The sequence below is a fragment of the Marinomonas posidonica IVIA-Po-181 genome (assembly GCF_000214215.1).
In the GTDB taxonomy this organism is placed as follows: Bacteria; Pseudomonadota; Gammaproteobacteria; order Pseudomonadales; family Marinomonadaceae; genus Marinomonas; species Marinomonas posidonica.
Window position 1 is genome coordinate 2,706,580 of record NC_015559.1, and the last position, 57,671, is coordinate 2,764,250.

Genomic DNA, 57,671 nt, shown 5'->3' on the forward strand with positions numbered 1-57,671 from the left:
TGGCCGCCACGATCGCAATGTGCCAAGGACGTTTCACCTCACTCCATGAAAACAGACTTCCTACTTGCTCTTTGATTGACTTCAGCAATGAAACGCTCCCTTATTGGTCTAACTAAATGAACAGATTAACGGAAAATTCGTTCGGCCCACACACTTAAGCCCGATGCCACACTACCAAAATGATCGCCATCCACTACTGGAATACGGCCAATTTCATCTTCAATGGCCGCTCGAATAACAGGGGATTGAGCTGAACCGCCAGTAATGTAAATGAGGTCAGGTTGTTCCCCGGCTTGCTCAATGGCTTCAGTCATTAGAGAGAGCATTTTCTCCAGCGGCGGCGCGATGGATTTTGCCATGGCGTCACGAGGCAAACTTAACCCCAGTTCAGCTTCAATGTAATCCAGTGAGACTTGATGAGATAACGAATTTGAAAGGGCTATTTTAACCTCTTCGGCATTACGAACAATGTGAAAATTTTGCTTATCTTTTCGCAGTCGCGCAAAACGAGATAGTAACTCAGGGTGCGCAGCATCTCGTAATAGCTCTTCTATCTGCTGCTGAGTTTGCTGACTATTGAACGTGGCAATCGCCGACACATCGTTGGTAGTCACGGCATTCCAATACAATTGTGTTGGCATGGGCAGGCCAGTTTTAAGTCGCGAATCCATGCCAAATAATGGCATGAAATGCTTGCCAGCAATGCGTATGTCTAAATCATTCCCCCCCACACGTTCACCAGTATGGGCAAGAAAATCGTCTTTACGATCTAATTTTTCCGCATAACTTGGCCCCATTCTCACCATGGCACAATCCGTTGTACCACCGCCAATGTCGACCACCAATACGGTTTTGTCTTGCTCTAGTCTGGTTTCAAAATCTAACCCAGCGGCAATGGGTTCATATAAGAACTCCACGCATTCAAAACCGGCTCGCTTACTGGCCGTTGTCAAGATTTCAAGGGCTTGACGATTACTCGCTTCGGCATTGATCCCTTGAAAGTTAACCGGTCGGCCAATGACGGTTCGCGTCAAACTTTGCCCTAATGTGGCCTCGGCTTTTCGCTTGACATTTTGCATCATGCAAGCCACCACATCCTCAAAGAAATGAATGTGTTCACGGCGTAAACCAGAGCCCCCTAAAAAAGACTTTGGGGATTTAACAAAGTAACCCTCTTCCGGAAAATCATAATATTCAGCAAAGGCTTTTCGACCAAAGAACAACACTTGATCGTCCTGTCTCACATCCTCTTCTCGGCGCACTCGCTGTGCTCGCAACAAGGCTGCTTGCCTATCATGAAGAAAGGCTTGGCGTTGTGCTTCATCAAGCATATTATAGCCAACAGATTCCGTGATTAGGTCTCGATCGAGTGCGTATAACGTGGACGGCAGAAAAGCATTGTCATCTTCCAAAGGAAGTAGACGTGCCCCCTCCTCCGACATAACACCTATTGCGCAATTAGATGTACCATAATCGAAACCACAAATCATTTGATAAACCTGACCTTATATTCATTAACATTATGAAAAGCAGCGGACAATAACATAGAGAGAATAGACTGTCAGCTAAGCGGATCTAACAACAAAATGCGTCCATGACATCATAAAAACATAACCACCAAACGCAGCGAAAAAATAAAAAATACTGAAAGGAACAATCCTGAATCCACCATAAATTTAGCCTTTATGGATTACTTACACGAACTATTAGGAGCAGATGATGCACCTTTCGCTACAAAGCAAAATCATGTTACAAGCCATTTTCGTCGCCATTATTATTGCCATAGGTGTGGGTGGCGTATCCTTCTACGACTTCATCACGAGCAGTGAAGCCGGAATCAAATCGGAAGCCAAGTCACAAGCCGAATCCATTTCTACCTACATTAATGCTTGGTCCGATGATCGTTCAAACACGATGAAAGCCGTGAAACAAAAAATTGAACACGCGTTAACGACTAACCCACAAGCAGATGAACAACAAATTCTCGACATATTGCAGCAAGCCCAAACCAGTTTGAGTTTTGGTATGACGTTTTTGGGGCTTGAGAACGGCGACATGTATCGACATGATCCCTCTCTGAACAGTGCAGATTATGACCCGCGAGTCCGCAGTTGGTACAAAGATGCCAAAATGAAAAAATCAGCATATGTCACCACACCTTATATCTCTTCTTCAACGAAAAAACTCTCTATGACGTTTGTTGAACCCATTATGGTAAATGGGCAATTCAAAGGCGCCATTGGTGGCTTGGTTTTTTTAGACGATTTACTGGATAAAATCACCGCAATGAAAGTACTTGGCGGTGGCTACAGTACCTTGCTTGACGGCAATGGAAAAATCATTGCGCACCCAGAGAAAGGCCTTATTCTAAAAGAGGCCGCTGAATTATCCCCCATTCTAACACCAAGCTTTTTGAATGAAGCACGACGCACGGCTAAGTTCACCAGCTTAACAATCCAAAATCATGATGTCTTAATGTACGCCAGTAAAATTAAGAACAGCCCTTGGGTATTGGGCTTGATGATGGACCAAAAAAACTTAGATGCCCCACTTTATAAACTGGGTATTAATATCCTCATTGCCGTTGCGATTTTGCTTGTACTGACTTCCCTTGTCGTCATGCAGATCTCACGCATTTTATTAAAAGACTTACGACGCGTATCTGACAGCATGGCACAAATTGCGCAGGGAAATGGCGATCTTACCCAGCGTTTAACCACCCATTCAAAAGACGAAATAGCGGAACTGGTCAATAACTTCAACCACTTCGTTGCCCTACTGCAAACCACCATTTCGCACTTAAAAAAGATTGGTCTAGACTTATCCGATCAAGCCAATGCCTCTTATCGTTCATCACAACAAAGCGCTAAAAAACTGGAAGAGCAACAAGGCAATATTTCCATGGTGGCCACGGCGATTCATCAGATGGCACTAGCAACACAGGAAATCGCCGGCAATGCGACCAGCACCGCCAATAATGCAGATGAAACGGTCAATGCCAGTAGCCTAGGACAACAGCAGGTACTGAAAAGCCAAAACAGCATTCGCGACCTCGCTTCCGACATAGAAGGCGTTGCTGAAGTCATTAATAACTTGAGCCAAAACGCCGATGGCATCAATACCATCTTGACGACCATTTCTGAAATTGCTGAGCAAACTAATTTACTCGCCTTGAATGCCGCGATCGAAGCCGCGCGAGCAGGTGAACAAGGTCGCGGATTTGCCGTCGTCGCGGACGAAGTTCGCGTCTTGTCACAGCGTACCTACAGCTCCATTGAAGAGATTCAATCCATGATTGAGGCACTTCAAAGCATTACCAAAGACGCAGTGGGTAGAATCAAATTGAGCCACAAAAAAGCCGAAAGTAGTGTATTGGATGTCAATGAAGCGAAAAACAGTCTGGACCAAATCCAACACTCAGTTGCCATGATCAATGATCGAGCGGCACAAATCGCCACCGCCACTGAACAACAAACCAGTGTCACAGCCGAAGTAAATCAGAACACGAACGACATTCAAAAGAGTGCAACAGAGCTGGTCACACTGGCCTCAGACAGTGCCGCCCGTGCTGAAGAGCTCAAAACCCTTTCAGAGGATATGTTGACTGACATCAATCACTTTCGAACCTAACCGTTAATTCAGTTCTCTCGAAAATAAAAATGCCTGACAGTATTTGCTGTCAGGCATTTTTTTGACCACTCATCATTTATGTCTAGTAACAACTTATACCAAAGGTGATACACCAATCACGGCTTTGTGCAAGAAGAACACAATGGCAAACCAAGAGACCATCGCGAAGACAAAAGCCATCAGGTTATACTGCACGCCACCTTCTTCACGTACCACACCGTTACGACGATCACGACGGCGATAAACCGCAAAACTGACCACTGACCAAACCAATAAACTGCCGAATAAAATCACGTCAGCCAGTGTGCCATTACTCATCAAGTGTGCGAAAGCCCATAACTTCACTGCAATCAACAAAGGATAGCCCGTCTTAGATTTCAACGTCGTCTTTGGCACTATGGCTGAACCTAATGCAAATAAAGCCACCAACATGACTAAGGCTGAAATATGCTGAACGACGATCGGTGGATACCACAACCACACAGGCTGCAATCGCATCTGCATATAACCCATAATAACGAAGGCCAACGACAACAAGGTTAACAGTGCAAAGCGTGTATTCCATTGCATCATGCCATTTTTTTCACGATGCGTTTCACGCCAGTTAGGCACCACGATGCGAACCGAATGCACGCAGATAAAAACCGCCAACCCCAAAATCAACAATAACATTCTAACATGCCCCTTATAAATACAACCCCACGAGTTTGAAGAGATAAACGCTCATAAAAAAACGCCCACTCCAAACCAAAAACGCTTGAGATTATAAAGCAGATCTCGTAACAAGGATAACTTCTTACGTTGCACATAAATCACACATTTGTCGACAGGTCAGGAAATACGGCCAAACAGCCTCGAAAAGCCAATGAAAAGACGCTTTTACGACTAGAAAATCCTCACTTGTTTGCTAGAATACCGACTTTTTTACAATTGGGCTGGTGCCATGATCAAAACTCCCTATTACCTCATAGACAAAGCGGCTTTATTAAAGAACTTAGAAAAGATTGCCTATGTGCGTGAAACCTCTGGCGCCAAATCTTTGCTGGCTCTTAAATGCTTTGCAACTTGGTCAGTGTTTGACCTAATGCAAGAGTACATGGATGGCACCACATCCTCTTCGTTGTACGAAGTAAAACTGGGGAAAACGCGTTTCGAAGGTGAAACCCACGCCTACAGTGTGGCGTATTCCGATGACGAGATTGAAGAAGTCTTGGCGCATTCCGATAAAATCATTTTCAACTCGATTGGCCAGTTCAATCGTTTTAAAGACATGAGCCAGAACAAGACTCGCGGTTTGCGCGTCAACCCACAAGTCAGCACCTCTGAATTCATCATTGCCGACCCAGCCAGACCCTTCAGCCGTCTAGGTGAATGGGATCCTGAGCAAATCAGCACCGTCATCAATGACATTTCTGGTTTCATGTTTCATAACAACTGTGAAAACGACAGCTTTGAGCGCTTTGATGAGATGCTCAGCTTGATTGAAGAACGCTTTGGTCACCTGATCACACAAGTAAAATGGGTCAGCTTAGGTGGCGGTATCCACTTTACCGGTGAACACTACCCGCTTGACCGTTTTTGCCAACGCTTAAAAGCCTTTGCTGAAAAATATGACATTCAAGTCTACCTTGAGCCGGGAGAAGCCAGTATTACTAAGAGCACAAGCCTTGAAGTCACCGTGCTGGATACCTTATTCAATGGCAAAAATTTGGCCATCGTCGACAGCTCCATTGAAGCCCATATGCTGGACTTATTAATCTATCGTGAAAACGCAAAAATGCTGCCTAACGACGGCGAACATCAATACATGGTGTGTGGAAAATCCTGTCTTGCAGGTGATATTTTTGGCGAATTCAACTTTACTAAACCACTTAAGGTCGGAGATCGCTTGTCATTTCAAGATGCGGCGGGCTACACCATGGTAAAGAAAAACTGGTTTAATGGTGTCAAAATGCCGTCCATTGCCGTACGCCAATTAGATGGTCAGATCGAACTCGTCAGAGAATTCGACTATCAAGACTTTGAACAGAATCTGTCCTAACTCTACAGACTCAATTTTTGGAGAGAGTGTTACTATGAAAAAAAATGTCCTCATTATTGGTGGCGGAGGCGTGGCGCGCGTCGTCGCTCACAAATGCGCTCAACACAACGACACACTGGGCAATATCGCCATTGCTTCACGTAGCGTTGCGAAATGCGACAATATTGTCGCCAGTGTCCTAGACAAAGGCAGTATGAAAGTCGAAGGCCGCATTCAAGCATTTGCTCTAGATGCTTTAGATGTGCCAGCCACCGTAAAACTGATTCAAGACACGGAATCCCAAATTGTCATTAACGTGGGATCGGCCTTCATTAATATGTCTGTTTTAGAAGCCTGCATCGAAACCGGTGCTGCTTACTTGGACACAGCCATCCACGAAGAACCAGAAAAAATCTGTGAACAGCCACCTTGGTACGCCAACTATGAGTGGCAACGCCGTGATCGTTGTAAAGACAACAGCATCACCGCCATTCTCGGTGTGGGTTTTGATCCGGGTGTGGTCAACGCTTATGCGGCCTTAGCCTACAATGATTACTTCGACAGTGTCAGTGATATCGACATCATCGACATCAACGCAGGCAGCCACGGTAAATACTTTGCGACTAACTTTGACCCAGAGATCAACTTCCGTGAATTTACCGGACGTGTTTACTCTTGGCAAAACCGTCAGTGGCAAGAAAACAAAATGTTTGAAATCAGCCGTACCGACGACCTGCCCGTAGTTGGCGAACAAACAGCCTATATGACGGGCCATGATGAGGTTCACTCTTTATCACAAAACCTAGACGTGCCTAATGTTCGTTTCTGGATGGGGTTTGGCGAACACTACATTAACGTCTTCACCATTTTGAAAAACCTAGGCCTGCTGTCTGAGCAGCCTGTTAAAACCGCAGAAGGCTTAGAAGTGGTACCACTGAAAGTCGTAAAAGCAGTATTGCCTGACCCTTCTTCTTTGGCACCGGAATACACAGGTAAAACCTGCATCGGTGACGTTGTCAAAGGGATAAAAGATGGCGAAGAAAAAGAAGTCTTCATCTACAACGTGGCGGATCACAAAGACGCTTATAACGAAGTAGGTAGCCAAGGTATTTCTTACACCGCTGGTGTACCACCGGTTGCCGCGGCCATTTTGGTGGCGAACGGCACTTGGGATGCCAAAGAAATGCGCAACGTTGAGCAACTAGACCCTAAACCTTTCTTAGGTTTGTTGAACGACATGGGGCTTCCAACACGCATTAAAGACGAAAACGGCGATCGCCCTTTCACGCTTTAAGCCAGCTTATTCTTTAAAAAGAAAACGTTAGCAAATAAAAATCCCCTGTGAGCCTTCTCACTGGGGATTTTTTTATGATCGATTGCAGTGAACAACCTCATTTATTTATGCGATTCAATGAGGTTTTCATCCTTTCTACGGCTTGCCTTGGTGTTATTTCCCACACCTTCACAAAGGCTTTGTAAACCCCCCACAAAAAGAGCAAAGGCATGACCAAGGTTTTGAGTAAAAACAGCGCCATCAAATTTAAGAACCTATCCATGGAAGCATTCAAGGAATCCACATACCCCAAAATTTTGCTTTTTGCTGCCATGGTGACACGACTGAAACCACTGGTAAGGCTTTCAAAGGTACTCATTTCGCCATTCATGCGCTCAGTTAAGGACGCCATTTCATCGGCACTCTCTCGTTCTTGATCTGATAGATCAGCCAAGCTAATACGTTGAATTCGAATCTCATCGTTCAGCTGATCCAATTCAGTTTGAATGGCTTTCAATGCATCTGAGCGATTAAATAGACTATTAAAAGCACCCTCTTCTCCTGTCAACTTTGCTTTCTGCTCGCTTAACATGGCCTTTTCCTCATTAAGCTCTGCTAACGCGTCGCGCAACAATGACAGTTGCACTAACAGAGCATCATGCTTTTGTTTTTCCTGTTGCAAGTCTAGTGCAGCTTGGGCTTGTAACTCTGCAGTCAAATCCAATGACTGATCCAGTTGATCTGGGGAAACCGGAAACGCCTCCAGCGCCAAATTGTTTTGCGCAATGCGTGACTCAACAAAGGCGCTGTCTACCCAACTGCTTGCTAACGCCACTAAGGCGATGGAGAACTTACACAAACAGGCAAACAAAAACACCCGATAGATAACCACCAAGCCACTTAGAGAAAGGTAATAGCAAAGTAAATACAATCCACCAGACACACTGATAAAAACGTTGAAATACAAGGTTTGGAAGATTTCTACGAGAAATTTTTGAATCAATAACGAAGAAATGGCGTACTTCATAATGGTCGAAAAGTCTTCCACCAAATCATTCAATGGATCCAACATTTCACCAATCTGAATCGAGCCAACAATGGGGACATTAAGAGTAACGGTCGACAATACTGAGACTGTGGCATTGAATAATCTGGCCAAACCAAAAGACACGGATGAAGTCACTAATGAGGCATTTATGTAGTCTTCGGCGTAACTGTCTATCACTCCGACCCAAGCCAAGGCAACCACCACTGATACCAATAAAAAAGTCCGCCACCTTGTAAGCCACTGCTGCATACCATTCCCTTCTTATCGTATTTTTACTGCATCAAACATGGACACTAGCCTAATTTTCAATCGATCGCGAAGCATTCGACTACTTTTTGTTCAGCTTGTTTGATCTGCATTACACTTTGGATCTGACCTTACTCACCAAGAACTGCTAACATAGAGACAAAAAAATCGACCACAATAAGGAAAACATATGAGTCTGATTTGTGAATTGAATGATTTACGACGCTTGTATCACAAAGGTAAGACAAAGATGTTGTCAGGAACAATCAAAAAATAGATCTACTGTACAAAAAATGCCCAGATATCATCCAACTTGCTATAAGGAGACTGCAATGATGATACGCGATACAAACCTCAGGAAAACAAAACTATGGCTGACTTCTGCACTGCTTTTTGTCTGTTGCATTTGCTATGCTGCAGATGGTCAAAATAATCAGTTTACCTTGGTGATCAATGGGCAAAAGACGGAAGCACTGCCTATTGGATACAAATACATTGAGCATAATGAAATATTACTGGATAGCACGACTGGAAAACCGGTCGGTAAAGCCAGCGAACTCCTTAACCCCATGCCTATGGTAGAGAAAAGAAAGAATGGAGCTCTTTATTTAGTTGATGCAATAGATGACAAGGGTTATCACCTGCAAAACTATACACAGACTAAAGCAAGACATAATTGGGTACATAGATGGGACAAGCTTGGCATAGGATACCTATCAATTGATGACGTCACTTTATGGAGTTTAGGTGAAAATGAAGGTTCTGAGATTGAACTACTTGTTTACAACAATCAGAAAAACAAAATAAAAGGCCGGCTGCGAGATTTTGCAACCCTTTCACATACCGGTACTAAATATTCCATCGATTTTTTAATATATGAGATTGATGGTGACTGGCTTAAGGTCGGTGATGATGCTTGGTTTAAATATGATAAGCGTTTCACTAGCATCAGCTATTGGCAGGACAGTTTAGTCGGAACACCTGAAGATGAAGGTTGGCCTGGTTACTCCATTCTTAATCAACCACTACTGACCAAGGATGCATCCGGTCAATATAGCCAATCCAAAACGCGAGTAACCACCGAAGGTAAATTCATCTACTTACTGGAAAATGACGGCAACTATGGTTATGTAATGGCAACAGACAAACCTATCCCAACATGTGGTGATAAAAAAATCCCCCTGAAAGTGGACAAAGGCTGGATCCGAACTTTCGATGACAATAAGACACCGATATTACATATTGAAGGGATGATCTGCTAAACAAAGAATGCCTTGCTAGGCCATTCACTTTAATCTCAGTATCAAGCTAAAGTGGATGTTCAGATATCATGATATTCGACGGCTTTTTCTTCACCTTGTTTGAACTGCATTACACTCTGGATCTGACCTTACTCACCAAGAGCGACTAACATAAAGACAAAAAAATCGACCAAAATAAGGAAAACATATGAGTCTGATTTGCGAATTGAATGATTTACGACACTTGTACCATAAACGCGTTCCTAAGATGTTTCAGGGGTATTGCGAATCTGGCTCTTGGACACAACACACCTTAGGGTTAAACCAATCGGATTTTAATCAAATCTTATTTCGACAACGTGTCGCACGAGATTTAGAGCCTCGCACATTACAGAGCAAATTAGTGGGCCACGATGCAAGCATGCCGTTGGCCTTAGCACCGGTTGGCTTATTGGGTATGCAACATGCGGACGGTGAGATCTTAGCCGCACAAGCGGCAGAAGAGTTTGGCGTCCCCTTTACCTTATCCACCATGAGCATCTGCTCCATTGAAGCCGTGGCCGCCAAAACCCAATCGCCTTTCTGGTTCCAACTTTATGTGCAAAAAGATCGTGAATTTACGAAAAAACTCATTGATCGAGCCAAAGCTGCTGGCTGTTCTGCATTGGTGGTGACTTTAGATTTGCAAATGATTGGACGTCGCCATGCGGATCATAGAAACGGTATGACAGCGCCGCCGAAATTAACCATACCAAACCTATTCGACATCGCCCGCCGCCCTCGTTGGGCAATGAAGATGCTAACAACCAGCAATCGAGAATTTGGTAACATTCAAGGCTGTGCCACCGGTGTGGACGACATGAACGACCTAATGAAATGGACCGCAGGCTCATTTGATACCAAGCTTAGTTGGGAAGACATCCGCTACTTCCGCGACCTATGGCAAGGTCCACTCATCATCAAAGGCATCATGGAAGTGGAAGATGCCAAAGAATGCGTCAAATTGGGCGCCGATGCCATCGTCGTTTCCAACCACGGTGGTCGACAGCTGGACAGCGCTCGCTCTTCTATAAGCACTCTGCCTGAAATTGTTGCGGCGGTTGGCGATCAACTTGAAGTTTGGCTCGACAGCGGCATTCGCAGCGGTCAAGACATCATACGAGCGAAAGCACTCGGCGCGAAAGGCGTCATGGTGGGCCGACCTATGGTGTACGGTTTAGGGGCTATGGGCAAAGCCGGTGTTACTCGTATGTTGGAAATCTTCCACGAAGAAGCCGAACTCACCATGGCCTTCATCGGCCACCGAGACATCAAGGACATCAGCCGAAGCGATGTGGTGTTTCAACATGAAAAATTTAGAGATGTTTGAGACCAGATAATACATCTGAAATTCGTCAAGCCTTTTTACAGCACTTCACCAAAGAATCGCTTTAAAAAGGCTTCTGGTGGTTCTTCTGTGGAAAAGAGTTCGAAGTGAATCTGATAGCGAGGATCAACAATCGGTGTATCCGCTTCAATTTTAGTGGGTATATGGAACTGGCCTATTTTATGAAAAAAGTCACCCAGATAAAAAACCTTATTTATAATTGAAAGTTTTCATCATTTCATTTACCGCATAAAAAATAGGTCTATGATAATCACGTTATCGAAGATAGAAGCCAATCATTTAATATGAATGGCTTTGATAGACTGGAGACTAAATAAATTTATTTACCTGTAGGTTCGCAAGTTAATCTATTTTTAGGTAAATATATTTCACACCTTTGTTCTGCCCAAGGTGCAGCAACTGTGTAATAAAACCTACTAGAGCTTAGGTTAAAGTTGGTTGCATAAATTGTAGGAAAATTTTTATAGAGATTTAAATTCTCATTACCCGTTTCACAAAATCTTTTATTTATATTTTTTTTAATATTATTAACATGGATACAAGGGTCTCCTTTTTTCAAATAAACTACATATGAATATTTTTCATCAACAGCTCCCATTTTATCCACTTGATAATAATAATAGTCATCAATCGATTCAGCTTTAATATTGAAGACCTGTAATAATAGTAATATTAAAAGTAATTTTTTCACTTTAAGTTTATTCCTCGTGCATCAAATCTATTTTCATCAACGTTAAATTTAGTTAACCACATTACCTTATTAGTCATTATTTCATAGAGATTAGACGAATCACCACTAAGACTTTCTTTCAAATCCTTATAAATCGCTGGCACAATCTTCTTCCTCGTATTCCCTCGCTTATCGCCTGAACCGGTATAATGTCCTACATAACGAAGATCGGTAATCACTTCCCTAACTTTCTCACTCAACTCATCCCAATTAAGCTCTGCCCCATCTATGTAGGCATTTCTGACATCAAGTTTAGTGGTTAATCGTTTCGCATCATTTTCATAAAACGCATATGATTCAAGGAACAGGTAATGCTGCATTTTACGCGTAATTTCTTGCTCTTCTTTAGGCACTTTAGCGTCTAGGGTTAACCAATAATCATAAGCCGCCTGTTTTGTTTTACCTGCTCCTTTTTTAAGCCAATCTAATAATTTAGGACTGATTGGCTTGCAACTTACGGCGGCGGCATTAAAGTACTGCTCAACCTCAGAGGCTGGTTTATTACCTATGTCAAAACCTCGACCAATCGTAATACCCGAATCCTCAATTACATTACCTGAATTATTCGGCACATGAGGCTTTCGTGTAAACATAAAGCTGGACTCAACATCCGTACCTTCTGAATCAAAAGTAAGTTGCCCCTTAGGCACCGTGAGCCACTTCTCATCCATTTCATCATCAAATGAGTGTATCGGCCACCAATTCCATACTTCTTTTGGCAGACCCAAACTGCTGGCGTCCTGCATCCAAACTAACTCATCCACCCGCTCTTTTTCATGCTCGATCAATTCAGCAATGTAAAGCGCGGCTGGTATATTCTCACCACAAAAAAGCCAGTTACGCTTGAAGTAACTGGCTCTGTAATAAAGATTTATGTTCTCTGATCTATTTAATATTCATCAAACGCATGATCTTGTAGGCATTGCTCACGACGTACCACCTGCCCCCCTTCGCTAATACTAAATTCACCGTGGAAGCGGAGGCTTTCTGAGTCTGAAGTCGTTCTATGATTTTCAAAAGCAAAGGTTTTATCATCACCATTAAATTTAATGCCATTCACAACATACTTTTTCCCATCTTTTTTATAAGGTCGATCTCCATCTTTAAACTCGCTACTCGCTACACTAAAACGATATTGATCATTACCTTGTTTATCCAATCTAAAATCTGCTGACTTCAATTTTCTGAAAGTAAACATAGAAAAAAAACGACGAGGCGATGCACAAATTGTGGCAATTTCTCCGCTTTCAAAAGTACATTTGGCAAGCAGTAACTTTCCACTCTCACAAGGAGGTCGTATTTGATCGCAAGCATAATCTTCAACATTTTTTAGCGTAAATATATGCTGTTTCGATATGGTGTAATAATCATCCGTTTTTTCACTCGTAAACACACTTTCAAACTTCTTCAACGGATTAAGATTAGAATCAAATATATACAAATAATTATAATCGGATATATCAATCCTACTACCCTGCTCATCTCTTCCCGAAGTATTCAGCATTACCACTGGATAAGAATCATTACCACAGGTTAATACTTTATTATATTGAGTGGTAGTAGGCATGCTATCATGAATAAAAAAATGAGTTTTTTTACTCTCAAATCTAATATAAACACTCTGAAAGTTATCTGGCATAGCTCCACCAGGGAAAGACTTATCCAACTCTGAAAACTCATCTTTCTTTACTTTTTCAACCCGAATATCCCAATCGTTTGCCCATACAATATTTATTGAAAAAAGACTAATTAACAACCATTTAAAATGCTTCATTAAATATCCCATCATTATAATAAGAAGAAAAATTATCTCTCCTTTCCTTTTTAGATTTTTCACTAGTTCCTGAGTTTATAATTTTTGTAACATTATCTACTATGGTGCCACTACTACCTTTATCAGCCTTTTCCCATATCGCATTATCCAACCAAAATATACCAGCACTTCGTACAGCATATTTGATTTGAAGAAGCAGATCTGGATTGGCTTCAAAGTCGATATTCTCTTCAGGCCATAGAATATTATATACTCGACTTGCATTACGATAATTTTTCTTACCAGTTAACTGAAAAATACCACGCCCACGATATCTCCATCCGTCACCAGAGGCTATGTTGCCATTACCATTTCTATTTGCATAAGCACGATTCGCTATTTGTTCTGGGTTTGATGAATGTCCACCTTCTCCATCAACTCTTCCATATAAATCAGCCTCTCTTGGGTTATCCCTAAAATATTTGAATGGGCCCCTTCCCTTATCCTTATCCTTCTGCTTTAACTTCTTTGCGCTATAGTGTAAGTTTTCTTCTAAGCTAAAGCCCTTACCCGCTTCCTTTTTAGCCTGAGCCAAAAAGTGATTTAACCTTAAAAGAGTATCTAATTTTAACGTGGCGGATATTTCATTAATCTCATCTGCCACCGCTTCCAAGTCCTCAATATCGACAAGAAATACAAAGTCATCGTCTTTTTCGTTCCACACTAACCTCAACATCTCTTTAGTAATATAACAACCCGGTTTAAATGCCATACCAGTACCTATCGGCCACCAATTCCAAACTACTTTTGGCAAACCCAAACTACTGGCTTCCTGCATCCAGATCAGTTTATCCACTCGCTCTTTTTCATGATCAATCAGTTTTTCAAAATTAGAACTGTCAACTATTCCTAATATGGTTTGCCAAACAGTCTTGTCTGCTGCTTTGTCATACCATTCGCTAGCGTGTTTATGGTACATATATTGTGCACTGTCCCACTTGGATAAATTTTTAGCTATCTCTGTGCCAGGGACATCACTTTCATCCAAAGTCACAATTTGGTGGAAGTTTTTAAAAAAGCCATTTGGTTTATTCCGGTCTAAATAGCCGTCCGAGTCATCATCACCTTCCACTTTTTTAACTTTATCTAGGTTGGCTTCACCAAAGAATCGCTTTAAAAAGGCTTCTGGTGGTTCTTCAGTGGAAAAGAGTTCGAAGTGAATCTGATAGCGAGGGTCAACCACCGGCGTATCCGCTTCAATTTGAGTAGGTATGTGGAACTGACCAAGGTAGCCAATGGCGTCACCGCCCTTTATATCAATTTGTTCAGCGCCGCTCAACTCGATAAGAGCACCTTGTTTTACCGTCGTTGCATCGATGGTTTTGACTAAGTCCTCGTCCACACACAACCAGGTTTCAGCAATACTACTGCCTCCAGAGTTTAATGGAGGCTCCAAAGTACAACGAGCAAAGTGCCGAACCTTCATACCAAACGCTTTGGGTTTAAGCTGTCTTGGATCATATTTGAACTTCTGTCCTTTACTAACAGCGTAATTAGCTTTCTCCATGCTGTCGGTACGGCAAGATAGCCCGTCCTCATCAGTAACTTCAGCGGTTATTTCAGTATAAAGCCAATTCGGCAATTTAAAACCGTTAACCTGTTCAAAAATCTGCTCTTCTGCTAAAGGAGCCAGATGCATGTATAGGGAAAAAAAGGTAAAAGTTTTTGTTTGATCATCTTCTGTATAGGAAAATTTATGTTGTAATAAACAAAAGTCTCTAGAATACGGCAATTCAATACCGCGATATACCGATGTTGAATACACATTATTAACACGGTAAGCCACCACCTTTCCATCCGCAATTGCCATAATCGGATGGTCTTTCTGACAATGAGGCGCGTTTTTTAACGAGAGATGCATTCCTCCGTGCCAAGAAGAATTACCTGGATTAAAGCCATATTGACCGGCCACTTCTTTCTGAAGCTGGGTCTGCAATTCATTACCATCTTCATAAACATGGCCATTAGGCTTAGGCACAGGGTAAACAAACTTCATCGTCATTATTGCTTTTCCTTTTTGTACTAACCTGAGAAACTAAAATCACTGCTTGTGATCATATCTTCAAGTTCATCCGCTTCATAAGTTTCCGATCCAATATTCACCTCAGGCCCCACTAAATACACGCCATCGGCATTAATGGTAATGAAGCTTCCCCCGACTTTCACGGTTAATTCAGCTCCAGCTTCCACGACGGTAAGATCCCCACTTTGTAGCTGTATATCTTCCCCTGCTTCGGTCACGGCGATCTCACCGACTTGCTGCTGCAAGCTGCCTTCGACTATGTGGGTTTGGTCTAAGGTGACCTTGCTACGACGTTCCCCTTTGACCGTGATGTGCTGGTTGTTTTTCACTTCACTGAAGCTGTCGTTAACCACACTCAGGTGTTGGTCGTTACCGATGCTTGTGGTCTGGTCATGTAACACGTCGGTTTGCAGGTCTTTTTGGGCGTGCAGGTAGACTTGTTCTTGACCTACTTGATCTTCGAAGCTGATTTCGTTAAATCCGGCCCCTTGGTGGGTTTGGCTGCGCCACACGGTTTTGGTTTTGTTCGCCGGTAAGGCGTAAGGCGGTAAGTTGTCAGCGTTGTAGGTTCGACCGGTAATAATGGGTTGGTCTGGGTCGCCGTTGAGGAAGCTGACGATGACGTCGGTGCCAATACGTGGCAGCGCGATGGTGCCGTATTGGCTGCCCGCCCAGCTTTGGGAGACTTGGACCCAGCAGGAGCTGAAGTCGTCTTTTTGTCCGTAACGGTCCCAAGCAAATTGGATTTTCACTCGACCGTGTTCGTCACAGTAGATTTCTTCTGGGGTGTCACCATCGTTGGCCGCAGGCCCCACCACGGTGGCCATCATGGGGCCATCAACACTGGGTTGCGGTTGTGGCGTTGCCTGCCAGTTCACTTGGCCCGGGATCAGGGTAAAGTGGTTTTGGTAGCTGGTCTGGCCTTCGCCCCCTTCTTCTTCGAGGACTTGTGGTTGGGTGCCATGGTGTTCGACTTGAACAGGGATCCAGCTGTTGTCTTGGATGCTGGCGTCGAAGTGACCGGCAATGCGTATTTTGCGGCCAACGAGGATCGCTGAGGCGTCGCTGTCACCGGTCAGTAGGTGAGCTCGACGGCGCAAGTATTCTAAACGGATGCGGGCAAAACGTTGGCCAGTGGCGTTGTCTTTAAAACGGCCTGGGGCATCAAAGTGTTCGTAGAGGCTCAGTTGATGTTCTAGGTTGGTCCCTGTGTGCTGATTCAAGGCCGCGTAGCCGGGTTGCTTGAAGCTGTAGTCTTTTAGGGTCGACTGACTGGGTAGGGATTGTTTGTGTTCACTGAGCGCGTTGATGTAAGGGGTTTCGGAGACGCCCGCGGTGAGTAAGTTGTAGGCAATGGCGTCGTTTTGTACGGCTAAAGCTTGGCTCTTGTCGATGAAGTGTAAGGTGTGTTTGCCTGCTTCGTGGCTAAAGTAGTAGACCCAGCCTTCTTCGGCGGCCAATCGATGTAGGAAGTCGGCGTCAGTTTCACGGTATTGAACGCAGAACTCCCGTTCTTTTGGTTCTTCGTTTTCCAAGGTGAACACAGGGGCCGGCATGTCCATGTCGGTGATCAATTGGGTGAGGATGTCTTTGGCGCTTTGTTTTTGGAAGATGCGGCTGTTATGGCGTAACGACAGTCGCTCTAACGCGGGCACTAGGGTCAAGCCGTAAAAGGTGTAGTTGTGGCCGGTGTCGCCTTTTTCAAAGTGGCGGACGATACCATGCACTCGGTGAACCAGTTCACCATCACGCCAGACGGTTAATTCTGCTTGCTTGTCGACGATGGTGTCCGCAGACAAGTCCATACGACGACTGGCTAAGCTCAGCTGATAACGGAACCCATAGCAAGTGGTCCCATCGTCTAATGTGGAATCCGAGAGAGAGTCTTGGCCTCGGTACTCTCGTACCAGCAAGGTGTTCTCATCGAGGCCGTCAACGGCCAGCTTAAACATTAACGTCGCCATATTAGGCTCCTTACTCCATCCCGTTTAAGTAACACCTTTACTTGTTCTTCCATAAATTTCATTGCCGTTAACTCAGTCAATATACTTCAATAAAACACGCATGCGGTTTAGTCAGACGCAATGGTACTGTCGGTAAAACCAGACCCTACCGCCGCCTCACCACCTTCATTAAAGGTCACGTTAGCACTCATTAACTGAATGCCGTTTTGATCTATGGTGATGTAATTCCCGCCAGCTTTAATAGTAATGGCTTGCTTGGCTTCTAGAATGGCCTTTGCGCCACTTTTTAAATGAATTTCTTGTGCGGCTTCTAGGCGATTAACTTGAGTTACCTTGCGATAAAAGTTTGCCTCTGAAATCGAAGTATCCTGTTTCAGTACTTTTAACTGACATTCGCCATTCACTGTGATGTGCTGGTTGTTTTTCACTTCACTGAAGCTGTCGTTAACCACACTCAGGTGTTGGTCGTTACCGATGCTTGTGGTCTGGTCATTTAACACGTCGGTTTGCAGGTCTTTTTGGGCGTGCAGGTAGACTTGTTCTTGACCTACTTGATCTTCGAAGCTGATTTCGTTAAATCCGGCCCCTTGGTGGGTTTGGCTGCGCCACACGGTTTTGGTTTTGTTCGCCGGTAAGGCGTAAGGCGGTAAGTTGTCAGCGTTGTAGGTTCGACCGGTAATAATGGGTTGGTCTGGGTCGCCGTTGAGGAAGCTGACGATGACGTCGGTGCCAATACGTGGCAGCGCGATGGTGCCGTATTGGCTGCCCGCCCAGCTTTGGGAGACTTGGACCCAGCAGGAGCTGAAGTCGTCTTTCTGGCCGTAACGGTCCCAAGCAAATTGGATTTTCACTCGACCGTGTTCGTCACAGTAGATTTCTTCTGGGGTGTCACCATCGTTGGCCGCAGGCCCCACCACGGTGGCCATCATGGGACCATCGACACTGGGTTGCGGTTGTGGGGTTGCCTGCCAGTTCACTTGGCCCGGTATCAGGGTAAAGTGGTTTTGGTAGCTGGTCTGGCCTTCGCCCCCTTCTTCTTCGAGGACTTGTGGTTGGGTACCATGGTGTTCGACTTGGACAGGGATCCAGCTGTTGTCTTGGATGCTGGCGTCGAAGTGACCGGCAATGCGTATTTTGCGACCAACGAGGATCGCTGAGGCGTCGCTATCACCGGTCAACAGGTGAGCACGACGGCGCAAGTATTCTAAACGGATGCGGGCAAAACGTTGGCCAGTGGCGTTGTCTTTAAAACGGCCTGGGGCATCAAAGTGTTCGTAGAGGCTCAGTTGATGTTCTAGGTTGGTCCCTGTGTGCTGATTCAAGGCCGCGTAGCCGGGTTGCTTGAAGCTGTAGTCTTTTAGGGTCGACTGACTGGGTAGGGATTGTTTGTGTTCACTGAGCGCGTTGATGTAAGGGGTTTCGGAGACGCCCGCGGTGAGTAAGTTGTAGGCAATGGCGTCGTTTTGTACGGCTAAAGCTTGGCTCTTGTCGATGAAGTGTAAGGTGTGTTTGCCTGCTTCGTGGCTAAAGTAGTAGACCCAGCCTTCTTCGGCGGCCAATCGATGTAGGAAGTCGGCGTCAGTTTCACGGTATTGAACGCAGAACTCCCGTTCTTTTGGTTCTTCGTTTTCCAAGGTGAACACAGGGGCCGGCATGTCCATGTCGGTGATCAATTGGGTGAGGATGTCTTTGGCGCTTTGTTTTTGGAAGATGCGGCTGTTATGGCGTAACGACAGTCGCTCTAACGCGGGCACTAGGGTCAAGCCGTAAAAGGTGTAGTTGTGGCCGGTGTCGCCTTTTTCAAAGTGGCGGACGATACCATGCACTCGGTGAACCAGTTCACCATCACGCCAGACGGTTAATTCTGCTTGCTTGTCGACGATGGTGTCCGCAGACAAGTCCATACGACGACTGGCTAAGCTCAGCTGATAACGGAACCCATAGCAAGTGGTCCCATCGTCTAATGTGGAATCCGAGAGAGAGTCTTGGCCTCGGTACTCTCGTACCAGCAAGGTGTTCTCATCGAGGCCGTCAACGGCCAGCTTAAACATTAACGTCGCCATATTACGTTCCTTGTGTTACTGCTATTCCATAGAAAAGTCGCCAAGCTCAGTTGGCGACTTCATTTCGTTCATATTAACGATGTGTCATCGAAAATAATACGAAGCGTTAGGCTTCGATTGGTTGAGTCCAATCATCCGCACCAGATGTTCCAGAAGAAACATGATCCCAAGTGATTTTACGATACGCAAGGGATACTGTTAAGTTCTGTGTGAAAGACTCATTAGATGGGTCTAGGCAGTGTGGCATTTCGCATTCGATGTCCACAATCACAGCACCTTCTAATGAGGTTGTGAAGAAGTTTTCTTGCTTGCCTTCAGAAGACGTGCGGTACCATTTCAATTCCACATTTGACAGTTTTTCACCGGCAGACAAGGCGTTGTAAAGTAATGGTACGGCTTTGTTTAGAGCCACGGTGAATTTAAACGGTTTGTGAACACGTTTACCAGATGGGCTACCTGATTGTGGGTTCGTTGGTACGGTGACATTATGCAAGAACTGTTGTACTAGCATTTCATCTTCGTGACCTTCCAAACCGATTTCACCAGTAGAATCCACTGTCATGGCACCAGCAGTAATCAGTCCCTGTGTTTCCCCTTGAATCGAAATATAACACGGCGTTGGCATAATCTAATTCCTTATAAGTAATAAAAGATTGAAAAGTGTCATAAACACTTATCTTTCTATAGCAAATCCAATGCCAGAAAAAATATCCATATAAATCAGTATGTTAAAAATCAGCAAGTCGATTAAGCAATTTATCGCCTTGATCTTAGGCGGTTTTTTGCTTGCTGGGCAAAGGATTGCTTAACTGTCCCGCCATCATAAGATGCCGGACAGTTAAGACGCTTCCCACACGAATCATCTCGTTAGAAAGATCCTTTGTCAGAGCAGATTCTCTCCATTCCGCTCGATTCAGAAGACTTATTCGCTCCTTCCCTAGTACAAAGTGTCCGATAAACTGAAAGATTTGAATAAATCGCGTGTAAACGGGTTTACTTCTTTCTCTGTGTTCACTCGTATTTCCATTAAACCCTCATCAATACTAAACTGATAGGTCACATTTGAAACACTCGAACTCACCACATTTGCCATACCCAGTAAGCGGAAAAAAGCCCAAGGTCCTGAGGAGTCGATACTCCTTGGAGAAAAGTTAAGCTGTGTTGGTACCAGCGTCATCTTAGAAAGAGCAGTATCTCCTAAGGTATTTGGCCATACCATTTCGACGTTATTCCTAGGTCCATGACTGTATGAAAGATTTTGGCCATCAACATTTAACAAACCTCTTCGTTTATTGGCCGTCAAGTTAACAGGCTCAATTCCGAAGGATACGTCTAAAACGCCTTTCCTATTAAAGAATGCATCTTGAATCAATTTAGCTTGATCCAGCTGAGCCAATACATCATCACGAATAAGAGACTTGCCTTGCAATTCGCCGCTTAGCTCTAAGTTTTCTTCAATAAACATTTTAAGCTGATTGCTGTAGAACTGATCTAACGTACCATTTGGCGCAAAGAATTTTTCAAAGTCTTGCAGTGACACATCGCTATTAGCATCGGCACGGAAAGGGTATTTACTCGCGAATTTTTGTTCATAGACTTTATAAATATCATTATGCCACCTTACTTCCAGATAACGGATGGCTTCCTGTTTAATGACATACCAACTTTGATTTGCCAATTTAGTTAACATGGAGTCAAGCGGTTTCGGCAAGCCTGCTGAAATCCTGTTCAATGTATAAATCGGATCAACACTGTTCAAAGACGTTCTAGCTTTTGTTGTCTCAAGTGCCGCTCTACCAACATCAGGTGCATCCTGAATGGCTTTCAGATAGGCTTTTAACTGATCAATCGCGACGACCACTTCATCTATGTTAGCAGGCTTATCGTCACTGGCTTTGATCATGCCGTTCAAATCAGAAAAAGGAGCATTGATTTTAAGGGCGATATTGTACTTAGTGCTTTTCTGTAGCTCTTCTAACGCTACTCTATCCTCTGGCAATTCAGGGAAAATATTCGTGTTATCGTCTAAAGCAGATAAAAACCGTATGATTGGCTGCGAGTTACCGGTTAGGTTCTCTAACACGTTTACGGCTTCATTAATGTCTTTAAAATCTTTAATTTCAAAACCATTAACCGCTGAACGCCATGAATTAGTGTAATCCGCAACATAAGACGCTCGGATTTTCTCCTTCAATGCTTGCTTATCAGCCTCACTAAACCGAGCTGTCTCGGTTTGGCCAAGTACCCAACTATCAATCAAAGCCAGATCAGAAACAGATTCCGAGCTCGGTAAGAAGTAATTCTCAAAGCCCTTTTTAGATAACATGGCAGGAATTCGTAACTTACTTGAGTTGCCCCTTTGATCAAACACCAATGGAAAAACTGGCCCAATTAAGTTACTCATATCTTGGTCTGTACCAAGTTTGGTTTGCGCGGTTAATTTAAGGTTTCTGTAGACACGCTCATCAATAGAAAGGGCACCTAATTCAGCCTGAGTAGAGGCAATCAGCTTTTCATAAGGCTTAAGAACCGCTATGGCATTATTGTCTCCTCTCCCCCTTAGCGTCTCAAGGTCAGTATGTTGTAAGGCGTATTCAAGATGTTGCAATAATTTATCTTGAACCTCTTTCATTCCAGAAAACCGAACCTGCCACTTTCGCGAAAAGTAATTGAGAACAAAGTCGTCATATCGACCACTTTTATCAACAAGCATTCGATATACCCTAAGGACAGCAAGCTTATCTTCATCACTTTTGGCTTTCTTTAGATCAACGACAAGATCAGCCATGAGAGAAGGAAGGTATTTAAACTCCAATAAATTCAAGTAAGTAATTTCAACCTGGGGACCGATCAGATGACCTTGATATAGTCCTAAATCGGAGATATAACGTGGCTTATCGCGGAAAAAACCGAATTCTAACGTCGCATCTCGAATGGTATTAAGTGGTGGAAGTATCTCTTCTTGAGAAGTAAGAGATGCCCCTACAGGGAAATCTTTTAAATAGTTATTTACTTTACTAATAACAGCATCAGACTGATGAATATTCTTTTCATAAAATCTATGCCATGAAGCCGCTAGTAATACGGTAACCATACTGCAAACTAAGATACTGGTTAACATGATGCGGCGTTTTTGCTTTGCCACACGAAAGTTATCCGATGCAAGACCAGCTTCAGGGTAAATAATTTTATTAAATAGGCTCTTTGTAAAATAGGTCGTTGAATTTTTAGCGTTCTGGGCTTTATTAATGGCATGGGTGAGTCCATACCTTCTTGAAGCCGCATCATCAAAAGCATTGGTTGGAACACCCTGTTGATAAACAGACGCAAAATAGACCCCCCTCACCAAGGGTGAAGTTGAAAAACGATCACTGCTTAACGCATCTTCAAAAAAGTTGGATAATACTTCTTTAAGACCACTAATTTGGCGAGTAAAGCTGTATATCGCATTTCGGTCTTCATCCTCAATACTTTCAGAAGCCAACTGTGGGAAAATAGCATTCACATAATCAATGAAAGCGTTATATTCTTTATCAAATTCACTTAACCAGGAATCATGGCTTTCAACTGAATCAAGGCTGAAAGTAAAGCCAAGTACATCATCTCTTTGGTCTTTTTTATAGTTACTAAAAAAGGCTTCAAAACCATATAACAAATCAAGCTTGGTGAGAGCGACATAGACAGGAAGACGGGTAGATAATGTTTCCATTAGCTCCCTGATTCGAGATCTTAAAATGGTTGCGTAAGCTTTTCTTTCATAAACTGTCGAGGTGGCTAGCTTAGAAATATCAATCGCTAATACGATACCATTCAAAGGGCGTTGACTGCGTGTTTTCTCAAGCCATGTGAGAAAGTGTAGCCATAAGCCCTTCTCAACTTCCCCATCAGAGTCACTTCCCGTTAAATTTAGTCCTTGCGTTAAAATCTCACCGTCCGGATCGATTAACACCGACTTATCACCCACCCACCAATCAAAAGAGTAAGTATTCTTGCTTTTTATGCCTGAAGATTTAAGAACAGTCGAAAAAGTATAATTCTGACCTGAGCGGTTTATAAGGCTTGTTTTACCTGCATTCTCAAGCCCCATAACAAGATACCAAGGTAGGCTATACAGATAGTTACGCTTATTAAGACTGTCCTTTAAACTAAAAATTACTTTATTTAAATCGTCTTCTTGATTCTCTACAGCAGCTTGAACAGGGTCCTCTTTTAATACCTCTTGATGTTCAACTTCGGCTTTGAATTTTGAAAATTTTCGCCACTGATAAACGCCCCATAATGCACAGCATGAGAGGGAGAACAGACCCATACAAACTAAACGATTAGAAACACTAACGAATGGAAATTCATTATTAATCTCTAACCAAGGTCCCATCCACCAAATAGCAATATTGACTAGAACAATGATTAAAAATACGAGAAAAGGTAAGGCCACCTTAAAACTTGAACCTAACTTACCAAATAAAGCCTTAATAAACTTAAACATACTACGTCCCTACACTAATCAAAAGAAATACTATTCTTTAGACGCTTTAAAAAAATTGGATCCCATTCAGAAACACGCATTTCTGAAACTTGCTTAAACATAAATTCGAACTGTTGCGAAGCAATATCTTCTGCACCACTTTCCTTAAGCATCTCCGAAGAAATGAGCCTAAGTTGATAAATGTCTTTTTGACAACTTGCTTCAGAAATTTTCACATCAAGATATTTCAGCGCCTCCTGAAGCCCCCTTTCTAAAAACACCTCATTAGCTTCCACTTTTATAGAATCCAACTCTTCAGAATTTGATATTAAAGAGGAACTTACGTCATTACTTTTAGCAGTTAACCAATCAGCACAATCCTCAGAAACAAAAGGCGTCCCATCTTTAAAAGTCAGATCATATATCTGAGGGAATTTTCCGATGAATCTCTTTGTTTCAGAAAATACCGTTTCAGAAATTTCATGCAGACCTAGGGAATCTGAAATCAAGAAACTTAGATACTGCCCATCAATCCAAAATGGCGCCATAACAATAGTGGACTCAACACGTTCCCATAATTCATACGTTGGATTTTCAAGCAAAGAAAAGTATTCTGCTATACGCTCTTTTGGGAGAGCCTGAATAAGTGTTTTATTCTTATTAGAATCAGGCAAGGACTTAATAGAAGACCACAAGTTAAAGCGTTTCAAACGTAATGCTAGTGACGCATATTCATCGCCATGTTTAACGATATCAATCACTTCTGAAATTTTTTTACGACTTTCTTTTTCTGAGGAAGCTGAATTATTATATTTAATGACATCATCTTTTTTCTCTTGTGAAACTTCCTTAACATCACTTTTTGCGTCTAACTCAGCTCTGCTTTTTTCATCACTAAACTTGGATTTAATTCTTTTATACAGAAGGTCAGCTTGTTCGGAGAAAATTTCATTTAGAGACAGTGAATCTTTTAGTTCATCATTAACTTTAAAAATTTCATCAAAAAAAGACAATTCACAATCAAGATCCATTTTTGAATCGATGAACAAATCTATTTTTTTAAATATTTTATCCAGAACTCGAATCTTATACCTTTTTCCAGCAGCCCCTTCTTTCTTGGGGTAACAAAGCGACCAATAAAAAGAAACAAAATCTGAAATTACGGATAAAGCCAAATAAAATGAAACGATATTATTCCTTCTTTTACAGCACTCTATAAAATAATCAATTAAGATAATATCTTTTGTCTTTTCATTTAAAAGTATGATCAGGTTCTCTTCAACTTTATCCCATTTAACAGAGCCATGGGAAAGCGAACCAACTTTCATCATCTCTTCTTCTATGAACTCATAGAGAGAGTCAGACGAAAAATCATCTCCTTCCAATATATCATCAGATATAGGCCGCTTTATTTTTGACCTTATCTCTTCGGCATCAAAAATCATAAATTACCAACCACACCTATTATAATCAGGCCCCATACTTCCCTTTAGATTTGATGCTAAAAAAACAAGATTATTAACTCCAACATCACTCGAATTTAAAATAACCTCTTCATTAGAAAGAATATATTTAATGTAATTAGAGGCAACCTTACCTCTTGATGAAGAAAGGACAAATCCCGTATCGTCACTCCTCCACATGGTATTTTGATAGCCATGGAGTGACACCTTAACCCGCCCCTCTTTAATGGCCTTCTTCGTTATTAAATCGAGTCTACTGATACTATCAACACAGCTAATCATGAGGATTGGATAATCATCTTTAACATCATAATTAATAGAGGGTAAAGTAATGTATAAATCCAAAGAATTATCTTTAAATTCAATTATTGGCAAATGGTCATCGTTTCTTTTCTTCTCTATTTTTTTAGCCATTAACCACGACTTTGGTTTTTTATAAAATTCATTTAGATTTTCCTCTTGTGGGGGGAAAACCTCGTCATAACACTTAAGCCGATTGAGATTGCTCACAATATTCTTACAGGACTTTATTTTCAAACTGTCATCAGCGGCATAGAGTTCAGAATTAAAATTAATCAGAAAAATAAAACACACAATAAAATAGCTATTTTTCATTACAAAGAGATCTCCAACTTAAGGCATTTATCAGCTAATGTTCTTTTCGGAATCCCTAAACTCTTGGCGGCCATGGACCGGTTTCCGTTATATTTTTTAAGTGTTCGATATAATATTTTACTCTCAAACTCCTTAACGGCTTCTTTCAAATCAGTCACATCAAGGTCGGAAGCCTCAATATTAAATGAGTTGATCTCTTCCCCGACTTCCTCTTCATTCATAAAGCTCATTTCGTCTAGCCTAGAAACGATCATTTCTTTATTAATGTAACCTCGATTATCCGCTTGCTCACAACCATATTGAATCAGGTGCTTCAGTTCTCTTACGTTCCCAGGAAAATCGTAATTAGAAAGAGCATCACAGGCCTCAACTTCAATGCCTTTGACGTCTTTATCATGGTGGGAGTTAAATTGCCTTACAAAGTATTCTGATAGATATTTGATATCACCAGTCCTTTCTCGAAGAGGTGGTATTTTTATGGGGTATTGATATAACCTATAAAAGAGGTCTTTTCTAAAGTCATTAGAATTCACCTTATCTCTAAGGTTGACATGGGTCGCAACCACCAACCTGAAGTCGGATTCATATTCTTTTTTCGATCCTACCGGTCTATATTTCTTAGTCTCAATTACCCTTAAGACTTTTGCCTGTAAGTTATGGGGCATATCCCCAATTTCATCTAGAAAAAGCGTTCCCTGATGAGCATTTTCAATCAAGCCTTTTTTATCCTGATTCGCGCCAGAAAATGCCCCTTTTACATAACCAAAGAGCTCACTCTCTAATAATGAATCAGGTATTGCGGCACAGTTAATCGCAACGAATGGATTGTTTTTCCTTTCAGAAAGATCATGTACAGCCCTTGAAACAAGCTCCTTTCCTACACCTGTCTCACCTAGCACCATCACTGTTAAATTTGAGAAAGCCGCTCTTGAAATTTGCTCTCTTAATTTTTTCATAACTGATGAATGACCAGCAATGACGTTCGAAAGGTCATCTAGACCTTTCTTTAACGTTAATTTCTTTTTGTCTTCATTGGCTTTATCACTCAAACTAATTCTTAATAAATCTTTCCTCTCACTTTCAACAATGGCCGTTAAGTAAGCGTTACAGACCTTCATAAACTCCTGAAAGTCATCTTTATCAATCATTTCAAAGCAAGCTATATCACCATGTAAAACATAGAAATACTCAGTTTTATTGCCGGACATTTTAAGCGGGTAAAATATGATTCTTTCTTTATCACAAGGTTTAAGAAGTTCAAATAAACTACCGTCTGAAACCCAAAAATTTAAGTCTTCACCTTCAATTGATAAGGTATCATTTTTCTGAATTGCATGAGCCAAAACACAGTCAAAGTCAGAAACATCCCAAACTGTTTCTTGATTTCCATTTTTATATTTGAAAAAACGGCCGTCGCTTGATATTTCTAATAAATACACACCACGCAAACTGTTTTTTTTCAAAATCAGCTGACTAAGACTGTGAAAAAACTCTCTCGAATTCTTATACGTTAATAAAGTTGAAGCATCTTCTAACCAGCCAGCCATGATTATCGAACCTCTCCAACGAAATCCCCATCGGTGACTGTCATATAAATGCTTAAGATGTCTTTTTCTTCAGCTAAATAGCTCAGTATTGGAAGAGAGATATTCGGTAACAGCTCTCCTTCGATAATGGCTTCAAGCAACCTAGCCCCATTCTCGGATCGATTAGCTCTTTTTAATATTTCAGAATAAACAGTGTCATCAATAATAACTTCAGCTGAATAACGCTTTGTTAACAATTCTTTTATATACGAAATTTTCGATTTCACTATTTCTTCAAGAGCAGAATTATCTAGTGGTAGATAAGGCACAACTTCCATTCTTGCTAAAAGTGCTGGCTTGAAATATTCAGCAAGCTCTGGGTAAAGCTTATCTTTTAGTAATTCAGGCTCATTGTGAGAATCCACTATTGTTTGATAGCCTAGATTCGATGTTAAGAAGAATAAGACATTCTGACAGTCAATACTTCTACCCTCACCATCAGATAACTCACCTTTATCAAAGGTTTGATAAAACAGGTTCAGCACTTCTGGATGAGCTTTCTCTACTTCATCCAGTAACACAACGGAATAGGGTTTCTTTCTAATTGCCTCGGTCAGAATCCCCCCTTCTCCATACCCAACATAGCCAGGAGGTGAACCAATCAATCTAGATACCGTGTGCTTCTCTTGATATTCAGACATATTGATCGTGGTTAAAAACTGTTTCCCACCGTACAGCTCTTCCGTTAGTTTGATCACAGTTTCAGTCTTACCCACACCACTAGGGCCAACTAATAAGAAGGAACCTTTAGGTCTACCGGCTCTTCTTAGATCCGCACGGGACGTTAACAAATGTCGGTGAATACTCTTGATGGCAATATCCTGACCTCTGATTTTCTCACCAAGAATGGAGGGTAAATGCGTGATCTTATAGAGTTCATCTGAGTTCATCTGGGATATCGGAATCCCGGTCCAATCAGAAATCACTTCAGCAATCTGCTGTTTGTTTACTTCAGGGTAGACAAGATGCTGATCAAGCGGGATTGAGTCGAACATCTGGTAACTGTCGGTAAGATCTTCTTTTAATTTGGTTAACTCACTGGTTTCCGTCGTAGTGCTTAGGGCTTTATCACGAAGAGCGACTATCTCATCAACAATTCCTTTCTGCGTCTGCCAATCTGTCAATAATGCCGTGGTGTCCGCTTCCGAAACTTTTTCTTCTTCGTTTAATAACGCAAGGTACTCTTCATCAATACTTTTGCCCACCAGAGTTTGACGCTCTAATAAATCAATTTCTCGTTGTCGAGCAATTTTTTGACTCTCTAACACCGTCAGTTTTTTAGGTGGTATGCTTCTATTAATGCTTAATCGTGCACACGCCGTATCCAACACATCAATTGCTTTATCTGGAAGCTGCCTACCTGAAAGATAACGGGCCGATAATTCTGATGCGGCTTTTAAAGCGCAATCACTAATAAATACACCATGTGCTTCTTCATACACCTGATGTAAGCCTCGAAGAATATCAACGGATTGCTCAATGGAAGGCTCTTCAATTTTGACTAACTGAAAACGTCTCGTTAGGGCAGGGTCTTTTTCAAAATACTTTTTATATTCTTTCCAAGTTGTGGCTGCGATAGTAGACAGCTCACCACGAGCAAGCGCAGGCTTTAATAGATTGGCCGCATCACTTCCCCCCTCTTGGTTACCGGAACCAATCAGAGTGTGTGCTTCATCGATGAAAAGAATAATTTGTTTAGAAGAAGATTTTACTTCATCAATAACCCCCTTCAAGCGCTTTTCAAACTCGCCTTTAACGGAAGCGCCAGCTTGAAGCAATCCAAGGTCGAGTGAACACAGGCTAACTTCTTTTAATTTATCTGGTACCTGACCTGAAATAATTCGAAGTGCCAAACCTTCAATAACGGCACTTTTACCAACCCCAGCTTCACCTACCACTATTGGATTATTCTTTCTTCGACTACATAGAATATCAACGATAAGGTTTAATTCTTCATCCCGGCACAAGACCGGATCAAGCTGACCATCCTGTGCTTGCTGTGTTATGTTTGTACAGTATTTTTCAAGATAGAGTTGTGTCGGTTCAATCTTAGACACATTTCCATTGCCTTCAGACTGGCTCACACTCTCAGAACTTTCTTTCAGAATATCATCAAAGTGCTTACGCAACCTTTCAGTATTGATCTGATCTAAAAGGCTCACCAGCTCAAACGAAAAGTACCTTTCCTTTCTAAGAAGAGTAGAAAGTAGAATGGCACCCGATCTCAGCTCATTCTGCTGAAGCTCAGTTGAAGACAGTAACCAAGCTTCTTGGAGAGCTTCGACTAATAATGGAGAAAAAGGTGGGTAGGTATCTAAGTCAGCCGATACAGGGTAACTTTTGGCAATGGCATTCGTTACACTCTCTGTAGAAATATTTTCAATGTCTAAAATACATCTCACATCTGAAAGTGGATTCTCTAACATAGCGCTAATAAAATGAGCCAAACTTACTTCACTATGTTTATTATCAATACATAATGAAGCCGCATTTTCCAAAGCTATTTTACATTGAGAATTTAATTTTGAAATTAGTACAGGTAATTCAATTCTAATCACGATATATCCCTTTTCCTTGTGATTTTAAAACTACAATCTTAAAATTTGACTTAGTTGATCAAGTACATCTTGCGATTTGGTGTTCAATAAAAAATAGTAAAATAAATATATTGCGACCCAACCAATCGAAAATACCATAAAGATTAACCACACTGGTATTTGACGTCTTAACTTATATCTTTTGTTTACGACAGCTTGCGTTGGCGAACTTAATGACACATTTTTATCATTAATATTTTCTAGCAAACTGTGCAGTTTGTTTATTATTTTTTCCCTTTCCTCTTTGCCATTTTTCATAACCTTAAACTTACCTTGAAAACCCAGTATCAAACACTGATAAAGGAATTCTAATAATTCCTTATATCGAGTCGGATCTTTTTCAAGCCGAGTCATGATCTCAAAAACCTTTTCACCACCCCAGGTTTCGTTATGGAACCGAGAAAGCATTGAGTACTGAGCCCAAATAGAATCACCACCCCAATTGGTTCCCATTACGGCTTCGTCTAAAAAAACACATAGAATATATCTATATGCCATTAGCACTGTATGGTCATAACCTTTTTCAGTAAGCTCAATTTCAGTGATGTTGATTTCTTCTATTGTTTGTTTATAGATTTCATCAATATTAGGACAATCACTTAATGTTTTAACTCGAAGTGAAAGAGCAAAAAAGTTAGTTGCTGAATCAATAAAAGGATTATCGGTATGCCCTCTTATTTGAAACCAATAATCTTTATCCTTATTTATATTTTCGGCATCATCAAATAATAAATCATCGTATAATCCAGATTTCTTATCAGAATTCTCATCATAGTCCATCATTTCTTCACTCATGACTAATCCCTTATTGCCCAAAATTGTAGATCTAGACCTTCAAACGCCCCAGCGACATGGAATGCAAAACCGGATGAATTCTCCAGCATTTTCCAAGCGGCACTGGTTTTATCTAATTGGTAATAGGTATAACCAGAGTGGTAAGGTAATTGTCTTGGGGCAACAGGCAGAGGTATCACCGGAATGCCCGGTAATTGGTGAGAAATAAGATCACGTATTTTCTCAACAGAAGACACTTTCGTCTGTTGACTAAACAAGCTTCTCAGCTCGTCGAGAGGCATGTCGGCTTTCACCGATAGAACAAACTCTGCGCTTTCAATCAGTTTTTCATCATGAATAGGCGCAACCATTAAGCCATATTTTCTCTTCTGTAATTGTAGAGAGAGTGCTCGTGGCTCAACCACAACACTTAAACTCTGACGTAGATATCGTATAACCTGCCAAAAAGAGTCGCTGGGCATATCATGGTTATAACCAGAAAGCTCTGGTGGCAATCGGCTTTCATCAATAAAAGTGGCTAACTCACCACACATAGACGATAACAATTCATATAATCGTTCTGGGTGCAGACTTCGCAAATTCACAAGATGCTGTAATACAGGTTGCAGTCTGTTTAACACTTGTAGCAGCATGAAATCAGAGACATCCGCTACCGCGCCTTGTCCTGACGAGCCTAAACGTCTTGATATGCCCTTTGCTCTCTCTTTCATTAACCCTGAAATTTCATTAATGCATCTATGCAGCAAGGCACTACAATAAACATCAAAGTGACACGGAATAAACTCATCATCTAACACAACACTGCCATCCGGTCGCTTTTCACGTATTCTTGCAATAGCAATTGAGGCATAGCTGCTTCGATCATCTTTTTCTAACATAAGCTTTAGTCGTACAGAGGCAAGGTCAAGCTTTGCAACATCACCGTCGATTGAATGCGTATCCTTTACCTCATGTTGACGGCTTGCAAATCGCCCCGTTCCTTTTTCATGAGGCCAATCCACTTCCATTAGTGAATCGTTTTTTAATGGCAAAGCAAGGTATACAACTTGACCCGATAAATTTGCGTCACCTATCTCTAATGGATCAGGTTGCATGTCCTCTTGTGGAATCCTAAAGACAGTCCCATCAGGAATAACGCCAGTCGCTTGATCAATAGCAATTCGACCAAAGGAAAGATACTCTGGATTAATCGATAGTGATGAAAGACCATATAAATAACTACTTACCGAAAGCAATCGTTCATTTAAAATATTTTCTTCATATCTACTTTGCTGTTGAAAGTGCTGCGGTTTTATAAATAAACCTTCACTCCAAATAACTCTATTACGAGGAATCATACTATCATTCAACCCTATCTAACTTAACCTCATAATCATTGAAGAACATCAATAAATGATACACTCTCCCCCGATTAATAATCTTTACGGCTTTTTTCCATTCACTGAGATTAGGTTCAGAAAATTTAGCCACCACACCTATATAATTTGTATCACTCTGTATTTCAAAACTGTCTATAAACTTAAATTGTCCCGGCAGAATGAAATAATCATAACTTTTGACAAAGTTTGTTTTTAAAACTTCCTCATAGTCATTATTAATTTCCTCAAAATCCGCAGACATGAACATAGAATCATCAACCAGCTCAAATACTTGAACCTCAATAGGAGACGCTCCCCCTAAAAAATTCGGATTCACTTCATCATCAGCAACCAAACTAAACGTTAGTTTAGTTAATTGATCCGCTGGTGTTGTTGGCTTAAATATCTGCTGGGCAGAACCACAACCAGATAATGAAACCACAGCCACCAAAACTAGCAGGAATGAGACGACCTTATTGTTCAGCATGCTTTTCACGTACTTTTCTATCATAAGACTGTTCAAAAATTTCCCAGAAAAGCTTATCAAATCCTTGTTGACGATTAGAGGTTAACTCACTGTAGTAACGCTCATACATGTCCCATGCCCACGCCCCCTCTTCTGAATGATGATGGGTGTTATTTCTCGCATATCGTTTAAAGCGTTTAATCAAAATTTCAGGTGAGAGAGATTGTAAAATCTGACTTAAAGCAGAGGTAATTGCATGCTGTACCGCTTCATTATGTACTTTAATCATCTCCATACTTTCTTGAACAGAAGAAGCGGCAGATAAATGCATCAAGCTCTTATCTTCATCAAACATTACCCTAATAGTTTCTTCATAACTTAAACCTAGGTTTAAAGGGTTATCTTCGATTGGCTGTAGACTTCTTTGAATAAGACCATAACGTGAGTTTTTAACTTGAGCGTTTAAATCTAATAGCCCCTGGACACAAGATTTTAAAGTGGTTGCAACTTCTGATGATAATGATTGCATCTCACCTAAACTAAGATTTTTTCCAATATCAACACCAAGTCCATCAATAATAGGGCCACCCAAGACGTGATTATTGCTTACTGGATTGACACGTTCTAACTCTTTTTCAAACAACTCATCCCGACTATCAAATAGTTTGGAATCTAGGTCATCTTTCTCTTGAAGATCAATTCCAACTTCATTGTCTAAATAATCTAAAATTTTGTTATCCATTTTTTCAAGATCCTTATTTTCAAAATCAGAAATGAAATTGACATTTTCTGTCTTTCTAGTCGTTTTATTTTTACTAAACTTGATGGCAGATGAAACATCATCTTCGCCATCTGCCTGCATAGTAAAACCCAATTTAACATCTGAAGGAATTCTATTGATCACATCCAGTAACAAGTCAGGCTCAACGTCTTCTTCCTCATCTTCAAATAGGCTATGCGTCTTTACGACAACAATCTCGTCATCAAGCGCGGCCAAAGGATCTAAAAGAGGTTTAGACTTATCCTGTTCTTCATCTTCTAATAATTCAGCATCATCTATTTCTAGATCAGCATCGTCTTCACTATAATCATTATCTTCTAATAACTTTGAATCTTGGCTCGGAAATAGCTGATCAAGTGAATAATCACTATTTTTTAAATCAGCATCACGGTTAACAAATACCCTTAACTCGTAATCTCCGATTTTGATCACATCCCCATCAGACAATCGAGCTAAATTTCCATAACCTAATGGCATTTCCGAATAGTTAACATATGTCTTTCCAGATATGTCTTTTAAACAGAATGCATTATCTATATAAACAATTTCACAATGGATAGGAGCGATGGATTTACTCTTATCAATCAAATACCAATCTATATTCGTATTAGAGCCAATCATTCCACCAGTTTCAGTGAAAGTAGACTTCGCCAAAAGTCCGACTTCTAATGAACTCACATTGACAACAATCAGATTTAAGACTCTTGGCACATCATCCATAATTAATTCCTTACCTGAATCAGCACTTTTCTTTCACTTTTTGAATCGCCTAAAAATGATGACCAACCTAAAGAAAAATCACCATTTCCAAGAGATGTTTTAGGTGTTTGGCTTTCATTTAAAACGAGCTCAAGATCATATGCCATCTGCTCTCTAAGAATAAATTCCACCAACTTACAAAGAGGCAAAAACTCTTTCCCGGAAGGTAAGAAATCTAAAAACTGATCTCGACTAAGACCTTTCAATTGCAATATGAACTTGCCTTTAATGTCATTGACATAGTTTCCAACGACCACATCCTGACCAATGGTTGAGTTTTTCATGCCCAACCGTACTTGTTGGTTTTCTTTAATTAAAACTTTTCTTTTTACCCATTGTTTAATAGAAACCTCTTCTAAATCAAAACAATGAGATATTATTCCAGAGACAACTTGTGGCGATCGACTTTTACCGGCTAGGGTTCCTGAATAGGCCAGCATTTTACACCAATTAATTGGCGTATCCCCTCTCAAGTCATCATCAGCAAGACCCACAAGTGAGAAGAGTTGATTCGAAAACTTGTCTTTTGCCTCTTCTTGAAACCTGACGTAATACCGATACTTACGCCATGACTGATACACCAAAGAAATCAATCTATTATTAAAAAAATCTAAAAACTTTCTTTTGACTTCAGCATCGTCGCTAACCAGCTGCTCCAATATATAACTTGGTAATGGAGATTGAGCTCCCGTAATACCAAAAAAATTGGTTTGAACTTCAGCCTTTCCATCACCAATCAATGTCATTTTTGCGACATCACTGGCTGAAAATCCTAGACTAGGGTTCGCACTAAACGTGAGTCGACAGTCAGTGTCCAAACTCTTCAATTCTGGATCAATGTCAAATTCTTTATGAAGTACTTCTACTAGCTGATAAAAATTGTATTTCTTAATATCTCTAACAAGCATTTCATTATTAGGCAAAGAGGTATTATTCATTATATTAGTGGTTGTATCCCATCCTGAATTCCCCACGTATAAACTTCTCTATTCTTTGAATTAATAACGACAAGTTCATGAAATGAGTTAATACTGGCATAAAGAGAAAAAAATCGACTTAGTATTGTTCCAAATTGATACAGACTACCCTCGGAAGAAAAATAGTCTAAATCGAGCTCAATGGTAGATCGTAAACCTCTTACCGCCATACCATAGATAATACGGTCTGTTGGTTCCGTCTCAACGCTCAAAATACCATTTAATCTTTGTTTGGATATCTTTTCAGCCTGACGATTTACAAGCGCCTTAAAATCATACGCTCGAAGAATTGAGCTAAGTGCATCTTTTGAAAGCAAAGACAAATAATTAAGTGAAAGATTCGATATCAAGGTCCATAACAAACTACCGTCAAGCACTGGTCTTAATGGCGCGGTAGGTATTACAATGTTTTCAAACGTTGCAAAGGTAGGAGAAGAATCTGTTGTAATACAAATATCTTTAAGGCCAAGTTCTACTGGCAATTGACGATTTGTACACGTTAATTTAATGGATACAGCCTCATCAAAATTATATGCATTAGATTCGTCCCCTCTTATAAATGAAATGTGTCGATCAAAGCCATCTTTCTTTATACTTTCCTTTACTCTGGCACGATAATAAAGCGCTTCGCGATTTCTCACTCTTTCAACTTCATGCTGAAAACTTTCAAATTCAGAGTAAACCCTTTTTCCGCTTTTTACTCTTGACTCACTATTTTTACTATGCTGCCAACCTGCGACTTCATTTATACTAAATATTTCATAATGATTAGGAGACACGCTAGAGGGAATGATTTTGTATTCGGTCTTTAATCCAGTCAGATCAATTGGATCTGCATCGTGATCAAACAAATTAATAATAGGTGTGCAGTATAGCTGAAACAGTTCTTCTGAAACTTTAACACCAGTATCGATGGTTTTATTAAAATGTAACTTGATAGAGAATCGACCAGAAGCACTTCTTGGTATGGCCTCACCAATTCCCTCTATGTCAAAAAAGTTAAAAGCTTCTGAAAATGTTAAGTATTCTTGAATGATACGATATCCATCATAAACATTCTTAGGATAGGGTAAGAGCGCTTCTTTTTTATCAAAACCGACAAGAGAAAGCGCCTCTTTTTTCAAAGAGTAATTAGTATCATCATAATTAACGGTAATCTTGTCTAAATAGTGGTTAATCCATAAGTACATCATTTCAGCACTGTACTGATCACCACCGATATAAAACCTTAATGCATCTAAATCAATTTCCTTCGCGGTCAAATCACCATCAATTTCGAAAAAAAGCTCTACAACACTCGCCTCTCTGGTGTGCTGAGCTGTGATTTTTTCACATTCAATCGGGTACAAATCAACGTCTCTACAAGTTCGAAACTGACACGTTGTCCCACGGATTTGCTTGCTATTTAAACTGACCCCTGCATTGATTTTGTGCTTAACACTGACCCCCTCTTTTGGTTTGAATTTAATAACACTCAAACTTGGAACAGGTCTAAGGTAATTTGGCCAAAGCATGTTAATCATAGAGTGGGTTAACTCAGGGAACTCATCCTCTATTTTCTCCCTTAATCGTCCTGTCAGAAAGGCAAAACCCTCCAACAAGCGTTCAACATCAGGGTCAACATTGCGACCATGTAGATATCGTGACAACTGAGGATGAATTTCAGAAAACTCTTTTCCTTGTTCTCTCAGAAACTCTAATTCCTCTCTAAAATACTTTTCATGTGACACGATCAATACACCCTATACTTACGATCACCACCAAGTAGCAAACTGATTTTCACTTTTTCATGAAGCGCATTGCTATTTACATCGGCTTGAATTTGAAAACATAACTCTAGAGGGCTGCTTGAGTTGGTAACATTCTGAATTTGAATATTGCACAACCTAGGCTCATATTTATCCAGACACCCTTTAATCGCCAGTTTCACCCTTAATGAAAGGTCCATGGTTTCCAATAAAGCATCATTAAAATCAATCAAGCCAAGATCAGGTGAAGACAAAGCTTCACCTGATCTTGCATTCAAAATATTAGAAACATTTGATTTGATTGAATTCAGCACATCCATTGTATTTGGCCCTTCGGTCAAGGAGATCGGCTCTGCCTCACTCCCTAACCTATCTAAAAAGCCAATGCCAAATGCATTTTCTTCATCCATGAAACATCTCCATTATCAGATTTTACTGATCCAAACGACCGACAAGAGACAATTCGAAATTAGCACCCATGTATTTAAAGTGTGGTCGAACCGATAAAGAGACCTGATACCAACCTGGGTTCCCTTCAACATCAGACACTTCAATCTTAGCGCCACGAAGTGGGCGACGACTGCGAACATCCGCTGGCGGGTTTTCCTGGTCAGCAACATACTGCTTAATCCATGAATTTAGCTCACGCTCAAGATCTTGACGCTCTTTCCAAGCGCCAATTTGCTCTCTCTGCAACACTTTAACGTAGTGTGCCAAGCGATTGATAATCATCATGTAAGGTAACTGAGTACTTAAGCGGTAGTTCGTTTCAGCTTCTTTCCCTTCTTTGGTATTAGGAAAAATCTTAGGCTTTTGAACAGAGTTAGCAGAGAAAAAAGCGGCATTATCACTGCCTTTTCTCATAGTAAGAGCAATGAAACCTTCTTCCGCTAATTCAAACTCTTTTCTGTCAGTGACCAGTACCTCTGTTGGTATCTTGGTTTGCAATTCACCCATAGACTCGAAAACATGCACAGGTAAATCTTCAACCGCACCACCACTTTGCGGGCCAATAATGTTTGGACACCAACGGTATTTTGAAAAGCTGTCGGTTAATTTTGATGCAAATGCATACGCCGTATTACCCCACAAATAATGACTATGAGACTGACTAACATTCTCTTCATAGTTGAAAGATTTAATCGGGTTTTCAATAGGGTCATATGGAACACGCAGCAAGAAGCGTGGCGCAGTCAAACCAAGATAGCGAGCATCTTCTGACTCTCGCAATGAGCGCCATTTGGTGTATTTTGGACCGGCAAAGATAGAGCTCAAGTCTTTTAGGTTTGACATTTCTTCGAATGAATCCACGCCGAAGAACTCTGGACCAACACTTGAGATAAACGGAGCATGTGACATAGCACCCAACGACGCCATATATTGCAACAGTTTCATATCAGGGGAAGAAGGCGTAAAGGCATAGTTACCAATGATAGCGCCTGTTGGCTCACCACCGAATTGGCCATAACCTGAAGAATATACATGCTTATACAGACCACTTTGCGTTGTTTCAGGTGCAAATTCAAAGTCTTCAAGCAACTCGTCTTTTGTCACATGAATCAACTCAATTTTGTTGTTCTCTCTGAAATCCGTGCGATCAACCAGTAACTTAAGGCCTCGCCATGCAGATTCCATTTGCTGGATGGATTCATCATGTAAAATCTCATCCATCTGAGCACTGATTTTTCGATCCAATTCGATCAACATTTGATCGACAAGATTTTTATTAACAGGCTCATCAGTCTGATTAGAACTCAAAAGATTACTAATAAAAGCGGCCACGCCTTTTTTAGCAACATCGTAGCCTTCTTCATTCGGCGCAATCTTAGTTTGCGCCATAATCTCATCTAATAAATTGCCATTGATTTGTTCACTGGCAATACCTTCCATAGCTGTATTATTTGTAGACATGTTTCTTCTCTGTAAGCAAGTTATAAAATAGTTACTCAGACGGCTGATCTTGGTCAGCATTTTCTTCATTCACAAGATTGAGTTCTGCAAGCAGCTGTTCTCTGCTTGAATCAGATGACAACATTGATTGAAGGCTATTACGAAATGCAGCGACATTCCCTAAAGGCCCTTTTAATGCAACCAAAGCTTCTCTTAATTCAATCAGTTTTTTCAGCTCTGGCACTTGAGCAGCGATGGAATCTGGAGAAAAATCAGCAAGACTTGAAAATTCAAGATCTACCGCAATATCGCCACCTTTATCATCCAACTCGTTGCTAACAGAGGTTTTAAGATTCAAATTACTTTCGCGCATTACCGCTTCGAAGTTATCTTTATCAATGGAAATACTTTTCCGTTCTTCTAAAGGCGTTTCTTCTGGATGGCCTTTAAAATCACCGACAACCAAAGTTTTCAATGGCAATTCAACTTCAGCTTGAGCATCACCCGTTGCTGGTATGTATTTAATATTAATTCGCTCTTTAGGAGCGACGCTTCCTTCTTTTGACATTTTCAATCTCCATTTCAATTCATTTCAAAAGATAAAAATAACTAAATAGTTATATCTGCTTTCCACTAGGGGCATCAATTTAGGCTATAGACATAACCATCATCAAACCAATAATAATCTGAGGATACGGGTTTCTTAATTCCATCTTTTAACGCATGAAATTTTTCATCCGAATTCGCCAACTGCTTTTCATCTAAGCGCCCTACAACTTCTTCTAACTCAACTAACATAGTTTCATATAACGAAGAAAATCTGTCCGTACCTGCATAGGTAAAATAAAGGTCATAATACGACTTTGACTCAACTAAATTTAATGCGATCCCTTTATAGGTTTCACTGTTACCCGATAAAACCCTCGCAACTGTTGCGATTGAAGCTAACTCGCCTTTATTGGCCGACTTTACAAGCCACTCAAAAGATTCATCCTCTCTTTTCAAGCTCTCAAGTACATCCACAAGCCTCTTTATAGCGGGTAAATAGCCCGTATTGGCGCCCTTAATATAAAACTCTAATGCGGAGTTCAGCCTACTGTAATCAAAGAAATAGAAACCTTCTCCATTTCGAATATGATCGGCTTTAATCATTAAAGCGACAGGGTTCAATTGCTCAATGGCTTTTTCTAGATAGAGGTTTGCTTTTTCAGCATCAAGCTTTTGAAAATATAGGAAGTAACCTAGATAGGCTGAAGATGCATTTTCAGCCTCAAGGTTTTCTAGTAAATTGAAGTATTTTTTAGACCAAAATGTTTGCTTACCTTGGTCGCTTCTATAAGCTAAATATTGTACGGCACCAAGATCATTATGCTTTGCCGCCGATTCTATATAGTCATTTACAGTATGACTTGTGCGGATAGTCTTTTGATAACCTTGTAGTTCTAATGCATATAAAAACGCAGCAGAGGAATCACCTTGATCAGCGGCAAATTTCAAATACTCTCTTGCCAATCGGTTTTTATACTGAGCACGCAATGTTCTGCCGCGCTCATAGGCATCAGCCACACTAATGCCATCATCAAAAAAAGAAGTTGAAGCAAGAACCGCCTCACTGGAAGCTAAAATAGCAAGGAGCAATACACACTTAATAACATAGCAACAACGGAGACAAAAAATATTAAACACAAAAAAGCCTCTACAACGAAACGCGTAAAAATGAAGTACAAACGTTCCGGAGATTAAAGTGGCTTAAAGGCCTATAACATAATGAGGGAAAAAGTGACTAGATCAGGATAGAGAGCAAAACAGTAAAATCAAATTACTGCTCTAATATACCGAAAACCTTTTACAGGCTTGAAACCTTCCATGTTATAAACATTTTGCACCACACAAAACATTACAATCCATACAAAATCCTTTTTTGCTGCTACAGCATCGTAAAACAACGCAATGCCGCACTCCATTCCTTAGATGCTTGGATTCTGACACAAGCTTTCTGAGAAAAAAACCCTAAAATGTAATTTTTTGTAGTCGGGCTGGAAATCTATTACAAATATGCTAGGGAAGGTACGAATAAGTTTACTAAGCCTCAGTCTTTCAGAGAAATTGTCAAATAAGGCGCGACTCTGAAGGCATGTAGGTACCCTTCAAAGAGTCGCAACGCAGTAGGACGTTTTCTCTGAAAGACCCGTAGGGCAAGGTCTAAAAGCCTGTATTCTTTGTTGAGCACCTCGCCAATAGGCCAACTATTCACATTCGGCACTCGCCTCGAATAACAGGTTTTTATCCACATGCTGAGGCAAGAGGACTTGTTCGCACCTTCCCTAGCCACTTTTAAATAAAGCGTCATCCAAGACAGTTTCACCATTCCCATTTTGTTTATTTTAATTTATATTCGCACCCGTTCTCGATAATCAAAAGTGACGTCATTCAGGATGAAGTTAATGAAAGCACAGACAAAATGGACAATACCTGCAGTAATATTATGCTCTCTGGCTTTACAAGCCTGCTCGATTTTCTCCCCCTATACGTCTCATTTTCAAGGCATAAAAGAGCGACTTCAAGAAGGTCAGGAAATTAATGCCCCTATCAACGAAAATCTAGACACTTACCTACACCAATCCGTACAAAACAACTCTTTTAAAGAAGTTAAATACCTACTTAATAACGGAGCAAATCCAAACCTAGCAAACAAGCAAGGACGACTCCCAATTCATTTATTAAACACCAAGAAAACACTCACATCAGATGAACAACAAGCCAATATTCTTTCCATTCTGGCTAAATTTGGCGCCGACATAAACACCAAAGGCATCGATCAAAAAACACCTATTATTGAAGCCATTATTAACAACAAACCACTCAGTGTTGAAACATTATTAGAATACCAAGCTGACATTGAAAAAACCTATCAATCTAACACCCCACTAATGCTTGCCGTTCAAACAGGCAATATAACCATAGTCAACGACCTACTCTCAAAACATCAGAAATTTAACAGGCAAAATAACGCCAATCATACAGCCATGCATTTTACGGCTCTTGCAGAAACAAAAGGGACAGATAAAGAGCTTGCAAAAATAGCCAAAAAACTCCTTAAATCTGGCGTTAAAATTCAAGAATCCTATCAAAAAGACATCATTAACGAGGCCATTAAAAACCACAGACCGCTCGTTGCCAGAGTGTTAATGGAAGCAAGCGAAACACGCTTTACGCCTAATCGAGACCTTTTCTCTCCACTCATGGATGCCGTGTACACAGGCGACTTAAGCCTTGTAAAAAGCATTTTAAAACAAGACGTCGATGTGAATTTCAAAGACTCGAAAGGCTGGACTGCACTGCTTCTTTCCAGCCACAAAAGCAGTGAAAATGAAGACGACCAACAAACCAGCATCATAAAACGTCTGATTAAGTCTGGCGCAACATTAGACACCTTAAACAAAGAAAATAACTCGGCCCTCAATATGGCAATTGAAAGCGGTCGATATGACATTGCCGACATGCTCATCGAGGAACACATTAATACCAATTTAAAAAATATTGACGGCGAAACAGCCTTAATTAAAGCCATTCAAGTCAACAATATCGAACTCGTCGAGCAACTTATATCAGCAGAGAGCATACATACAACAGACGCACACCTTTGGACCCCACTGCATTTTTCAGTTGCTCACCCTGACACTCAGGAAAAGACAGAAGAAACCTCCATTACCGAGTTCCTCTTATCGCTGAACGCAAACCTAAATGCTCAAAATGATCAAGGCGAAACCCCTCTCCACACCGCGATAAAACATAGCGCAACAAATGATGCCATTTTACTACTAGAACAGGGTGCAGACACATCCATTCAAGATAACAATGGTGTCACACCACTCATGCTGGCCGCCCAAGCAAACAACCTAGTGCTTATCAAAAGGCTCATCACAACCAAACAAGACATCAACACACAAGACTCCTACGGCAAAACAGCATTGCATTATGCAACCCTGAAAAAATCCGCTCGCAATGATTACACCCAAGCACAGATAGTGAAACTGCTAATCAATGCTGGTGCCAACCCAAACCTGCAAGACAAAAACCTATCAACGCCGCTACACTTGTCGGTAAAATACAACTTACTTCACACCACCAACGCGCTTACCAAAGCAGACACCATTCCCGACATCAAAGACAATCAAGGCAATACAGCACTCATTACTGCGGTACAAAATGGTAACTACCCCATTGTGAAGATCTTAGCCCAGCAAGTATCAGGGCTTGATTTCAAACAAAATAATGGCTGGGCCGCCATCCACTTCACTGCTCACCCTGACAGCAAAGGCAACAAAGCCACCCAAGCTAAAATTGCCCAAGCCCTGATAAAAGCCGGCGCCAACATTAATATTCAAATACCAACAGGAGAAACCCCACTTAGCATTGCCATTGGTAACGATCAAGGGCTAGTCACCCAAGCCCTCATAGAAGCTGGGGCCAGAATGGACATTGTCGATAACAATGGTTGGACCCCACTCATGTTCGCCGTTTACCTAGGCAAACTGGACTCGCTAAAACAAGCGCTCAAGGTGGCAAAAAATTTAAACATCAAAAACAAAGATGGCATGACCGCCCTACACCTTACAACCAACCCAAGCAGCTTTGGCGGAACCCAAGTACAAGCACAAATAGCAAAGCTGCTCATTAGCAAAGGCGCTGACGTAAACGCCAGAGCTTCAGACGGCTCCACCCCCCTTCACTTTGCGGCCAGCAACAACATGCCTGAAATCATCAAGATTCTTCTATCCGCAAATGCCTCTCAGACCATCAAAAATTTCAAAGGCTGGACAGCAAAAGACGAAGCGCTAAAAACAAACAGCACTCAAGCCCTTAACCTTCTTAACTAACTTCCTCCCCCCACCCAATCAGCACGAGCAAAACTCCGCCCAGCAAGCAAAAAACCGCCTAAGATTAAGGCGATAAATTGCTTAATCGACTTGTTGATTTTTAACATACTGATTTATATAGATATTTTTTCTGGCATTGGATTTGCTATAGAAAGATAAGTGTTTATGACACTTTTCAATCTTTTATTACTTATAAGGAATTAGATTATGCCAACGCCGTGTTATATTTCGATTCAAGGGGAAACACAGGGACTGATTACTGCTGGTGCCATGACAGTGGATTCTACTGGTGAAATCGGTTTGGAAGGTCACGAAGATGAAATGCTAGTACAACAGTTCTTGCATAATGTCACCGTACCAACGAACCCACAATCAGGTAGCCCATCTGGTAAACGTGTTCACAAACCGTTTAAATTCACCGTGGCTCTAAACAAAGCCGTACCATTACTTTACAACGCCTTGTCTGCCGGTGAAAAACTGTCAAATGTGGAATTGAAATGGTACCGCACGTCTTCTGAAGGCAAGCAAGAAAACTTCTTCACAACCTCATTAGAAGGTGCTGTGATTGTGGACATCGAATGCGAAATGCCACACTGCCTAGACCCATCTAATGAGTCTTTCACACAGAACTTAACAGTATCCCTTGCGTATCGTAAAATCACTTGGGATCATGTTTCTTCTGGAACATCTGGTGCGGATGATTGGACTCAACCAATCGAAGCCTAACGCTTCGTATTATTTTCGATGACACATCGTTAATATGAACGAAATGAAGTCGCCAACTGAGCTTGGCGACTTTTCTATGGAATAGCAGTAACACAAGGAACGTAATATGGCGACGTTAATGTTTAAGCTGGCCGTTGACGGCCTCGATGAGAACACCTTGCTGGTACGAGAGTACCGAGGCCAAGACTCTCTCTCGGATTCCACATTAGACGATGGAACCACTTGCTATGGGTTCCGTTATCAACTGAACTTAGCCAGTCGTCGTATGGACTTGTCTGCGGACAACATCGTCGACAAGCAAGCGGAATTAACCGTCTGGCGTGATGGTGAACTGGTTCACCGAGTGCATGGTATCGTCCGCCACTTTGAAAAAGGCGACACCGGCCACAACTACACCTTTTACGGCTTGACCCTAGTGCCCGCGTTAGAGCGACTGTCGTTACGCCATAACAGCCGCATCTTCCAAAAACAAAGCGCCAAAGACATCCTCACCCAATTGATCACCGACATGGACATGCCGGCCCCCGTGTTCACCTTGGAAAACGAAGAACCAAAAGAACGGGAGTTCTGCGTTCAATACCGTGAAACCGATGCCGACTTCCTACATCGATTGGCCGCCGAAGAAGGCTGGGTCTATTACTTTAGCCACGAAGCAGGCAAACACACCTTACACTTCATCGACAAGAGCCAAGCTTTAGCCGTACAAGACGACGCCATTGCCTACCATTTACTCACCGCTGGGGTCTCCGAAACCCCTTACATCAAAGCGCTCAGTGAACACAAACAATCCCTACCCAGTCAGTCGACCTTAAAAGACTACAGCTTCAAGCAACCGGGTTACGCCGCCTTGAATCAGCACACAGGGACCAACCTAGAACATCAACTGAGCCTCTACGAACACTTTGATGCCCCAGGCCGTTTTAAAGACAACGCCACTGGCCAACGTTTTGCCCGCATCCGTTTAGAATACTTGCGCCGTCGTGCTCACCTGTTGACCGGTGATAGCGACGCCTCAGCGATCCTCGTTGGCCGCAAAATACGCATTGCCGGTCACTTCGACGCCAGCATCCAAGACAACAGCTGGATCCCAGTTCAAGTCGAACACCATGGCACCCAACCACAAGTCCTCGAAGAAGAAGGGGGCGAAGGTCAGACCAGCTACCAAAACCACTTTACCCTGATCCCGGGCCAAGTGAACTGGCAGGCAACCCCACAACCGCAACCCAGTGTCGATGGCCCCATGATGGCCACCGTCGTCGGTCCAGCGGCCAACGATGGCGATACCCCAGAAGAAATCTACTGTGACGAACACGGTCGAGTGAAAATCCAATTTGCTTGGGACCGTTACGGACAAAAAGACGACTTCAGCTCCTGCTGGGTCCAAGTCTCCCAAAGCTGGGCGGGCAGCCAATACGGCACCATCGCCCTGCCTCGCATTGGTACCGACGTCATCGTCAGCTTCCTTAACGGTGACCCAGACCAACCCATTATTACCGGTCGAACCTACAACGCTGACAACTTACCGCCTTACGCCTTACCGGCGAACAAAACCAAAACCGTGTGGCGCAGCCAAACCCACCAAGGGGAGGGGTTTAACGAAATCAGCTTCGAAGACCAAGTGGGCCAAGAACAAGTCTACCTGCACGCCCAAAAAGACCTGCAAACCGACGTCTTAAATGACCAGACCACCAGCATAGGTAACGACCAACACCTGAGTGTGGTCAATGACAGCTTCAGTGAAGTGAAAAACAACCAGCACATCACGGTCAAAGGGGAACGTCGAAGCAAGGTCACCTTAGACCAAACCCACATAGTCGAAGGCAGCTTACAGCAGCAGGTCGGTGAGATCGCCGTGACCGAAGCTGGAACAGAATTGCACCTCAAAACGGACGGTAATGTGGTACTGGATGCTGGCCCCCTATTCACCCTGAAATCCGGCGATAACTTCATCACCATCGACGAAAACGGCATCAATGTCGTAGGCGCCATTATCAAGGTCAACACTGGCGGTGCTGCATTAGAAGGCAGCGGTTTTGCAGGGGTGTTGCCCGAATTACCAATCGGCGCTGAATTAGCGGAGCCGTCAGAAGCCTCCACAGTAGAACCAACGCCAGCGTTAAAACAAAAATTGCTAGAAGACCAGCTGCAAGATCAACCCGTAACCGAACTGTGTCAGAAGCAGCTTGATAACACCTGCCCTCTTAGCGATTGTCCTTGTGGGAACTACCGAGCATGATAGCGTCAGAGACCTTTAGCTTAACGTCTGAACCATTCGAAGTAGATGTAGAGCATTACCTAATAGTAAATAGTGTTCCCGTTAGTACGCCTCCTTTACTCGCAGACATTCAACGGCACAGTGATACAAGTGACTATGTTGCTCTCTACCATAAGAGTGAATTATCTACCTTAATGGACATGAGCCCTTATGTGGTAAAGGTACATCAGGATCACCCACTTCTACATCAGTATGTAGGCAACGCCGAAGCACATAATAGCTGGTCAGGTATTTTATTGACCGTCTCTAAAGACGTCCCCTTTGAAAGTTTACTAAGCCATTTGAGACAACGCTTATTGGTGTCTTTTTCTGAGGGAAGGAAAGGCATTTTGCATTTTTCTAATCCTGCCGTCGCGAATTATTTTTTCTCAGAAACCACGGAGCAAACAGATACAGATTCGTGGTTGGGGCCCATTAAGCAAGTATGTTGGTATGGGCCAAACCACTCTCCGAACCAAGGTCTATGGTGCAAAATACAAAACAGCCAAGCGATATCAGAAACGCCATCGTCAGACCAAGATCAAGCACCGTCTTCAATGTGGCTTATGACCGCATCGCAAGCGCTTGCCTTCAAACAACAAAATATAGACAAAGCGTTAGCGGACTATTTCACTCAGATGTCTCTCAGTGTCACGGATCCTCAACAATGGCTCACTTATCGAGCACATTTCCACGATGCTGAAAAGCTCGGATTCACCGAGTTCGAAAACATTTACCAATATCTTTCTCTATGTGAAAAACAACACACAGTAGACCAACAAGACGACAACTACCGAATAGAAACGGAAACAAAGCGCCTGATTGAGCAACTCGATATTCAGACGGTTCAAACCCTTCAGGAAGATCAAAAGTTACCTCATATTGCGCTGCTTTTAGAAAAGGACCCATCGTATGTCAACGGATAAAATCGGCTCAGGTGTCGCTTGTGACGGCCCTAAAGTATTTATTGAAGTGACTGGGATACAGCATGATTCTAGCTACAATATTCAATTTTACGATGTAAAAGACAACAGCCAAAAAACCGACCTAGAAGGCAAAAAAGTCTGCCAAGAGTTGGTCGACACCAGTGTCTACAGTTGGGCCTGTGAAGACACGAGCGAAACCGTAAACGCCTTTCTGTCGATTCCCTCAGACAGTGGTGAAATCAAATTGCCCTTGTTTGAAAACGCCAAACCAAAAAAACGTGTGGATGGCGAACAAGACTACCTACTGCACGCCGTTGTACCACTGACGTTATTGCCGACCTACAAAGAAAACCTCGCCGACAAAGACCGCTACGCCCCATCGCGTAATGGCTATTTTTACGTCTTCTACAACCACAAAGCATGGCGAGAAATTGAAATGCGCACCCCAGAGGGTGGCCCAGTGGTCTTTAAAGATGTGGATCTCGCCGCTTACCGTACTGGTGAAAACGACGCGTTTGCCAGCGAACAACGAGATACCACAGGCAAGCCACTGACCGAAATCTGGTTGCCAGTAAAAGACAACAACAAAAACGCTGTGGTGCATCTCGCCTATTCAGACGTGCCTTGGAGCGGTGAACGCTTAAACTACCTTGAAGCGAATGTTTCAGAACTAAAAGAACGCGCTCAATCCTTGCATAAGCTTAATGGTGCAGAAAACGCACCTAAAAACAGAAAAAACGAACGCCACGTGTTACTGGCCAGTGAACTCCCCGAAATGCGTGCTCGTGAGCCCGAACTCGAATGGTTTGTCGCCGAGCCTTTGAAGCTAAACCGTGATGTCTCAGGAAGCTGGTTAAGCAAAACCTATACCGAAATCAAAGACAAAATAAAAAAGGCCAACGCGGATGGCGATAAGCAATTTGAAGCATTAATGACTCGTAGCGCTTTTCAATACGAATACGGCATGAAACAAGCGGCGCTAAAATCCCTAATAGACAAAGACGACGAGATAGACAAAGACTGGGAAGCCGATGCCGGCAGTGATTTCCTAGCCGACGCCAAAGCCCGTCAGCTAAGAACCCTAGTACTGGACGACCCCATATTTGATTTAAAACACAGCACCTATCTGAGCCTGTCTAGTGTTGGCTACATACAGCAAGTGTATGTGGACATGGGCAATCAGGAGTACTACCAAACGGCTGAACTGACGCAGCAAATGATCATGACGGAGAAATTTGGTAAGAAAGACAACCCACTTAACAAGTACGATGGGGATGTCAGTCGTGACTTAAGAGGACGCTTTCACCGAACCTTACGCACACGGGAACGTTTGGTCGCCAACCGTGATGTCAAAGAGCTCCAGTACTATGTAGAGCAAGCGCTCAACGATAAACGTACAGCGAATGTATTACGTGATTACGCTTCATTAAATGGTATCAATGCAGCAGGGGCTCACGCCATTGCTGGCCGCGCCCTCAGTACGCTGAGTATCGATATTGATAAAATTGATGCCTTTGCAAAGTACAAATACATTTCTAATTATCTGCCAGCCGACATGCCGTTAAACAAACAGAAAACGGCGACCCTAGCAAGCAGCCATAGTGCGATCCGCAAAATCTTATCATCGGAGAACCACCCACTCAGCAAGGTGCTATTCCCACCAAAAGACAGTGTGCCGCTAGAAGCTGAATACAAAGCGCCAGAAGCCCATAACGATGGCTCAGGCTTTGCGACCCCAGAATTATTAGCGCAATGGGCGAAAGAAAACTTTGAACTGGAAGATGAGAAGCTTCTGGTGATTGATTTGGCCTTTATCACTAAAACCAATGTGGCCGCCACCAGCACGGACAAGATGAAAGATGCCTTCGCTCAAGCTCGGCGTATTAGCCATATTATGGGAAGCATTTTAAACGGCTTTTACGAAGCCCTAACCAACATAAAAGACGTCGCCTCAGACGCCAAGGTCATACAGTTTAATCAAGCCTATGCTTCGGTGCTGGCGTTAAGCAAAGCCGCGAACTCAAATGACCTGGGTAAAATGCTGTTTGTTTCCGCGCAAGGAGCAGAAACCAAGGGCTATGTGGTCGGGGTACATGGTCAAGGGTTAACATTTGGTCTAAGTGCCGATGATCAAGAACACATTAAAAATAAAAAGCGCAAAGGCTTGCAAGGTCGTTTGTATGACAAAGACGGTCGCTTAGTCGTTTCTTCTAACAAAAAGCCCTTTGCCAATGGGGACAAAGCTAGCTTAGGCGCGCGCAGCAAGCTAAAAGTGGTAGTCTTGCCAGAAGACAGTGAAGTGGCGCAAGCCTATAACCAAGCCAATACCCAGCGGGCTATCCGCAACATGGAAGACCCCAATATTAACAGCAGCAATCTGTACGAGCGCATTCGCATCCCGTATTGGATTGTGGCCATTGAGACCATCAATTTAGTCTTAAACTTTAAACACTTTGAAAACCTTTATAATCGAAAAGACAGGCTTTATTCAGGTTTAAGTGCATTTAGTGTTGCTTTGGACTTAGGTGTGGCGGTGACCCATGCGGCCAATTTGCATGGCCATAATGCCTCTCTACTAACCCGTACTGCCAATAAAGAGGCATTTAAAATAACAGGTAAAGTAGCGTCTTTTATAAACTCGATTTCTGGTAATGCGAAATTGGTTGCTAGTATGAGTCGTTTGGCGGTAGCAGGGCTTATTGGTGGCTTATTAACCGCAGGCCTAGCCGGCTGGGAGGCCATTCGGTTAGGGGCTAAAAACGACGACGATGCGGCCATGGCCATGGCCATGGTGGCCGTAGGCACGGCGATGTCGACGGTGGCAACAAGCCTGTTTACCACCAGTGCGCCCATCCTGTTCGGCATGGGGCCCATTGCCTTGTTGGGCATTGGTATCGCCGTGGCAGGAGCATTGTTATACATGCTGTTCTTGGACACACCAGTAGAAGAGTGGCTAAAAAACGGCCCCTTTGCAGACGCTCCGGGGGAAAAATATGCTCACTTACAAAAAAATGAAGTGGCCTTTGACCGTTTTGTGAATTGCCTGTTCTCCGTCGAGGTAAAAGCCTACCAGCTCGGTCGCCAAACCAAGTTTTCTGAGAAATTCAATAAAGCCATGCTGGCCAAAGGCGTCACCCATGTCATACAGGTCAGCAGTAACCTTGCGGCCCTTATGGGGCAGGGCAATGCCAAAATAGAGTGTTATACCCGCGCCGCCGCACAAGAAAAAGTCGAAACGCGGTCACGAACCGGCATTCATAACGCAGACTCCGTGACCCCATTGGGGCAAAAAACATTGCCGATAATTGCCGCATCCGAGGGCTCAGACAGCACGGTGTATTTTGTAAAACACGATGCCAAGTTGCCCAAAAATTATAACGACACCCCTTGGCTTGGCGGGAAGGTCAGCCTGTACTCTTATGCTCCCGCTTTCATGGCACGGGTCAGATTGCACATAGGCGATAAGGTGTTTCCGATGCCCAAGTTAGATCAAGCCAGCTTTGAAGACGAGGTGTTTGATCCCCCGCATTTTACCGAGAATGAAACCTCATGGATAAATAAAGCGGTTACTGTTACATATAAGCAATAACCCTTATAAAAACAAAGCCATACCCAGTAGAATATAAGCAACAATCGATGAAAGAAAAAGGACAGATGAACATGGACGCTTCTCAAGCGCCTGAAAGTGCGCAAACGAATCAGCAAACCATAGGCCGTTATGAAGACACGGCCTATCACTCAAAAACCTTTGCGCCTCAACCGCCCCGTCGGGAGCAAGGCTTTTTACGCCGCATGATCACCAGTGGTACGCACTTTTCGTTCAGTGAGACCACGGACAGCATAACGATACAGGGATTGGACGATATGACGCCAACGGGCATGGCGGAAGAAGAAAAAAGTCCAAAACCTATGTATTGGAACGAAGAAAAGCTGATAGGAGAGTCTTTAAGTGGTTGGTCTCAACTTTATGTATTAATGGTTGGTATCGCTAATGTTTGCTTAATGTTTATGTTGCCTTTGCTGTATGGCATTTTTTTACTCGGGCTATTTATTGATAAAGGGGGAGTAGTCGACGCTTGGAGTGACGGATACGCGGATATATTTTTGGGGATTACTCTGTACGCCACCCTTCCTTGTCTATTACTTCACCTTCATTCCAGATTACTAAATGCGGGCTATTTTTTTGTTGCCCCTTTTTTACGTGCAAAAAGAGTATTTGAATTAAATCGCTCCACAGGCATGGTAACCTTGTTTAAAAAGAACAAACCGTTTTTTACTCATCCTTTTATTGAGTTTGACTGTGTGCTCATGTCGTCACCCACTCAGCAAGGTTTTTTAAATTACTCCTTAACCCTAATTCATCGCTACCAAAATTATTCGGTGGGTGTTCCAATTAGCGGCTCTATGGGCGCTAACCATAAGGTGATTGAATACCACAGATTCTGGAACATGGTGCAGCGTTACATGGACATTAGCCAACCCTTGCCAGACATCTTGGTGCTAGAGCCAGCCCGTCAGCGCGACCCCACCACCATCGCCTACGACAAAGAGCACAACCGTGACCCAAGGTACTGGCGTGACATGACAGACGATGAGTTTGCGAAAAGAATGAAAGCCATTCAAACAGAACAAAAGAATACCCCAGCAACAGGCAAGCCGATTGATATTGTTAAAGGCCCAAACAACAATGCCTCGGCTCGAAAAAAACCAACGAATAAAAAGAAGAAGTAGCGCAAAATAGACCCTGCAATGACATAAACGTCATATCGAGTACTTGTAAAAAGGATTAATAACATGCCCCTAGTTTGTATCGACGGCACGACAGTGGCCATCAGCGTAGATGGCCCACAGGTATTAGCGAAAACTTCTGATACCGTCCCCTCTTCTACCCAAAACACCTTAAAGGTTGGCGGGAAGTCAGCCCTGTTACAAGCCGATGTGGCCGATTGGCTGGCAGGCTATGAAACCGACTATGACAACTCACCTTACTCCGGTGGCAAAGCACAAGGAGATGCGATTTCTGAGGCGTCAGCCTTAACCGCCAATTCAGTCTCCGACGCAGAAATCGTAAAAAGCGATACTGTGTTCAAAGGCACTTTAAAGGTCACCAAACCCGGCGATGGCCCAAATGGCTCGAAAGACCCTGTTTCCACCATCAACATCATAGTGGAAATCACCGATCCCGCGCAGACGCAACTAAAGGCCACTTAAGTTCGATTAGAGAAATAATCTAGTGATGTGAAGTAAGCGCAAAGGTTTAAATGATTGATACGATCTAATGCCGCTTAAAACCATCGATATGAACAAAAAAAGCAGTAGACACCCTACTGCTTTTTTCACATCTCATAGTATTAGATCAAAAGAAGCACTAAGCCAAAAGCAGAGCTGGATCAAACAAATTCTGACCCTGCGTCTAACAAGGCTTCCCATAAATATTGAGAACTGGCTAAGTCAGACAGCAAGAGATAATACTCTTTACCCTTTCCGTCCTGTCTGGCCACGATGGCATTAACACGAGCCACAGACGTTTGAGCAATGCTCCCCACTGGGAACCCATCACGCCTTAAATCTACACCGCACACTTTGGAAAACATACTTGCGGTTTGCTCGCCACTAAACAAAAAACAAGCATGGCTATGTTGGCAAAATAAGCGATGCACATCCTCTAGTCGTTCCGAGCTAAGCTCTAGCTTTTCAATCAATTCATGGTAGCTATTCTCAATATCCACCAGCCAGAATTCAGTTTTGCTGAGGCGCAATACCACCAGACTGTCTTCGAAAAGCAGGGATTGGTTTGGTTGACTGGGAATAGGCAAACCTTGTGATGTCAAAAAGCTTGCTGCGCCCTGTCCTCTAAACCCGACTCTCGAATTGACGGTACCATCCTGATAACGAATGCTGGAAGTCGATGACCCTGTGTCACTTAAATCAATCCTACTTTTACGTAAATTAGGCACCGCACTTAAGCTAAAAGATTCCATTACAACACCTCCTGACGAGCATTGTTTTCATCATAAAAAGGCAATTTAACGACTTCGGCCATGACAATTTCCCCATTATCCACACGAATCGGAAATCTTGTACCAAGCTCCTGTTGATCCACCCCGACAAAAGCCATGCCGATGTTTGCCCCAACCGTACTGGAATACTCTGACGAGGTAATGTTGCCCGTAATGGCACAATCAACTTGACTGGCATTGGCCAATACCAAATGCCCTTCTTTTGGTCGAGTGGCCTGTGCATCAAGTTTAAAACCAACCAGTTTTCGAGTCTGTTTTCGCGCCATAACAATGTCGACAGATCGACAGCCAATGAAGAAAGGCTTCTTACGATTAACCGCCCAATTTAAAGAAAGTTCACCTGGATGCGACATGCCATCTGTGTCTTGGCTAACAATAATATGGCCCTTTTCCAAACGCAGTAATCGTTGGGTTTCGACACCGAATGGTCGCATATTAAACTCGCTACCCGCGTCCATTAAGCGATCCCAAATGCCCTCGCCAAACAAGCTCGGCATATGAATTTCGTAACCTAATTCACCAACAAATCCGACCCTCATCAAGCGCACCGGGACGCCGTCTATGGTGCCTTCTTTATAGGCGAGATAAGGAAAAGCTTGGTTTGAAAAGTCCACATCAAAACACACCTTACTCAGCACTTTTCTAGCGAGTGGGCCAGCCACGTTAACCGCCGAAAAAGCCGATGTCACATTCGCAATGTCCACCTCTAAACGCCATTGCGCGTTCCATTTAGTCATTTCTCGATAAACCGCATCCACGCCACTGGTCGTGGCAGTAATGTAGAAATGGTTTTCCGCAATTCGGCACGCCACACCATCGTCCACCACCACGCCTTGCTCATTGGTTAACACTGCGTAGCGTGTTTTACCAACCGGCTGCTTTAGAAAGCCAAAGGTATAAATGCGATTCACAAATTCCGCTGCATCTGGGCCTCGCACCTCAAGCCCCCCCAAGGTACTCACATCAATCATACCCACCGCATTGCGCACCATTTGAGCTTCTTTTTGAATCAACTCATCACGATCAGCAGGGTCTCCATAATAAGCAGGACGACGCCAAATACCTGCTGGAATCATATGAGCGCCAAGCTCAAGATGACGCTGATGCATTGGTGTGTATTTATGAGGGCTAAAAATACGCCCCGCAATGTGCGCTAATTTCTCAGGGACAAAAGGTGGTCTGGCGGTTGTGACACCGGTTTCCGTCACGGTTCTATTCGTCGCCTCAGCCACCAAACGAGCCGTTGGCAAGGCCGAATGGCGACCTTGAGATGGCCCCATCCCGACCGTGGAAAATCGTTTCACTAGCTGAACATCACGATAGCCCAGACGTGTCGCATTGACTATGTCTTTGGCTTGTAGATCTTCATCAAAATCGACAAAGTCCTTACCTTTAGGATGTTTGAAAATGGGCCAAGGAAAGTTCGTCTGCTGATCACAAGCAACGACCTCAGGTTCACTGCTCGTAAGACCTAATGAGATCACACTCTTGTATGCGGCTAACTGACCATCACGAATCACCGCATCCAGTTCATGCACACCATTGGCAGACCCAGCCACATGCAGGTTGTTCGGCAAACTGGTCAGTGAAAAACGCGCATTGTCATCGTTATAGCTGAGTTTTGCCCCCGCCTGACAAAGCAATTGGTAAACCGGCATATAGCCTGCGGACATGCACAACATGTCGCAAGGAATCGTCACGCCACCCGATGAGACTTGTCCTTTGCCTGTGATGTCATGCACTTGCACGGCCGACAAACGTTTCTTATCCGAACTAGGCAAAGCCTCATACACAGTGGCATTTAAGCGAACCTTGATGCCTTGTTGCGCCACGGCGTGTTGCAACGTCTCATCAGCACCCTTGGCACGCATATCAACAATAAGAGGGACTTGTACGCCATTGCTGACCAATTCAAGTGCACACAAATAGCCATCATCATTGCCGGTCAGCACCACGGCGGTGTTGGCTGGTTTGATAGCATATTGAGACATCAGTCGCATCGCTGCGCTCGACATCACCACCCCCGGCACATCGTTATTGCGAAACACAACGTGCTGCTCAAACGCCCCTGATGCGACAATGCATTGTTTCGCTCGGGCTTTGTACATGCGATTGCCTTGAATAATCGGCAAGTAGTTGTCGGTAAACCAACCGTTACAAGTTGCGTTATTTAATACCGTGATTTTTGGGTGATTTAACACACTTTTTTCGAGTTGAGTTCTTAACGCGTTAGCACGCACGCCTTCGACATCAAAGCGATGATAGGTCAGCGCGCCGCCTAACATAGGGTTTTCATCAACCAGTAACACACTGGCGCCCTCTTCTGCGGCTTTCAAGGCGGCCGCGAGACCAGCAGGGCCAGCACCAATCACCGCCACATCATGAAACAGATAGGCTTTGTCGTGGTAAACCGGTTTGAAGCTCAGATCGGCAAAGCCTAAACCGGCTTTTTTACGTATGAAGGGTTCCCATTTATCCCAGATACCCATTGGCTTATAAAATGCTCGGTAATAAAAACCCACTGGCATAAATCGACCCGCCAAGCTCAATTTCGCGTCTTTATCCTGTTCGAGAGAGCCATTGTAGTTTTGCCCCAACACTTCCAAATCTGCCGAAATACGCTGCTTATCAGCCAAAACATTTGGTTCACTGTTAAGCTGCACCAAGGTATTCGCATCTTGACCGGCCATGGTTAAAGGCCCACGTGGTCGATGATATTTAAAGGAGCGCGACATAAGCCACTGATCGTTTGCGATCAAAGCACTTGCAATGGTGTCGCCCTCAAAACCTTGATAGTGTTGTCCTTCGAAGGTGAAATTAAGCGTTTTTTGTCGATTAACGAATAAGCCTAACGGGGCTGGTAGTCGGTTCATGCTCATGCCCTTTTCTCCTCAGTGACGGCGGCTGCGCTGTCAAACTCAACACGTTCATTAAAGCGTTCAGATGGATCATAGGTGTTCAGAATCTCATCGCTGGCCGTATGACGTTCTGCAATAAACCAATAGCCAGAAGGGGAATGAAACCACCACTCCATCACGACTCGAATGGTATTTTCAGAATAAAACACATAGTCAGCCCATTCTTTGTCAGAGCAGGTCACATGATCAGGCATCGACTTTACTTCGCCGCCATACACAAATTCACTGATATTTCTGAGCCCATTTAACGGGCAATTCATCATTTTCATCTTGGGTCTCCTAATGGCTAGCGGCAGTAGCGCCCATTTCATTTACTTGACGAAACTCATCAAAACGATCCATAGCAAATGGTGCAATGAGCTCAGGAACCTTGCCGCCACTCGCCACCAACTCCGCCATGGATTTGCCACAAATCGGGGTTGATTTGAATCCCCATGTGCCCCAACCCGCATCCAGGTAATAGTTCTCTACTGGGCTTAATCCCATGATTGGACTGTAATCAGAGGTCATGTCTGTGATCCCTGCCCATTGGCGCATCAATTTCAAGTTCGCCATAAATGGGAACATTTCAACGGCGCTCGCTAGCAGGCTTTCTTTTAGATCCAGGGTTGAACGGGTGTTATAAAGTGGGTAAGGATCTGAACCACCACCAAACACCATTTCACCTCGGCCAGTTTGTTGCACATAACAATGCAGTGCGGATGAACTGACCAATGGATCCAGAAACGGTTTTACTGGCTGGGTTACCATGGCTTGCAGAGGGTAAGTGGTAATCGGCATTTTGATGCCTGCCATGGCCGCAACAATTGAGCTATGACCTGCAACCGCTTGAACAATGCAGCCACAAGAAACCTCACCTCGGTTAGTCTTTACGCCTTTCGCCTTGCCATTTTCGACAATCACATCCGTCACTTCGGTTAATTGGTGCAGCTCAACGCCTCGCTGAGTGGCTCCTTTGGCATAACCCCAAGCGACGGCATCATGGCGAGCAGTAGCACCATCAATGTGC

The 57,671-nt window shown here is 42.7% G+C and carries 42 protein-coding genes (2 of these 42 only partly in view); 12 read left to right on the forward strand and 30 right to left on the reverse strand.

Annotated features, from left to right (window positions below):
- Both MAR181_RS12540 and yegD read right to left on the reverse strand, forming a co-directional pair.
- Nucleotides 1-88, reverse strand: partial view of an FUSC family protein gene (locus tag MAR181_RS12540; protein WP_013796970.1) — the 5' end (the start) only. 983 nt of this gene lie to the left of the window's left edge; only the first 88 of its 1,071 coding nucleotides appear in the window; it begins with the start codon at nt 86-88; the stop codon falls past the left edge of the window.
- Between the two features lie 37 nt (nt 89-125).
- A complete protein-coding gene (gene yegD, locus MAR181_RS12545) occupies nt 126-1,490 on the reverse strand; it encodes a molecular chaperone (protein ID WP_013796971.1) in 1,365 nt (454 codons plus the stop codon).
- Between the two features lie 226 nt (nt 1,491-1,716).
- On the opposite strand from yegD, the gene MAR181_RS12550 reads away from it, so the two are divergent.
- A complete protein-coding gene (locus MAR181_RS12550; protein WP_245546157.1) occupies nt 1,717-3,630 on the forward strand; it encodes a methyl-accepting chemotaxis protein in 1,914 nt (637 codons plus the stop codon).
- A gap of 93 nt (nt 3,631-3,723) precedes the next feature.
- On the opposite strand, the gene MAR181_RS12555 is transcribed toward MAR181_RS12550, so the two are convergent.
- Nucleotides 3,724-4,302, reverse strand: coding sequence for an NnrU family protein (locus MAR181_RS12555; RefSeq protein ID WP_013796973.1), 579 nt, complete (start codon nt 4,300-4,302; stop codon nt 3,724-3,726).
- 271 nt (nt 4,303-4,573) lie between these two features.
- Here MAR181_RS12555 and nspC point away from each other — a divergent pair, with 271 nt between their 5' ends.
- Both nspC and MAR181_RS12565 read left to right on the forward strand, forming a co-directional pair.
- Nucleotides 4,574-5,671, forward strand: a complete 1,098-nt coding sequence (gene nspC / locus MAR181_RS12560; RefSeq protein ID WP_013796974.1) for a carboxynorspermidine decarboxylase — start codon at nt 4,574-4,576, stop codon at nt 5,669-5,671.
- 34 nt (nt 5,672-5,705) lie between these two features.
- A complete protein-coding gene (locus MAR181_RS12565) occupies nt 5,706-6,944 on the forward strand; it encodes a saccharopine dehydrogenase family protein (RefSeq protein WP_013796975.1) in 1,239 nt (412 codons plus the stop codon).
- A gap of 97 nt (nt 6,945-7,041) precedes the next feature.
- On the opposite strand, the gene MAR181_RS12570 is transcribed toward MAR181_RS12565, so the two are convergent.
- On the reverse strand, nt 7,042-8,220 hold the full coding sequence (locus tag MAR181_RS12570) for a hypothetical protein (RefSeq protein ID WP_013796976.1): 1,179 nt from the start codon (nt 8,218-8,220) through the stop codon (nt 7,042-7,044).
- A gap of 329 nt (nt 8,221-8,549) precedes the next feature.
- Here MAR181_RS12570 and MAR181_RS12575 point away from each other — a divergent pair, with 329 nt between their 5' ends.
- On the forward strand, nt 8,550-9,479 hold the full coding sequence (locus MAR181_RS12575) for a hypothetical protein (protein WP_013796977.1): 930 nt from the start codon (nt 8,550-8,552) through the stop codon (nt 9,477-9,479).
- 187 nt (nt 9,480-9,666) lie between these two features.
- Nucleotides 9,667-10,827, forward strand: coding sequence for an alpha-hydroxy acid oxidase (locus tag MAR181_RS12580; RefSeq protein WP_013796978.1), 1,161 nt, complete (start codon nt 9,667-9,669; stop codon nt 10,825-10,827).
- 337 nt (nt 10,828-11,164) lie between these two features.
- Here MAR181_RS12580 and MAR181_RS12585 read toward each other — a convergent pair whose 3' ends face one another.
- The 22 genes from MAR181_RS12585 to MAR181_RS12690 form a co-directional block, all read right to left on the reverse strand.
- Nucleotides 11,165-11,536, reverse strand: a complete 372-nt coding sequence (locus MAR181_RS12585) for a hypothetical protein (RefSeq protein ID WP_013796979.1) — start codon at nt 11,534-11,536, stop codon at nt 11,165-11,167.
- Nucleotides 11,533-12,339 carry a pesticin C-terminus-like muramidase gene (locus tag MAR181_RS12590; protein WP_171810322.1) on the reverse strand — a complete coding sequence of 269 codons (807 nt, stop codon included), beginning with the start codon at nt 12,337-12,339 and terminating at the stop codon, nt 11,533-11,535. The genes MAR181_RS12585 and MAR181_RS12590 overlap by 4 nt, the downstream gene beginning before the upstream one ends.
- Before the next feature lie 125 nt (nt 12,340-12,464).
- Entirely contained in the window at nt 12,465-13,349 is an 885-nt protein-coding gene (locus MAR181_RS12595; RefSeq protein ID WP_013796981.1) for a hypothetical protein, read from the reverse strand.
- Nucleotides 13,336-15,390 (reverse strand): glycoside hydrolase family 19 protein, encoded by a 2,055-nt coding sequence (locus MAR181_RS18125; RefSeq protein WP_013796982.1) that lies wholly within the window; start codon nt 15,388-15,390, stop codon nt 13,336-13,338. The genes MAR181_RS12595 and MAR181_RS18125 overlap by 14 nt, the downstream gene beginning before the upstream one ends.
- 20 nt (nt 15,391-15,410) lie before the next feature.
- A complete protein-coding gene (locus MAR181_RS12605; protein WP_013796983.1) occupies nt 15,411-17,375 on the reverse strand; it encodes a type VI secretion system Vgr family protein in 1,965 nt (654 codons plus the stop codon).
- 107 nt (nt 17,376-17,482) lie between these two features.
- Nucleotides 17,483-19,438, reverse strand: coding sequence for a type VI secretion system tip protein TssI/VgrG (gene tssI / locus MAR181_RS12610; RefSeq protein WP_013796984.1), 1,956 nt, complete (start codon nt 19,436-19,438; stop codon nt 17,483-17,485).
- 106 nt (nt 19,439-19,544) lie between these two features.
- Nucleotides 19,545-20,063 (reverse strand): Hcp family type VI secretion system effector, encoded by a 519-nt coding sequence (locus MAR181_RS12615; RefSeq protein WP_013796985.1) that lies wholly within the window; start codon nt 20,061-20,063, stop codon nt 19,545-19,547.
- A 312-nt stretch (nt 20,064-20,375) separates the two neighbouring features.
- Nucleotides 20,376-23,924, reverse strand: coding sequence for a type VI secretion system membrane subunit TssM (tssM, locus tag MAR181_RS12620; protein WP_013796986.1), 3,549 nt, complete (start codon nt 23,922-23,924; stop codon nt 20,376-20,378).
- A gap of 14 nt (nt 23,925-23,938) precedes the next feature.
- Nucleotides 23,939-25,348, reverse strand: coding sequence for a type VI secretion system protein TssA (gene tssA, locus MAR181_RS12625; RefSeq protein ID WP_013796987.1), 1,410 nt, complete (start codon nt 25,346-25,348; stop codon nt 23,939-23,941).
- A 3-nt stretch (nt 25,349-25,351) separates the two neighbouring features.
- On the reverse strand, nt 25,352-25,981 hold the full coding sequence (locus MAR181_RS12630) for a type VI secretion system-associated protein TagO (protein ID WP_013796988.1): 630 nt from the start codon (nt 25,979-25,981) through the stop codon (nt 25,352-25,354).
- On the reverse strand, nt 25,981-27,528 hold the full coding sequence (locus tag MAR181_RS12635) for a sigma-54 interaction domain-containing protein (RefSeq protein WP_013796989.1): 1,548 nt from the start codon (nt 27,526-27,528) through the stop codon (nt 25,981-25,983). The genes MAR181_RS12630 and MAR181_RS12635 overlap by 1 nt, the downstream gene beginning before the upstream one ends.
- Before the next feature lie 2 nt (nt 27,529-27,530).
- Entirely contained in the window at nt 27,531-30,125 is a 2,595-nt protein-coding gene (gene tssH / locus MAR181_RS12640) for a type VI secretion system ATPase TssH (RefSeq protein ID WP_013796990.1), read from the reverse strand.
- A 30-nt stretch (nt 30,126-30,155) separates the two neighbouring features.
- Entirely contained in the window at nt 30,156-30,959 is an 804-nt protein-coding gene (gene icmH, locus MAR181_RS12645; protein ID WP_013796991.1) for a type IVB secretion system protein IcmH/DotU, read from the reverse strand.
- A 2-nt stretch (nt 30,960-30,961) separates the two neighbouring features.
- Nucleotides 30,962-32,296, reverse strand: coding sequence for a type VI secretion system baseplate subunit TssK (gene tssK / locus MAR181_RS12650; protein ID WP_013796992.1), 1,335 nt, complete (start codon nt 32,294-32,296; stop codon nt 30,962-30,964).
- Between the two features lie 4 nt (nt 32,297-32,300).
- A complete protein-coding gene (gene tssJ, locus MAR181_RS12655) occupies nt 32,301-32,804 on the reverse strand; it encodes a type VI secretion system lipoprotein TssJ (protein WP_013796993.1) in 504 nt (167 codons plus the stop codon).
- The gene (gene tagH / locus MAR181_RS12660) at nt 32,791-34,284 is read right to left on the reverse strand and encodes a type VI secretion system-associated FHA domain protein TagH (protein ID WP_013796994.1); all 1,494 of its coding nucleotides are present in this window, start codon (nt 34,282-34,284) and stop codon (nt 32,791-32,793) included. Before tagH ends, tssJ begins: the two co-directional genes overlap by 14 nt.
- A 2-nt stretch (nt 34,285-34,286) precedes the next feature.
- The gene (tssG, locus tag MAR181_RS12665) at nt 34,287-35,297 is read right to left on the reverse strand and encodes a type VI secretion system baseplate subunit TssG (protein ID WP_245546158.1); all 1,011 of its coding nucleotides are present in this window, start codon (nt 35,295-35,297) and stop codon (nt 34,287-34,289) included.
- Nucleotides 35,261-37,030, reverse strand: coding sequence for a type VI secretion system baseplate subunit TssF (gene tssF, locus MAR181_RS12670; protein WP_013796996.1), 1,770 nt, complete (start codon nt 37,028-37,030; stop codon nt 35,261-35,263). The genes tssG and tssF overlap by 37 nt, the downstream gene beginning before the upstream one ends.
- 2 nt (nt 37,031-37,032) lie before the next feature.
- On the reverse strand, nt 37,033-37,458 hold the full coding sequence (tssE, locus tag MAR181_RS12675; RefSeq protein ID WP_013796997.1) for a type VI secretion system baseplate subunit TssE: 426 nt from the start codon (nt 37,456-37,458) through the stop codon (nt 37,033-37,035).
- Between the two features lie 22 nt (nt 37,459-37,480).
- Complete coding sequence (gene tssC, locus MAR181_RS12680; RefSeq protein WP_013796998.1) at nt 37,481-38,959, reverse strand: type VI secretion system contractile sheath large subunit; 1,479 nt, start codon at nt 38,957-38,959, stop codon at nt 37,481-37,483.
- 31 nt (nt 38,960-38,990) lie between these two features.
- Complete coding sequence (gene tssB, locus MAR181_RS12685) at nt 38,991-39,506, reverse strand: type VI secretion system contractile sheath small subunit (protein WP_013796999.1); 516 nt, start codon at nt 39,504-39,506, stop codon at nt 38,991-38,993.
- 74 nt (nt 39,507-39,580) lie between these two features.
- Entirely contained in the window at nt 39,581-40,576 is a 996-nt protein-coding gene (locus tag MAR181_RS12690) for an SEL1-like repeat protein (RefSeq protein WP_041651339.1), read from the reverse strand.
- An 806-nt stretch (nt 40,577-41,382) separates the two neighbouring features.
- Here MAR181_RS12690 and MAR181_RS12695 point away from each other — a divergent pair.
- From MAR181_RS12695 to MAR181_RS12725, 7 genes are all read left to right on the forward strand, one after another.
- The gene (locus MAR181_RS12695; RefSeq protein ID WP_013797001.1) at nt 41,383-43,818 is read left to right on the forward strand and encodes an ankyrin repeat domain-containing protein; all 2,436 of its coding nucleotides are present in this window, start codon (nt 41,383-41,385) and stop codon (nt 43,816-43,818) included.
- Between the two features lie 207 nt (nt 43,819-44,025).
- Nucleotides 44,026-44,544, forward strand: a complete 519-nt coding sequence (locus MAR181_RS12700; RefSeq protein ID WP_013796985.1) for an Hcp family type VI secretion system effector — start codon at nt 44,026-44,028, stop codon at nt 44,542-44,544.
- A 106-nt stretch (nt 44,545-44,650) separates the two neighbouring features.
- The gene (locus MAR181_RS12705; RefSeq protein WP_013797002.1) at nt 44,651-46,780 is read left to right on the forward strand and encodes a type VI secretion system Vgr family protein; all 2,130 of its coding nucleotides are present in this window, start codon (nt 44,651-44,653) and stop codon (nt 46,778-46,780) included.
- The gene (locus MAR181_RS12710) at nt 46,777-47,724 is read left to right on the forward strand and encodes a DUF4123 domain-containing protein (protein WP_013797003.1); all 948 of its coding nucleotides are present in this window, start codon (nt 46,777-46,779) and stop codon (nt 47,722-47,724) included. The genes MAR181_RS12705 and MAR181_RS12710 overlap by 4 nt, the downstream gene beginning before the upstream one ends.
- Complete coding sequence (locus tag MAR181_RS12715) at nt 47,711-51,313, forward strand: hypothetical protein (RefSeq protein WP_013797004.1); 3,603 nt, start codon at nt 47,711-47,713, stop codon at nt 51,311-51,313. The genes MAR181_RS12710 and MAR181_RS12715 overlap by 14 nt, the downstream gene beginning before the upstream one ends.
- A 71-nt stretch (nt 51,314-51,384) precedes the next feature.
- Nucleotides 51,385-52,455, forward strand: a complete 1,071-nt coding sequence (locus MAR181_RS12720; protein ID WP_013797005.1) for a hypothetical protein — start codon at nt 51,385-51,387, stop codon at nt 52,453-52,455.
- A 63-nt stretch (nt 52,456-52,518) separates the two neighbouring features.
- A complete protein-coding gene (locus MAR181_RS12725) occupies nt 52,519-52,935 on the forward strand; it encodes a hypothetical protein (protein ID WP_013797006.1) in 417 nt (138 codons plus the stop codon).
- 179 nt (nt 52,936-53,114) lie between these two features.
- On the opposite strand, the gene MAR181_RS12730 is transcribed toward MAR181_RS12725, so the two are convergent.
- The 4 genes in view from MAR181_RS12730 to MAR181_RS12745 are tightly spaced (at most 10 nt apart) and all read right to left on the reverse strand, a layout consistent with a single transcriptional unit that may run on beyond the window.
- Entirely contained in the window at nt 53,115-53,705 is a 591-nt protein-coding gene (locus tag MAR181_RS12730) for an aminomethyltransferase family protein (RefSeq protein WP_013797007.1), read from the reverse strand.
- Nucleotides 53,705-56,623, reverse strand: a complete 2,919-nt coding sequence (locus MAR181_RS12735) for an FAD-dependent oxidoreductase (protein ID WP_013797008.1) — start codon at nt 56,621-56,623, stop codon at nt 53,705-53,707. Before MAR181_RS12735 ends, MAR181_RS12730 begins: the two co-directional genes overlap by 1 nt.
- Nucleotides 56,620-56,931, reverse strand: a complete 312-nt coding sequence (locus MAR181_RS12740; RefSeq protein ID WP_013797009.1) for a sarcosine oxidase subunit delta — start codon at nt 56,929-56,931, stop codon at nt 56,620-56,622. Before MAR181_RS12740 ends, MAR181_RS12735 begins: the two co-directional genes overlap by 4 nt.
- A 10-nt stretch (nt 56,932-56,941) precedes the next feature.
- On the reverse strand, nt 56,942-57,671 hold the 3' portion of the coding sequence (locus tag MAR181_RS12745) for an FAD-dependent oxidoreductase (protein WP_013797010.1). It continues 518 nt past the right edge of the window; 730 of the gene's 1,248 nt are visible here — the last part of the coding sequence; its start codon lies beyond the right edge, outside the window; it ends in the stop codon at nt 56,942-56,944.

Excerpts from the sequence above, each read along its gene's own strand:
- yegD (WP_013796971.1), bottom strand. The coding sequence starts at position 1,490 with ATGATTTGTGGTTTCGATTATGGTACATCTAATTGCGCAATAGGTGTT.
- MAR181_RS12550 (WP_245546157.1), top strand. The coding sequence starts at position 1,717 with ATGATGCACCTTTCGCTACAAAGCAAAATCATGTTACAAGCCATTTTC.
- MAR181_RS12555 (WP_013796973.1), bottom strand. The coding sequence starts at position 4,302 with ATGTTATTGTTGATTTTGGGGTTGGCGGTTTTTATCTGCGTGCATTCG.
- nspC (WP_013796974.1), top strand. The coding sequence starts at position 4,574 with ATGATCAAAACTCCCTATTACCTCATAGACAAAGCGGCTTTATTAAAG.
- MAR181_RS12565 (WP_013796975.1), top strand. The coding sequence starts at position 5,706 with ATGAAAAAAAATGTCCTCATTATTGGTGGCGGAGGCGTGGCGCGCGTC.
- MAR181_RS12570 (WP_013796976.1), bottom strand. The coding sequence starts at position 8,220 with ATGCAGCAGTGGCTTACAAGGTGGCGGACTTTTTTATTGGTATCAGTG.
- MAR181_RS12575 (WP_013796977.1), top strand. The coding sequence starts at position 8,550 with ATGATGATACGCGATACAAACCTCAGGAAAACAAAACTATGGCTGACT.
- MAR181_RS12580 (WP_013796978.1), top strand. The coding sequence starts at position 9,667 with ATGAGTCTGATTTGCGAATTGAATGATTTACGACACTTGTACCATAAA.
- MAR181_RS12595 (WP_013796981.1), bottom strand. The coding sequence starts at position 13,349 with ATGAAGCATTTTAAATGGTTGTTAATTAGTCTTTTTTCAATAAATATT.
- MAR181_RS18125 (WP_013796982.1), bottom strand. The coding sequence starts at position 15,390 with ATGACGATGAAGTTTGTTTACCCTGTGCCTAAGCCTAATGGCCATGTT.
- MAR181_RS12605 (WP_013796983.1), bottom strand. The coding sequence starts at position 17,375 with ATGGCGACGTTAATGTTTAAGCTGGCCGTTGACGGCCTCGATGAGAAC.
- tssI (WP_013796984.1), bottom strand. The coding sequence starts at position 19,438 with ATGGCGACGTTAATGTTTAAGCTGGCCGTTGACGGCCTCGATGAGAAC.
- MAR181_RS12615 (WP_013796985.1), bottom strand. The coding sequence starts at position 20,063 with ATGCCAACGCCGTGTTATATTTCGATTCAAGGGGAAACACAGGGACTG.
- tssM (WP_013796986.1), bottom strand. The coding sequence starts at position 23,924 with ATGTTTAAGTTTATTAAGGCTTTATTTGGTAAGTTAGGTTCAAGTTTT.
- tssA (WP_013796987.1), bottom strand. The coding sequence starts at position 25,348 with ATGATTTTTGATGCCGAAGAGATAAGGTCAAAAATAAAGCGGCCTATA.
- MAR181_RS12630 (WP_013796988.1), bottom strand. The coding sequence starts at position 25,981 with ATGAAAAATAGCTATTTTATTGTGTGTTTTATTTTTCTGATTAATTTT.
- MAR181_RS12635 (WP_013796989.1), bottom strand. The coding sequence starts at position 27,528 with ATGGCTGGCTGGTTAGAAGATGCTTCAACTTTATTAACGTATAAGAAT.
- icmH (WP_013796991.1), bottom strand. The coding sequence starts at position 30,959 with ATGAGTGAAGAAATGATGGACTATGATGAGAATTCTGATAAGAAATCT.
- tssK (WP_013796992.1), bottom strand. The coding sequence starts at position 32,296 with ATGATTCCTCGTAATAGAGTTATTTGGAGTGAAGGTTTATTTATAAAA.
- tssJ (WP_013796993.1), bottom strand. The coding sequence starts at position 32,804 with ATGCTGAACAATAAGGTCGTCTCATTCCTGCTAGTTTTGGTGGCTGTG.
- tagH (WP_013796994.1), bottom strand. The coding sequence starts at position 34,284 with ATGGATGATGTGCCAAGAGTCTTAAATCTGATTGTTGTCAATGTGAGT.
- tssE (WP_013796997.1), bottom strand. The coding sequence starts at position 37,458 with ATGGATGAAGAAAATGCATTTGGCATTGGCTTTTTAGATAGGTTAGGG.
- tssC (WP_013796998.1), bottom strand. The coding sequence starts at position 38,959 with ATGTCTACAAATAATACAGCTATGGAAGGTATTGCCAGTGAACAAATC.
- tssB (WP_013796999.1), bottom strand. The coding sequence starts at position 39,506 with ATGTCAAAAGAAGGAAGCGTCGCTCCTAAAGAGCGAATTAATATTAAA.
- MAR181_RS12695 (WP_013797001.1), top strand. The coding sequence starts at position 41,383 with ATGAAAGCACAGACAAAATGGACAATACCTGCAGTAATATTATGCTCT.
- MAR181_RS12700 (WP_013796985.1), top strand. The coding sequence starts at position 44,026 with ATGCCAACGCCGTGTTATATTTCGATTCAAGGGGAAACACAGGGACTG.
- MAR181_RS12705 (WP_013797002.1), top strand. The coding sequence starts at position 44,651 with ATGGCGACGTTAATGTTTAAGCTGGCCGTTGACGGCCTCGATGAGAAC.
- MAR181_RS12710 (WP_013797003.1), top strand. The coding sequence starts at position 46,777 with ATGATAGCGTCAGAGACCTTTAGCTTAACGTCTGAACCATTCGAAGTA.
- MAR181_RS12715 (WP_013797004.1), top strand. The coding sequence starts at position 47,711 with ATGTCAACGGATAAAATCGGCTCAGGTGTCGCTTGTGACGGCCCTAAA.
- MAR181_RS12720 (WP_013797005.1), top strand. The coding sequence starts at position 51,385 with ATGGACGCTTCTCAAGCGCCTGAAAGTGCGCAAACGAATCAGCAAACC.
- MAR181_RS12725 (WP_013797006.1), top strand. The coding sequence starts at position 52,519 with ATGCCCCTAGTTTGTATCGACGGCACGACAGTGGCCATCAGCGTAGAT.
- MAR181_RS12730 (WP_013797007.1), bottom strand. The coding sequence starts at position 53,705 with ATGGAATCTTTTAGCTTAAGTGCGGTGCCTAATTTACGTAAAAGTAGG.
- MAR181_RS12735 (WP_013797008.1), bottom strand. The coding sequence starts at position 56,623 with ATGAGCATGAACCGACTACCAGCCCCGTTAGGCTTATTCGTTAATCGA.
- MAR181_RS12740 (WP_013797009.1), bottom strand. The coding sequence starts at position 56,931 with ATGAAAATGATGAATTGCCCGTTAAATGGGCTCAGAAATATCAGTGAA.